Origin of the sequence: Nocardioides sp. Root190, from assembly GCF_001428565.1 — a bacterium.
Taxonomy (GTDB): Bacteria; Actinomycetota; Actinomycetes; order Propionibacteriales; family Nocardioidaceae; genus Nocardioides.
Map to the genome: position 1 here is coordinate 281,965 of NZ_LMIA01000013.1, position 56,313 is coordinate 338,277.

The window sequence follows — 56,313 nt, forward strand, 5'->3', positions numbered from 1 at the left end:
AGTCCTATAGCCGAGACCTAGATCTCGGACAGTTACTCCAAGGCATAGATGGCGGTCAGGTAGCCCTACCCAACTTTCAACGCGACTTCGACTGGAATGAAGCTGATGTTGCCAGCCTGCTGGCGACAGTTTTTAGCGGCTGGCCCGCGGGAAGCTTGCTCGTAATGGAGGGCCAGCCAGCCTTCTTTGATCTGCGCCGATTCGACGGCGCCCCTACTCTAGCTCCGGGCGTCGAATATGTGGTTCTCGATGGTCAGCAGCGCCTTACCAGCCTTTATCATGCACTGAAGGGCACTGGAAAGAAAGTCTGGTGCCTTTCAGTGGATCGCGCACTGGAGCGAGAGGTTGATGCAGAGCTAATCGAAGACGCGTTAGTTGCTTACGACCCCGCCAAGTATCTGTCGGATCCGATTCAGAACCGAGTCGCTAACGGCGAGATTCTCCCACTCCACTTCGCTGCAAGCGCAGCCGATTTCTACGACTGGCGGGATCGATTGGTCGATGAGTTGCCGGCCGGTCAAAGGTTAACAGTTTCGGAAAACTTGACCCGGCTTTATCGACAGGTGGTTTCAACAGCACACTCGTACAAGTTCCCAGTGATGATTCTCAAGAACTCCCTCGAGCCGGCCGCCGTTGCGCGCATTTTCGAAAGAATCAACAAAACGGGCATGAGGCTTTCTGTGTTTGATCTACTGGTAGCGAGGTCCTACGCCAAGAATTGGAACCTGCGCGACGTCTGGATCAAGGCACGAGACGAGGAGGTGCTACTCTCGCGATTCTGCGGGGAGGACGGCCTAGCAGTAATTCAAGCTATCGCTCTTCACCGAGTACGCGACATTCGCCGACCCGCGCTCCTGCGGCTCGATGCTGACGTAATCCGGACCGAATGGGACCGGTTCGTCGAGGCTACCCTGAGCGCTTCACGATTCTTAACGAATCTTGGCGCATCTGATTCATCTTGGCTGCCCTACGCGACTCAGCTGGTGCCCTTGGCCGCCCTGGCGGCCGATACGGACTTGGACGAGCACAAAGACGCCATAGAGAAATGGTTCTGGGGCTCCTCATTCTCCGCGTCCTATGCAGTTGCGTCGAGCACAGTTGCCGCCGAGGATTTTGAGCGTTTACGCAGGATTTCAAAAGGCGAAACCATGGACGCCTATCCGGTGGCGTACCTGAGTATTCGTCAGGCCACGAAGCAGAATAGCGGCGCGTTATGGCGCGCTACGCGGACATTCCTGCGCTATTCGGGTGCCAAGGATCTGCTCAGCGGCCAAGACCTGTCCAGTTACCCGTTCGCTGAACTCGAGATGGAAACCGTGCTTCCCCGAATTGACGGGCATGGCGGAGACATTCCGTACTTCCGTTCGGTGCTATCTCTCGCTCTCGCGGAGCGAGAGAGTATTCGGAAGATGCGCGCCCGTCCGGTCGCATTGCGGGGCGAAGAAGAGGCTAGTAGCGCGGCGATGAACTCACAGTTCTTCGAGCTCAACAACGGCCCGGCAGACCTGATCGCAGACCCCGAGGGCGCGCTCGCCGATCGTTTCGAGCGAATGATGGCGTCGCTCGAGGCTTCCGGAGCCGTGAGCGTTACCACTCATCTCAACGACACTGAGCCATGATGCGCACCGACGAGTGCGCCGCTGTCTCCTCGCCGAAAGCGCCGAAGTTGCCCTAGCCCGCAGCACGCCCTCGTGTTCGCAGATTGAGCACAGCGACGGAGACTGCGGTCCTCGCACCTCTCCTGGACAGGTGTCCAGTGGCGTGTTTGGATCAGGCATGCCCACCACCCCGACTGCGTACGACGTCCTTGTCATCGGCTCGGGCTTCGGCGGGTCCGTCACGGCGCTCCGACTGTCGGAGAAGGGCTACCGCGTCGGCGTGCTCGAGACCGGGCGGCGGTGGACGGACGAGGACTTCGCCAACGCCGGCTCTCGTGACGCGCTCTGGGCGCCGCGGCTGAGGATGTTCGGGCCGATGCGGATGAGCCTGCTCGGGCAGATCTCGCTGTTCAGCGCGGTCGGGGTGGGTGGCGGGTCGCTGATCTACGCCAACACCCTCTACTCCCCGCACGACGCGTTCTACGACGACCCGTCGTGGGCGGGGATCACGGACTGGCAGGCCGAGCTGGCGCCGTACTACGACCAGGCACGGCGGATGCTCGGCGTCGCCACCAACCCGCGGCTCTGGTCTGCCGACGACCTGTTGCGCGATGTCGCGAAGGACCTCGGCGTGGAGGACACGTTCCAGCCGACCGATGTCGGGGTGCTCTTCGACGAGGAAGACCCCGGCAGAGCTGTCCCCGACCCGTTCTTCGGCGGTGCCGGGCCCGAGCGCAACGGGTGCGTGCACTGCGCGCGCTGCACGACGGGGTGCCCGTTCAACGCGAAGAACACGCTGCCGAAGAACTACCTGCACCTCGCCGAGGCGGCCGACGCGGTCGTGCACGAGCTGACCGAGGTCACCGACGTCCGACCCCACCGGGGCGGCTACGAGGTCACCGCCCGCAACCCCGCACACACCAACGAGATCACGAGATTCCGCGCCGAGCAGGTCGTCTTCTCCGCCGCTGCCCGCGGCACCCAGCAGCTGCTCCACCAGCTCCGCGCCAACGGCTCACTCCCCCGCATCTCCGCGCGGCTCGGCGAGCTGTCCCGCTCCAACTCCGAGGCGATCGTCGCGGCCGTCGCGCCGGACGCGCGCGGCTTCGACCAGGGCGTCGCCATCACCTCGTCCTTCCACCCCGAGCCAGCGACGCACGTCGAGCTCTGCCACAGCAGCGCCTCCCAGGACGCGATGGCGATCATGAACGTGCCGCTGATCGACGGCGGCCCGCGCCGCGCGCTCCGCTTCCTCGGTCAGCAGGCCAGGCACCCGGTCCGGTTCCTGCGCAGCCGCCGTACCAAGGGAACGTCGCAACGCACCGTCTCCCTGCTGGTGATGCAGTCGCTCGACAACTCCCTCACCTCCTACCTCCACCGCGGCAAGCTCCGCACCCGCCAGGGCACCGGCGCACCCAACCCGTCGTGGCTCCCGCTCGCCCACGACGTCGTCCGTCGCTATGCCGCCAAGATCGGCGGCGAGCCGATGACGCTCGCCAGCGACCTGGCCGGCAAGCCTGCGACCGCGCACTACATCGGCGGCGCGGTGATCGGCCTCGACGCGGAGCGCGGGGTGGTCGACCCCTACCACCGCCTCTTCGGGTACGACGGCCTCCACGTCATCGACGGCTCGACCATCGGCGCCAACCTCGGTGTGAACCCTTCACTCACGATCACCGCGATGGCGGAGCGGGCGGTCGCGTTGTGGCCCAACAAGGGCGAGCTCGACCCGCGGCCTGCGGTCGGCACGCCGTACGAACCCCTCGAGCCCATCGCGCCCCACCATCCCGCCGTCCCCGACCACGCCCCCGCAGCGTTGCGGCTGCGGAGCACGCGGTGAGCGACGCGCTCCGCCAGCCGCGCATCGCGATCGTCGGCGCCGGCATGTCCGGCATCTGCCTCGGCGCGCTGCTCCTCGACGCCGGCATCGCGTCGTTCACGATCTTCGAGAAGGCCGAGGACGCCGGCGGCACCTGGTGCGAGAACACCTACCCCGGCATCGCGTGCGACGTCCCTTCCCGCTTCTACCAGTACTCCTTCGCGCGCAACCCCGACTGGACCCGCGTGATGGCGCCCGGCGCCGAGATCAACGCCTACCTCACGAAGGTCGCCGGCGACACGGGCGTCGACACCCACATCCGGTACGACGCCGAGGTGGCCTCGATCGACTGGGGCGACGGCTGCTGGTCGGTCACCCTGGCCGACGGCGAGCAGGCAGAGTTCGACTTCGTGGTCTCTGCGACGGGGATCCTGCACCGTCCGCGCTACCCCGACATCGCCGGCCTCGACACCTTTGCTAGCCCCTCGTTCCACTCGGCCCGCTGGGACCACGACGTCCCGCTCGACGGCCGCCGTATCGGCCTGATCGGTACCGGCTCCACCGGAGCCCAGATCGTCTGCGACCTCGCCGGCCGGGCTGGCGAGCTGACCGTCTTCCAGCGGACCCCGCACTGGGTGATGCAGATCGGCAACCCCGAGTTCTCCCGGTTCACGAAGCGGCTGCACCGCCGCTTCCCGCAACTGGACGCACTGACGTACCACGGCTGGCGGCTCTTCATCGAGTCCTTCTCCCCCGCCCTGCTGCGCCCCGGCATCGCCCGCCGGTTTGCCAGCTGGCAGATCCGGCGACAGCTGCGGCAGGTCGAGGACCCGGTCCTTCGCGCCCAGCTCACCCCCGACTTCGAGCCCATGTGTCGCCGACTGATCATCTCCATCGGCTACTACGACGCGGTGCAGCGCGACGACGTCCACGTGGTCGCGACCGCGATCGAGCGCGTCGAGCCGGACGGCGTACGCACCACCGACGGCGTCCTCCACCCCTGCGACGTGCTCGTCCTGGCCACCGGCTTCGACGCCCACGCCTACCTCCGACCGATCGCGATGACCGGTCCCGACGGCACCACGCTCGAGGAAGCCTGGGCGGCCGGCCCCCGCGCCTACCGCAGCATCGCCCTCCCCGGCTTCCCGAACTTCTTCATGTTCATGGGCCCCAACTCCCCCGTCGGCAACTACTCGCTCATCGCGATCGCCGAGGCGCAGGCCGGCCACATGCTCGAGTGGATCGGCCGCTGGCGACGCGGCGAGCTCGACACCGTCGCTCCCACGGCGGCTGCGACAGATGCGTTCTACGGCGAGGTCGCGGCGGCGATGCCCGACACGGTATGGGCCACCGGATGCACCAGCTGGTACGTCGGCGCGAGCGGGCAGGTCGAGCTCTATCCGTGGGCGCCGAAACACTTCCGGGCGTCGCTCGCCGAGATCAGGGACAGCGACTTTGTCATCACGGGGTCCAACTCCGGCTGAGCGGCAGCTGTCAGAGCGGCGTGGGCTCGTCGAACCGGGCCTGCATCCGCTCAGTCCACGTGCTCAGGACCACGGTGTCGGCCGACAGGCCCAGGGACGCCAGTTCCTTGGCGATCGGGTGTGAACCGAGCGTCAGTGACACCTCGGCACCGAAGTGCATCCCGCTGCCGCCGCCTCCCTGGGTGAAGGCCGTGACGTGCGGTCGGCCGTCGATGAGGGTGTAGGCGGCCAGCTCCATCGGCGGCATCTCGTCGGTGCCGCCCCTCGGCAGGAGGATGTCGACGACCAGCTCGCCGTCCATCGTGAGCACCCAGCGGGTGGTGGTCTCGGTGTTGGTGACGTCGATCTGCTCGACGGACTTGGGGAAGCCCCAGATCTGGTTGCCGGCAGCGCAGGTGAACGACTCGGTGACTGGGAGGTGGGTGATGAACGTGCCGTCCTCGCCGCCGCCCTCGGGACGGACGAACAGAATCGTGCCGACCTCCAGGTAGGCACCGAGGTCGTTGTCCTTGTAGTCGATCAGCGCCAGCGCGAACTGCGCACGGCCCGGCGCACTCTCGATCACCTCGAAGCCAGCAGGCGCCAGGGCTCGGGCCGCCTCGAGGTCCACGTCGAAGATGACGGTGGCATTGGAGCCGTCGCGTACGTCGACGGGCATGGTCACGGTCTGGCCAAGGATCTCGTGCGTGATGGTCACGGGCAGAAGTAGAACATGTTCTAAGTCGAACCGCGATCCTCTCGAGTCGAAAAAACTCGACTGATCCTGTTATGTCCCAAGACGTCGGTGACAGTTCTGCATCAGGACATCGGTGACACTCTGAACCACCTTGGTGGTGACACTTCTGCCCCGAGGCTTCGGCGGTGGCCGTCAACGAACCCATCGATCCTCGTGTCCGTCTCGCTGTCTCGCAGTGGCCTGACGACGCGCCGCGTGGTGCGGTCTCGACGTTCTGCACCGAGCACGGGATCTCCCGCAAGTCGTTCTACGAGCTACGCAAACGCGCGCGGACGGACGGGCCGGCCGCGGTACTCGAGCCCCGGACCCGACGGCCGCAGTCGAGCCCGTCAAAGCTGACCGACGAGGTCAAGGACCAGGCGGTGCAGGTTCGTGCGGCCCTCGAGGCGTCCGGGCTCGACCATGGGCCGATCAGCGTGCACGACAAGATGCACGCGATGGGCCTGGACCCGGTGCCGTCCACGGCGTCACTGGCCCGGATCTTCCGACAGGCCGGCGTCGCCCGACTGGAGCCGAAGAAGAAGCCTCGCTCGGCATGGCGGCGGTTCGTGTACCCCGCCCCGAACGCATGCTGGCAACTGGACGGCACCGAGTACGTCCTGACCGGCGGACGCAAGTGCGTGATCTTCCAACTCATCGACGACCACTCCCGGTTCGCCGTCGCGTCCCACGTCGCATGGGGCGAGACCGCCAAGGACGCGATCACAGTCTTCGACAAGGCCGTCGAAGCGCACGGCGTGCCCCAACGCCTGCTGTCCGACAACGGCGTCGCGCTCAACCCCTCGCGCCGCGGGATCATGGGCCAGCTCGTCGAGCACGTCTCGCGCATGGGCACCGAAGCGAWCACCGGCAAGCCCTACAAGCCGACCACCCAGGGCAAGAACGAACGCTTCCACCAGACCCTGTTCCGCTACCTCGACAAACAGCCGCTCGCCGCCTCATTGGCCGAACTGCAGGCCCAGGTCGACGCGTTCGACCACATCTACAACACCCAGCGTCCACACCAAGGGCTACCAGGCCGCGTCACTCCACTGACCGCGTGGGAGGCAACCCCGAAGACCGACGCACCGCGCCCCAAGCCGCACCTGACCTGGCTCGACCGACCCGTCCAAGCCCGACAAAGGCACCCGCAGACACCGCCGCCCGCAGACCTGCCAGCCGACACCCGCGTGAGGAAAGTGAGCTCAGCCGGGACGGTCAACGTGGACTACGTGTTCTACAAGCTCGACGTCGACCACGCCTTCAAGCAAGTCCTCGTTGTCACCAATGACGACAAGATCACCGTCACCGACTTCGACGGTGAGATCCTCGCTGAGCACACCCGACCCGCACCGGGAGTGCGATACGTCGGCAACGGCCGACCACCCGGGACCCGACCCAAAGACCCGCGAGTGTCACCGAAGTCCTGACACATCAACTGTCACCGATGTCCTGGTACAGAACTGTCACCGATGTCCTGAGACATCACAACCTCTTCCATCGCGCTCCAGGCGGCCGCCGCAGTGGCCCGGTGCGCTAGGGAGCTGGCACAGGTCCAGTGGGACGAGGTCACCGGCGAAGACGCTCTCGGCGCCGCTGGCACGATCGCCGGCGCCAGGGCGATGCTCGACGGCGCACTGCTCGGCGTGACGGGGCGACTGCAGGACACGCATGCCGCCGAAGACCTCGGCTGGGCTTCCACCAAAGACTTTCTCACCCACGTCACCGGCGGACACAAGGGCTCCGGCGGCGGCCTCGTGCGCGCGGTCGAACAGCTGCGCGACCTTCCCGCGGTCGGCGATGCCCTCGACCGCGGCCTGATCTCACTCCCCCAGGCGCGCGCCATTGCCGGCAAGGTCCTCACCCTGCCGCGTGATCCCCAGTTCCGCATTGCCGTGGCCGACCGTCTGCTCGACCTGGTCCACACCCACGGCTACGACGCCAGCGACCTTCAGCTCGCGTTCCCCGACATCGCCCGCGAGGTCGACGTCGACGGGCGCATCCTGGGCGCCGACCTGACCAGGGAGAAGCAGGAGCGCGGCGCCCACCACGCCCGCTTCCTCGCCGGCTCCCCCGACGGACTCGGTGGCGTCAACATCCGCGGTTACAGCAGCCTCGAGGAGTACGAGCTCGTCAAGGTCGCGCTGATGCCGCTGTCGGCGCCCGTCACCACCGAGCCCGGGGCCTGCGGCGGCGTACGCACGCCTCCCGGCGAGCTCCTGATCGACGAGAACGGCCACCAGACCAGCACCGCGTGCGCCGACCCGACCTGCGGCCACACCGGACGCGACCCCCGCGACCACGGCAAGCGGTTCTGGGACGCGCTCGTCGAGGCCTGCAGCCGACTCGTCGCCAGCGACCAGGTCCCCCACGACCACGGCACCACGGCACGGATCATCGTCACCATCGACCACGACAGCCTGCGCCAGAAGGTGATCGACGCGGGTCTCGCCCGCGACGGCGTCCTGCCGTCCGAGCAGAGGCTCTCCGCAACCGCCGTACGACGCCTCGCCTGCGACGCCGAGATCATCCCCGGCGTCCTCGGCACCGACGGCCAGATCCTCGACATCGGGCGCGCCAGACGACTCGTCACCGCGGCCATATGGCTCGCCCTCATCCTGCGCGACCAGCACTGCGCGTTCCCCGGCTGCACCCGCCTGCCCATCGCCTGCGACGCCCACCACATCGTCCACTGGGCCGACGGCGGTGCGACCAGCCTCGGCAACCTGATCCTGCTGTGCCGACATCACCACACGGTCATTCACCACACCCCGTGGACCGTCGTCATCGACGAAGACACCGGGAGACCGGTCTGGAGACCGCCACCCAAGATCGACGTGCGCGACCGCATCACCTACCTGCCCGCGCGGAGAGCCGCCTGAGCCACGTGAACCGGCCTCCCGTGCTGGCATGCTCTCCCGCATGAAGCTGCCGTCCCAGCGCGACCTCTTCCTCGCCACGCTCGACGCCCACCAGAAGGTCTACGAGACGTCCCGAGGGCTCGTCGGACACCGCTTGCTGATGGGGATGCCGACGTTGCTGCTGCGCACCACCGGCCGCAGGAGCGGCCTCCCCCGGACGAGCGCGCTGGTCTACGCGAAGGACGGCGCCAACCGTCTCGTCGTCGGCTCCAACGGCGGCGCCCGTCGCGACCCGGCCTGGATCCTCAACCTGGAGGCTGACGGGGACGTCGAGTTCCAGGTCGGTGTCCGCAAGAGCGCCGGCACGGCCCGGACAGTACGGACCGACGACCCGGACTACGAGCGGATGTTCGCGCTCTGCAACAAGGCCAACCGGGGCACGTTCGCGCAGTACCGCAAGCGGACGACGCGGCCGCTGCCGATCGTGGTGCTGGCACCTCGCTGAAGTCTGAGGTGGGCGGGGGGGTCTCGAGACGGTCGCTGCGCGACCTCCTCGACCAACGGGGGCGTCGCTGCGCGACCTCCTCGACCAACGGGCGGCGTTGCTGCGCGACCTCCTCGACCAACGGGCGGCGCCGGTTGCGAGATCCAGAGCCGGGTACAGCCTGACAATGACCAACGAAAGCGCGATCACCGTCCAACGAGAGATTCCCGCGTCGTCCAAGGCCATCTTCGACGTACTCACCCTCCCTGCGCGGCACCCGGAGCTGGATGCGTCCGGGTTCGTGCGCAGCGACGATCGCACCGACCGCATCACCGAGGTGGGCCAGACCTTCCGGATGAACATGGCGGGCGACCACATGGGTGGCGAGTACCAGACCGACAACCTGGTCACCGGGTACGACCCCGACAAGCTGGTGGCGTGGAAGACCGCGCCGGCCGGCCAGGAGCCCCCGGGCTGGGAGTGGTTGTGGGAACTCAAGGCCCAGGGACCCGACAGCACCGAGGTGACGTTGACCTATGACTGGTCGAACGTCGAGCCGGAGTTCCTGAAGAAGATCTCGTTCCCGCTGGTTCCGAAGGCTGCGCTCGAGGACTCGCTGGGCCTGTTGGCCAGCGCTGTCAGCTAGCCAGTTCTGACGCAGCAGCGGGTCGGGCACACGTCACGGGTGCCCGACCCGCTGCGCTGTTGCGCGCCTCTCGACCGCCGCGCCGGCACGAATCGCGCGCGGGATCTCAGCGACCTCGTCGACCAGAGCACTGAGGCGAGCCAGGTCCCCGGCCGTCGCCGGCGAGTCCAGGGTCACTGAGTAGGCGATGCCGGTCGAGCACCAGTCGTCGTCGAAGCCGCCATCAGCCTCGACCGCGACGCCGAGGATCTCGATCCCGAGCTTCTCCGCCTCACGGTAGGTGTCGTTGAGGACGCAGAGGGCCACCGACAGGTGGAGCAACTGCGCGCCGTTGCCAGCCGGGCTGGCCACGACACCCTCATCGGTCCAGGTGTGGTGCAGCACGACACCTTCCGGGGCGCGAAGGGTGCCGGCGGTAGCGCGCACACCGAGAGGTGAGAGGTTCATACGCAGATCTTGCCCACCGAGAGCTCGCAGATCGAGGAGCCCGGCAGAGATGGGTCAGGTCTGATCGGTCTGGTCGAGGCGCGTGCACCCCTCAGACGGTCGGGACAGTCCCCCCGTCGATCACGTACTCGGCTCCCACGATGGCCGAGGCGCGGTCGGAGACCAGGAAGCCGACCAGGTCGGCGATCTCCTGGGTGCTGGCGAACCTGCCGAGCGGGACCCCGCCGAGGGAGTCGAAGATGCTCTGCTTGGCCTCGTCGCGCGTCATCCCGGTGCCGTCCGCGATGCGGTCGACGAAGTCCTCGTAGGCCTCCGTCTGGATCCCTCCCGGGCTGATGGTGTTGACCCGTACGCCGCGGGGGGCCAGCTCGTTCGCGAGGCCCTTGCTGTAGGTCCGCAGCGCGGCCTTGGCCGACGCGTACGGCAGCGACGCCTCGTAGAGGGGCATCTCGCGCTGGATGGATCCGACGTGCAGCACGACCGCCGACCCGGATTCCACCATGGCCGGGAGGAGTGCTCGGTCGAGCCGCACCGCCCCGAGGAGGTTCAGGTTCAGCTCGACGAGCCACTGCTCGTCAGTGATGACAGCGAACCCGCCGGGCGGTGTCGAGGAGCCGCCGACCACGTGCACCAGGATGTCCAGCGCACCGTGCTCGCCGATGCGGGCAGCCACGGCCTCCGCGCCCTCGGCCGTCGAGGTGTCGGCCTCGATGAAGCGGTCGGGGCGGTCGTACCCCGCGGGCATGGTCCGAGCGGACGCCCAGACGTCGGCGCCCATCTCCCGGAGCCGGTCGACCACGGCCCTGCCGGCGCCCTTCGAGCCTCCGGTGACCAGTGCCCGGCGACCGTCGAGGTGGTCGCGATTCTCGTGTGTCATGTGTATCTCCTCGTCGTGATGTGATGCCGGTCAGGGGACGACGATGTCGATGCGCTCGATCCGCTCGCCGTCGAGCACGAACCGGTAGTCCAGGTCCGCGGTCCCACCCGGGAAGTCGCCCTCGAGGTGGTGGCCGACCACCCAGGTCTCGCCGTCGCGACGTACGCCGGTGATCTGGGTGGTGAAGGTGAACTCCGCTCCCGCCTCGATGACGAAGCGACGGAGGCCGTCCTCGCCGCTGAAGGACTCGCCGACATCGGAGATGACGGCTCCGGGGCTCAGCCGGGCCAGGGCTGCGTCAGCGTCGCGTGCTTCCTGGGCGTCCAGGTAGGTGCGGATCGTGGTGGGCAGCTGGGCGGTGTGGGTGGTGGTGTCCATGTGCTCGAGCCTGGGCACTCGGGCGGCGGGAGGGTCAAGGGCTGGTGTCTCCCCCAGGGGGAGAGTGCAGACTGCACCCATGTTGGCGATCGGTGAGTTCTCGCGCTTGACGCACCTCAGCATTCGCACGCTGCGGCGCTACCACGAGGGAGATCTGCTCGAGCCGGAGCTGGTGGATGCGTCCAGCGGCTACCGCTACTACTCGGTCGACCAGATCCCCACGGCGCAGGTGATCCAGCGGCTGCGCGAGCTCGACGTCCCCCTTGCCGACGTACGACGCATCCTGGGTGCGTCCGACCCTGACCAGCGAGCGGCGCTCGTCGCCGAGCACCTCGTACGTCTGGAGGCCGAGCTGGCGCGCACCCGCGTGGCCGTCAGCTCGTTGCGACGGCTCCTGGCGCCGGCGCCACCGCCGCTGCAGGTCGAGCTGCGCGCGGAGCCCGAGGTGACCGTCGCCGCCGTTGAGGACGAAGTGGGCGCTGACGACGTCGGCGCCTGGTTCGCCGGCGCGATGGCCGAGCTGGAGGCAGCGCTCGGCCCGTCCACCGACGCCGGTCCGCCCGGCGGCCTCTACGACAACAGCCTCTTCGAGCACGGACACGGACGCCTCCTGCTCTACCGCCACTCCCCCGAGCCTCCCCGGCGCGGACGGGTCCGTCCGGTCCGGCTGCCCGCCGTCGAGCTCGCCGTCACCATCCATCACGGTGAGCACGATGGCGCCGACGTGACCTACGGCCAGCTCGGCTCCTGGGTCGTCGCGAATGCCCTGACCGTGGCGGGACCCGTGCGGGAGCGCTACCTCGTCGGTCCGCGTGACACCGATGACAGCGCCGCGTGGCGCACCGAGATCGGCTGGCCGGTGTTCCGCATGGCCACCGACCTCACCTGACCCTTGCTCCGGGACAGCATTTCGCGAGTGATGTCGAGATCGACCGGCTCCGTTCGACGTGGTGGTGACATCCACCTGGAGGAAATATGCGCAACCTGGTCCTGTACACCCTGATCTCCCTCGACGGCGTCGCTGAGGAGCCCGGCAACTGGATGTTCGAGGCCGACGAGGACGTGTTCCGAAATCTCTCCTCCGTCGTCGGCGCGCAGGACGAGCTCCTCCTCGGTCGCGGCACCTACGACTACTGGGTCGACTACTGGCCGACCTCCGATGTCCAGCCGTTCGCGGACTTCATCAACACGGCCCCCAAGCACGTCTTCACCTCGCGCCCCCTCACCGGCGAATGGGAGCAGGCCATCGCGGTCACCACGCCGGTCCCGGCGTACGTCGAGCAGCTGAAGTCGCAGCCGGGAGGAGACATCGGCGTCCACGGCAGCATCACCCTCGCTCAGACCCTGCTCGCAGAGGACCTCGTCGATCGACTCGAGCTGGTTGTCGTGCCGACCCTGGCCGGCGCCGGCCGGCGCCTCTTCACCGATAGCGCCGAGCCGACCAGATTGACCCTGACCAAAGCGGAGTCATCGCCCACCGGCTGCCTGTTCCTGAGCTACGAGCGGGCCGCGCGTTCCTGAGACGCGCCACCAAGGTGAGCCGGACCGACGTCGTCAGGAAGACTGCGAGTGCCCGCTGTCATCGGCTCGCCAGGTCTCGAGACGGTCGCTGCGCGACCTCCTCGACCACCGGGGCGGGCGCTACCTCCGGACGACGCGGATGGACACCGCCTTCGAGACCTTCATCGTCCGCGCGTCCCCGGCGTACGCGACGACGGCGCGGAAGGTGCCGGGCTTGCGGAAGGCGGGGAGGCGGACGGTGACCTTGCCGCCGCTCAGCCGGCCGGCGTACGTCTTGCCCAGCACCGTCACCCGGACCACGCCCGACGGCGCGAAGCCGGCGGCGCGGACGGCGACGACGACGGTGGGGCGCGTCTTGCGCTTCACGATCTTCGAGGGCTGCACGACGACTGCCATCGTTGAGACGGCCTTGGCCACGACGACCTTGCCGACGGTGCTGTTGCTCGGCAGGACGGTGGGGCTGCCGAGGTAGCGGGCCTGGACGGTGCGGGTGCCGACGGTGCTGAACGGGCCGACCTTGGCGCTCGCCCTGCCGTCCACCACGGCGACAGTCGCCTTCTTCACACCAGCAACCCAGATCTCCGCCTGGCCGTCGACTTCGGTCTCGGGGGTGGTCTCACCAGCGGTGACGGCCACGGTCACGACCGAGCTTCCGCTGCCGGCGCGGATCGTGGTCGGCTTGATGAGCATCGTGGTCGTCGACGCGACCGGGTCCGGGACCTCCGGCTCGACGCCGGCCCTGATCCGGATGGTGCGGAAGTCGACGGCGTCGAGGAAGCTGCGGTTCTCCAGGCCGATGAAGCCGTTGGCCGGCACCGCGCCCGCGAAGCTGTTGACCAGCTCGCCGTTGAGCCGCACGACCACACCCGTCGGGGTCACCTCGATCCGGTAGGTGTTCCACTCCCCCACACCCCGCACCGCGGCGGACAGCGCCGCCGCGTCGGCCGGCACCTGCGCGCCGCCAGCGGGCTCGATCACGCCGGTGTCGTCAGCGCCGATCCTGATCCGGACTCCGCCGGTCGGCGTCGCGCCGCGGGTCGAGGAGCCGAGATGGATGCTCGAGTCGTCGTTGGAGTCGTTGCGCCGCCAGTCCACCTCGAGCGTGTACGGCGCCACCTGCTGCTGCGTGAACCAGGTGGCTCCCGCGCCGCGGATGCTGCGGATGGTGCAGTCGGTCTGGCGACCGAAGCCGCCCGCGCCGGCCTTGCGCCAGCCGTCGAAGGTCGCGAACGTGCCGTCGAACAGGCTCGTCCACCCCTCACCGGGCGCCGTCGCGACGCACGGGTCCGGGGTGGCACCGCCGACCTGGATCGCGTCGAAGTTGAGCCGGCAGAGGTCGATCCCGCGGTCGCACTGGATCGCGAGGGTGTTCTGCCCCTCGACCAGCGTCACCTGGGTCGACGCGAACTGCCACGCCTCCCAGTCACCGAAGCTCGTCATCGGGTAGGCCACCTGCTGCCGCGCGCCGTTGGCGAGCAGGCCCATCGAGCGGGTGACGTTCTCCTCGGCGCTGAGCGGCCCGGCGGCGTACCTGATGTGGACCGGGTACACCCCCGCCGCCGGCGCGGTGAACGTCATCGTCGAGGTCATCCCGGTCTCACGGAACGTGTAGGAGCCCGTGCCGGAGAAGTTGCCGTGGTCGCCGGAGTTGAGCGCCGGTCCCCCGCTGATCGCGCCGTCCTCGACCTCGAGCCACGCGATCACCTCGTCCCCCGGGGCCACCGCCGCGCCGGCCGGCGCGAGGGGCGAGGCGGTCGCTGCGAGCAGCGAGGCGACGGCGGCTGCGGTCGCCACCAGGGTCCGGGAGAGGGCACTCATGCTCGGAAGATATGGCGGAGGTCACATCACAGTCAAGAACCATGTCCACGTTCATGAATCATATGGCCCCAAAGTTCACGTCCTCGAACCATCGTCGGACGCTCGGAGGCACCCTCTAGGGTCGACGCAGGACCATCGAGGAGGACACGTGGCGTCGTACACGACCAAGGGCAAGGCGTTCGACCGGGACATGAACTACATCCCCGACCGGATCACCCGCGAGCCGGGCCGCAGCCAGGACCCGTACGCCGGCAGGGAGCTCGAGGCGCCGACCTGGCCGGTCGAGCCGGGCCGCTACCGCCTGGTCGCGGCGCGCGCATGCCCCTGGGCCAACCGGGCGATCATCGTGCGCCAGCTGCTCGGCCTGGAGGACGTCATCTCGATGGGCCTGACCGGCCCCACCCACGACCCCAGCAGCTGGACCTTCGACCTCGACCCCGGTGGTGTCGACCCCGTCCTGGGCTACGAGCGGATCCAACAGGCGTACTTCGCCCGCTACCCCGACTACCCGCGCGGCATCACCGTCCCTGCGATGGTCGACGTGCCGACGAAGGCCGTCGTCACCAACGACTTCCCGTGGATCACCCACGACTTCTACTTCGAGTGGCGCGACCACCACCGCCCCGACGCGCCGGACCTGTGGCCCGAGGACTGCCGCGAGGAGATGGAGGAGGTGATGAAGCGCGTCTTCACCGAGGTCAACAACGGCGTCTACCGCTGTGGGTTCGCCGGCTCGCAGGACGCGTACGACGCGGCGTACGACCGTCTCTGGACCGCGCTGGACTGGCTCGAGGAGCGCCTCACCGACCGGCGCTACCTGATGGGCGAGCGGATCACCGAGGCCGACGTCCGACTGTTCACGACGCTGGCGCGCTTCGATCCCGTCTACCACGGCCACTTCAAGTGCAACCGCAACAAGCTGGTCGAGATGCCGGCGCTGTGGGGCTACGCGCGCGACCTGTTCCAGACGCCCGGCTTCGGCGACACGATCGACTTCGAGCAGATCAAGCAGCACTACTACGTCGTCCACAAGGACATCAATCCCACCGGGATCGTGCCGAAGGGGCCGGAGCTGGAGAGCTGGACAAGCGCTCACGGGCGCGAGCGCCTCTGACCCAGCGGCGACCCAGCGGCGACTCAGAGCTCGCCGACCCGCTTCATCACCGGGGTGGCGAGCGTGCCGTGGATGAAGACCGACGCCACCACGGTGAAGGCGATCGTCGACCACATCCAGTCCGAGCCCAGGCTCGGGACCTCCCCGGCCGCGTAGGCGATGTAGTAGACCGAGCCGACCCCGCGCACGCCGAAGAATGCGACCGCCCAGCGCTGTCGGCCGGTCAGTGACGAGGTCGAGCCCACGAGGGACAGCGCCCCGGCGATCGGGCGGATCACGAGGATGAGCGCCAGCCCGATCAGCACACTGCGCCAGTCGAGGTGCTCCAGGAGGCCACGGCTCAGGGCGATGCCCAGCACCAGCAGGAGCAGCAGCGTGAGCAGGCGCTCCAGCCGCTCGGTCACCTCGTGCATCGCCGCGTGGTAGTCGTGCGAGCGCTCCGCCGAGCGGAACGTCACCGCACACACGAAGACCCCCAGGAAGCCGTAGCCGCCCAGTGCCTCCACCAGGCCGTACGCCGTCACGAGCGCCGCGAGCGAGGTCAGCGCCTCGCCCCGCTCCGCGACCCTCAGCGATCGGCTCGACGAGCGGAAGGCGACCTTCGCGAGCGCCCAGCCGACCGCCCAGCCCACGGCGACACCGATGACGACCTTGCCGATCGCGAACCACCCCACCCAGTGCGCCCAGTCCGAGAGGGCGGTGTGGCCGGCGGCGACCATGATCGCGAGGTGGACGAACGGGAAGGCGAGGGCGTCGTTGAGTCCCGCCTCGCTGGTCAGCGTGAACCGCACCTCGTCGGGCTCGTCGACCTCGTGGTTCCCCGTCTGCGGGCCGGCGACCTGGACGTCGGAGGCGAGCACGGGATCGGTCGGCGCCAGGGCAGAGCCGATGAGGAGTGCCGCGCCGGCCGTGAGCCCGACGGCGACACCGAGGAGCGCGACGGCGGCGATGCAGAGCGGCATGGCGATGCCGATCACCCGCCACGTCGTCCCCCAGGTTGCCCACGAGGCGCGCTTGAAGAGGTTCAGCGGACGGTCCAGCGCGAGACCCACGCCCATCAGCGCGACGATCACGACCAGCTCGGTCACGTGCTCGATGAGCGCGCGGTTCTCCAAGGGGTCGAGCGGCATGCCGTCCGGCAGCGGGGTCAGGCCGACCACGAACCCGACAGCGACCAGCACCATCGGCGAGGACACCGCCCACTGGCGGAGCAGGACAGGCAGCACGATCGCGAGGAGCAGGCTGACACCGACGACGAGGTAGACGAGGTCGGCGGTCACCTCCGGGTGCTACCCGATCCGGCTGGGTTCATCGGACGAGGCGCCTTGCCGTTGGTCGAGGAGGCCGCCGCCCGTTGGTCGAGGAGGCCGCCCGCGGCCGTCTCGAGACCCGGCGGGACGGTGCACCTGCCCGACCGGGCAGGTTCCGGCACCGGAGCGGGAGGTCTCGAGACGGTCGCTGCGCGACCTCCTCGACCAACGAGAGGGTTCCGGCACCGGAGCGGGAGGTCTCGAGACGGTCGCTGCGCGACCTCCTCGACCAACGGGTCAGAGGGTGGCGGGGTCGACCTCGTTGAAGAGCTGGTCACCGCTGGCCAGGAGGTCCAGTACCGGGCCGACCTTCGGGAGCTCATGGGTGAGGAAGTAGCGGCCGGCGGCCCGCTTGCCGTCGTAGAACGCGCCCTCCTTGCCGTGCGCGGCCAGCATCTGCTCGAGCCAGATCCAGGCGACGACCACATGACCGGCGGCCTCGAGCCCGTAGGTCGCATTGGCCAGCGCCACCCGCGGGTCGCCCGAGGACCACGCGGCAGCGACGGCCTGCACCAGTGACTCCAGCCCACCGGCGAGCCGGAAGGCGTGCTCGCGCATCGTCGCGTCGGCATCGCCCGCGCGCGCGATCGTGTCGTCGATCGCGTCCTTCAGCAGCTGGAGACCGCGACCGCCGTCGAGGACGAGCTTGCGCCCGAGGAGGTCCTGGGCCTGGATCCCGTGGGTGCCCTCGTGGATCGGGTTGAGCCGGTTGTCGCGATAGAGCTGCTCGACGCCGTACTCACGCGTGTAGCCGTAGCCACCGTGCACCTGGATCGCGAGGTCGTTCGCCGCGAGGCACCACTGGGAGGGCCAGCTCTTCACGATCGGAGTGAGTACGTCGAGCAGCGCGCCCGCCTGTTCGCGCACCGCCGGGTCGGGGTGAGTCTCCTGGTCGTCGAGCAGGAGCGCGGCCTTCAGCACCAGCGCGAGCCCGCCCTCGACGTAGGACTTCGAGGCGAGCAGCATCCGACGCACGTCGGCGTGCTCGACGATCGGGATCGGCGCGGCCGCCGGGTCCTTCGCGCCGAGCGGTCGGCCCTGGACGCGATCCCGCGCGTAGGCGAGGGCACGGCGGTAGCCGGTGTAGCCGAGCGCGACAGCACCCGCCCCGACACCGATCCGCGCCTCGTTCATCATGTGGAACATGACGGTGAGGCCGCGGCCCTCCTCGCCCACCAGCTCCCCCACGGCGCCGGACGAACCGCCCGGCAGGTGGGTGCCCTCACCGAAGTTGAGGACCGTGTTGACGGTGCCCCGGAAACCCATCTTGTGGTTGATGCCGGCGAGCGTGACGTCGTTGCGTTCGCCGCGGGTGCCGTCGGCAGCCACGACGTACTTCGGTGTCGCGAACAGCGAGAGCCCCTTCACCCCGGCCGGCGCACCTTCCACCCGCGCCAGCACCAGGTGGACGATGTTCTCGCCCAGCTCGTGGTCGCCGCCGGAGATCCACATCTTGTTGCCGAAGAGCCGGAACGTCCCGTCGGGCTGGCGCACTGCCCTGGTCGCGACGTCCGCGAGCGAGGAGCCGGCCTGCGGCTCGGACAGGCACATCGTCCCGAACCAACGCCCCTCCAGCATCGGCGGCACGAAGCGCGCGACCTGCTCGGGTGAGGCGTGGGAGAGGAGGAGGTTGGCGTTGGCCATGGTGAGCATCGGGTAGCCCGAGCTGGAGACGTTCGCCGCCTGGAACCACGCGAAGCAGGCCTGCTGCACGACTCGAGGGACCTGGATCCCGCCGACGTCGGCGTCCATCGCGGCCGAGATCAGGCCGGCGTCCGCGAACGCCTTCAGCGCTGCGGCGACCTCGGGAATGATCGTGACCGTCTCGCCGTCGAACTGCGGCTCGTTCTCGTCGCTGAGCGCGTTGTGCGGGGCGAAGTGCTCCGCAGCCAGCGTCGCGGAGACGTCGAGCACGGCGTCGAAGGTGTCGCGCGAGTGCTCCACGAAGCGCTCGCGCGAGGTGAGCGAGGAGACCTCGAGCCACTCGTGGAGCAGGAACTCGACGTCGCGACGGGACAGGAGCAGGTCGGGGTCCATCACTGCTGCTGGGCGCGGGCGACCAGGCGCTGACCGAGCAGTCCGGCCTGCTGCGTCGAGAGCAGGCTCGTCTGCTGCTCGATGAGCCGCATCAGCGCACCATCGGCGCGCTGCACCTCGCTCGACTGCATCAGGATCGTGCCGGAGCCGGTGAAGTCGAACTGGCGCTCCTCACCCGACTCCCGGCCGAACATGCCCTGCAGCATCGCGCCGAGCGAGGCGGTCATCCACTGCGCGTCGTAGTGGTGCGACGGCGAAGGGCAGTCGGCCCAGCCGAGCAGCGACTCCGGGTCGGCTCGGAACGGCGGCTCCACGAAGATCACCGGCCCGTTGGACGACGCGAGGAACTTGCCGGTGCCGAGCAGGGTGACGAAGCCCGGGACGATGGACTGCTTGAGCTCCAGCCCCGTCTCGAAGCCCATCAGGTTGGTCGCCCGGATCGTGAGGTTGCCGTCCTCGAGGTCGAAGGACTGCACGTCGTACCCGCGATCGGCGACGACGAGCTTGCCCTGACCCTCGGCGACCACCCAGTCCTGGATGTAGATCGGCGAGGAGAAGCGGCCGGCGATGAAGCCGTCGCGGCTGGCCCAGGCGGCGACGCCGTCGAAGTTGACGTTGCCGTAGTAGGCGATCATCGCGCCCTTCGACACGAACCACCGACCGTTGAGGTCGATGGAGAACGCGTAGGCATTGACGTTGTCGTTGGCCGGAAGGCTCTGGGCGTCCCAGGTCTGCATCGGTGCTCCCCTCTCAGAACTTCTGCTCGCTGGCCTGGACGAAGACCGTCCCCTGCCCGGTCAGCTTCAGCTGGAACGCCTCACCCGAGCCCCGGCCGACGGCGTCGCGCCAGCCGACCTTGGCGGAGAGGTCGACCGAGATGTTGCCGACGTGGCCGACGTAGGCCTGGGGGTCGACCGACACGCCCTCGCCCGCCACCTGGATCGGGTAGGTGCCGCCGTGCGAGAGCAGGGCCACGGCCCCGACCCCGGACACCTTGGTCGTGAAGAGGCCCTGGCCGGTCATTGCACCACGCACCGCGGCCCGCATGCCGCCCTGCCCGATGAACTCGACACCCGTCTGCAGGGTCGCGTCGTGGGCGAGCAGCCGGTCGGCCTCGCAGGTGAGCGGGCCGGTGCCGTCGAGCTGGACCACGGTGACGTAGAGACCCTGGAAGCCGTAGAGCACCTGGCCGGTGCCCTCGGTCGCCATCATCGGGTTGGACTCGCCCGAGAGCGCCGCGCCGACGAATCCGCCGACCCCGCCACCCTGCCCTGCGACCGGGCGGAAGGTCACGGCGCCGGTGTAGCCGAGCATCGCCCCGCGACGCGCGATCACGGCCGTCCCCTGCGCGACGTTGGCGCGCACCACCTTGGCGTTGACCTGTTCGAAAGCCATCGTCGTCACCTCTCCGCGGGCTGGATGAGGACGGTGCCGGCACCGTCGAAGCGGAGGCTGAACGGCTCGCCGGTGCCCTCGCCGACCAGCGACTTCCAGGACACCCCCGAGACGAGGTTCATCGTCATCTGGCCGAAGGACGCCACGAACGCATCAGGATCGACGACCACCGGGACACCCGGCTGGACCCCCAGCGCGATCAGCGGACCGTCGGAGGTGATCGCCACCTGGCCCTGCCCCGTCACCGTGGTCGTCGCCAGGCCCTGGCCGCTCGTCATGCCCTGCAGGCCGGCGAACTTCACGTCGAGCGTGAGGCCGCCGGTGACGGCCAGGATGTGCTCGGACTCGACGGCGAGGGTGTCGCCGGTCAGGTCGATGACGCTCACGTCCATCGCATCGACCGCGAACGTGACCCGTCCGGACCCGACGCACTCCATCAGCTTGATCGACTCGCCCGAGACCTTCTGCTTCAGCGCGGCCTTGAAGCCGCCACCGCCGCCCATGCCGGCGTGCTTGAAGTCGACGTTGCCGGTGTAGGCGACCATCGAGCCGGAGGCGGCCCTGATCGTCTCACCGGCGAGGTCGGCGTGGAGGAGCCGCTTGTCCGCGGTCAACGTCACCATGCGGGACAACCTATCGAGCCGACGTGACGTCTGCGCTACATCGCGGCCAACGGCGGTTCGGCGGCGGTCACGATGCCCAGCACCTCGGTGGTCGGACCGAGCCACATGCCGCCGCGGTCCCAGCGCAGGACCGCCCGCCCGAAGCGGAGGTCGAAGACCCCCACCACCGCCTGCTCCCCCGCCCGGACGAGTACGACGTCGCCGCGCACCGGACGGCGGCCCGACTCGGTCGCCGTCACCTCCGTGCCGGCCGGCAGGCCACGGGCCGCCAGGGCATCGGTGGTGATCCGGTGGGGCAGGGCGCCGATCACGGCGGGCCCGCGGACAGCGCGGGTCGATCGCGACGGACGCACCGACGGGCGGTCGGGGCCAGTGGCGCCGTCCCCGGGGACCTCGAACGGCAGGACGGCCTGGCCGTCATCCGCCGGTCGTTCCGAACGCATGTTCGAAGGGTAGCGCAAGGCGAACCCGTGCACACCGCCACGACTTCCGCCGGGACGCCTCGCTTTATGGCTTATCTCGATAGTGTTACTACACCAATGACGACGAAGGAGTCACCATGACCGCCACCACCAGCAGCCGCCTCAACGACGTCGACATCGAAGCCGTCGGCGGACTCGTCCAGGCCATCCAGGCCGACCCCGCGAAGGCGCAGACCACCTGGGCCGCGCACGTCACCTGGAAGGGCGCCTTCGCCTCCGAGTCCCGCGTCCGCGGCTTCGAGCCGACGCAGTCCGACGAGCCCGCAGGACTGGGCGGCGCCGACTCGGCCGCCAACCCGGTCGAGCAGCTCCTCGGGGCGCTCGGCAACTGCCTCGCCGTCGGGTACGCCGCCAACGCGACCGTCGCCGGCATCGAGCTGAAGGACCTCAAGGTCGACCTCAAGGGTGACGTCGACCTCCACGTCTTCCTCGGCCTGGGCGAAGGTCACGCCGGGTTCTCCGGCATCGAGGCGACGGTCACCATCAACTCCCCCGCGTCCCGCGAGGAGCTGGAGTCGCTGCACGCCAAGGTGCTCGCGAGCTCGCCGGTCGGCCACACCCTGCGCACCGCCGTACCCGTGGACATCACCCTCGCCTGACCCCCCGCCACCCCGCCACCCCGTTGGTCGAGGAGGTCGCGCAGCGACCGTCTCGAGACCCGGCGAGACGGTGCACCCACGGTGCCGTGGTCGAGTACCGGCACCGCGGCCAGAGGTCTCGAGACGGCCGCGGGCGGCCTCCTCGACCAACGAGCGGCCCCTCCATCGTTGGTCGAGGAGGTCGCGGAGCGACCGTCCACCCCGTTGGTCGAGGAGGTCGCGCAGCGACCGTCTCGAGACCCGGCGAGACAGTGCACCCACGGTGCCGTGGTCGAGTACCGGCACCGCAGCCAGAGGTCTCGAGACGGCCGCAGGCGGCCTCCTCGACCAACGAGCGGCCCGTCCAGCGTTGGTCGAGGAGGTCGCGCAGCGACCGTCTCGAGACCCGGCGAGACGGTGCACCCACGGGTGCCGTGGTCGAGCTCCGGCACCGCAGCCAGAGGTCTCGAGACGGCCGCGGTCGGCCTCCTCGACCAACGGGGCCGCGGGCCTCCTCGACCAACGGGGCCGCGGGCGGCCTCCTCGACCAACGAGGACGCGGCTACTTCAGGCGCTTGCGGACCAGCCATGCGAGCCCGAGGGCGGCCGCGCCGGCGGCGACCAGGCCGGGCCGGTTCTGCCAGCGGGCGTACTCCTCGCTCACCTGCGGCCAGGCCTGGCCGATCGCGAGCGCGGCGTCCTCGGGTGTGGCCTCGAGGCCGTCGACCGAGACGGGTGTCCCGAAGACGATGCGCACCTTGCGGGGCAGCGGCCACCGGCGCTTCTCGGTGCCGGTGATCGTGGCGGGCACGATCGGGGCGCCGGCCTCGATGGCGAACCGGGCGGCGCCGCGTTTCGGCGCACCCAGGCCCTCCTCGCGCACCCGCGTCCCCTCGGGGAACAGCGCCAGCGCGTCACCGCGGCGCAGGATCGCGCGGGCCGTCTCGAGCGCTTCGACGTCGGACGCACCGCGCCGCACCGGGAACGCGCCCAGGCGCAGGAAGATGCCGGCCATCGGGCCCTCGAAGTGCTCGGCCTTGCCCATGAAGTGCACCGGTCGCCGCAGCACGATGGCGACGAAGAACGGGTCCCAGAAGCTCTTGTGATTGGGCACGATCACGACCGGCCCCTTCTTCGGGACGTTCTCCTTGCCGGTGGCCGTGAAGCCGCACACCACCCGAAGGACCAGCGCCGCGGCGTACTTCACCAGCAGGTACAGCGGGCCGCTGACGCCCCGCTCGCGGGCGATCCGGTGCGCTTCCTCGTTGCTCAGACCCATCTCGCCATCGTGGCAGCCACGGGGCGGGGACGACAGCAGTCACGACGGCGGAGTTGGCACCAACTGCCATATGTCATGCTTGTCACGTGACTTGGTTGACTTATGAGCGGGAGCCCCGATGACCGACCACTCCTACGGCTTCCGCACGCGTGCGATCCACGCCGGCAACATCCCCGACGCAGCGACCGGGTCGCGCGCCCTGCCGATCTACCAGTCAGCTGCCTTCGTCTTCGACGACACCGCCGATGCCGCGGCCCGCTTCGCCCTGCAGAAGTACGGCAACATCTACTCCCGGCTGGCCAACCCCACGGTCGCGGCGTTCGAGGAGCGGGTCGCCAGCCTCGAGGGCGGACTCGGGGCGGTCGCCACGGCGTCGGGCATCAGTGCCGAGTTCATCACCTTCGCCTCGCTGGTCGGCGCCGGCGACCACATCGTCGCCTCCGCCCAGCTCTACGGCGGCTCGGTGACCCAGCTCGACCTGACCCTGCGCCGCTTCGGCGTCGAGACGACCTTCGTCACCGACACCGATCCCGCCGCCTACGCCGCCGCCATCACCGATCGCACCAAGCTGGTCTTCGCCGAGACCGTCGCCAACCCCTCCGGCGACATCGCCGACATCGAGGGACTGGCCGAGGTCGCCCACGCCGCGGGCGTGCCGCTCGTCATCGACTCGACCATCCCCACGCCGTACCTCAATCGCCCCTTCGACTGGGGCGCGGACATCGTCATCCACTCGGCGACGAAATTCCTCGGCGGCCACGGCACCACCCTCGGTGGCGTGGTCGTGGAGTCGGGTCGCTTCGACTGGTCGCAGCCGCGGTTCCCGCTGTTCACCGAGCCGGTTCCCCACTACAACGGGCTCACCTGGTGGGGGAACTTCGGCGAGTACGCCTTCCTCACCCGGCTGCGCTCCGAGCAGCTGCGCAGCATCGGCCCGGCGCTTCCCGCCCAGTCCGCATGGCTGCTCGCCCAGGGCATCGAGACCCTCCCCCTGCGCGTGCAACAGCACGTCGACAACGCGCGCACCGTCGCCCAGTGGTTGTACGACGACCCGCGGATCGAGTTCGTCAACTGGGCGGGCCTCCCCGACCACCCGCACCACGAGCGGGCACAGAAGTACCTCCCGCTCGGACCGGGCAGCGTCTTCAGCTTCGGCATCCGCAAGGGTCGCGCCGCGGGTCAGCGCTTCATCGAAGCACTCGACCTGGCGAGCCACCTCGCCAACATCGGCGACGCCAAGACGCTGGTGATCCACCCCGCCTCCACGACCCACTCCCAGCTGAGCGAGGAGAAGCTCGCCGCTGCCGGCGTCGAGCCCGGACTGGTCCGGATCAGCGTGGGCATCGAGGACGTGGACGACATCATCTTCGACCTCGACCAGGCCCTGACCGCCGCCCTGAAGGACGACTGATGACCGCGACCATCCCGCAGCTCGCCACCGAGCCCTCGGCCAAGGAGCGGCTGGCGATCCTGCAGGCCGCCAGGTCGGTCGCGATCGTCGGCTTCTCCCCCAACGTCGCGCGGGCGAGCTACTTCGTGGCGACGTACCTGCGTCAGGACACCGACTACCAGCTGTACTTCGTCAATCCCGTGGCGGCCGGCCAGGAGGTGCTGGGCCACACCGTGCACGCCTCGCTCGCCGACCTGCCGGAGGTGCCCGACGTCGTCGACGTGTTCCGCAAGGCATCCGACCTGCCCGGGATCGTCGACGAGGTGGTCGCCATCGGGGCGCCCGTGCTGTGGGTGCAGCTCGGCATCATCAACGACGCCGCGACCGCCGACGCCAGGGCTCGCGGGCTGACCACGGTGACGGATCGCTGCATCAAGATCGAGCACGCCCGCTTCCACGGAGGACTGCACCTCGCGGGCTTCGACACGGGCCGGATCACCGCGCGCAAGTCGTTGCGCTGACACACACCCGACGGTCCGCTCGGACCGGAGCGTGGACCCCGTTGCCCAATACTTGAGTGACTAACTAGTCTTACAACTGATTCATCCCACCCTCTCCCCAGGAGCACTGCCATGACTGAAACCGCAACCGCAGACAACGGCGTCAACGTCGAGGCCCTCCTCGGCGCCCGCGGCGCGATCACCGAGACGCCGGACCTCGCGCAGTTCACCTGGCGCGCGACCAACACCTGGCGCAAGGGCACCCACAGCCTCGGCGAGGTCGAGAACTTCTTCGGCCTCGGCGCCGAGCAGACCCACACCAAGAGGTTCACCTTCGAGGGCGACCACCCGCTGCAGTTCGCGGCCGAGGACAACGGCGCCACCCCCGTCGAGGTCGTGCTCGTCGCGCTCGGCGGCTGCCTCACCGCCGGCGTCGCCGCCGTCGCCCAGCAGCGCGGCATCCAGCTGAACTCGGTCAAGGCGACCATCGAGGGCGACCACGACATCCGCGGCATCCTGGGCGCCGACCCGGAGGTCCGCAACGGGTTCAACGAGATCCGGGTCAACTACGACATCGACGCCGACGCCTCCCCCGAGGACATCCAGGCCCTCGTCGCCCAGTCGCAGAAGCGCTCGGCCGTCTTCGACGCGCTCACCAACCCGACCGCCGTCACCGTCACCATCAACTGATCAGCACCCGAACAGGACCGACGACCTCATGAGCCAGCCCGCCCGTACGACCACCGTCGTGGTGATCGGTGCCGGACACAGCGGGCTGGCCATGAGCCGCCGTCTGACCGAACGCGCGATCGACCACGTCGTCCTCGAGCGCGGTCAGGTCGCGCACTCCTGGCGCACCCAGCGCTGGGACTCCCTGCGCCTGCTCACGCCCAACTGGATGACCCGGCTGCCCGGCCACCAGCACGAGGGCGACCCGGACGGCTACCTCGCCGTGGGTGAGGTCGTCGACCTGATCCAGGGGTACGCCGACGGCGCGCCCGTCCAGACCGACACCACCGTGACCGCGGTCCGCCCCAGCCTGGACGACTTCGTCGTCGAGACCAGCCAGGGCCCGTGGCACGCGCAAGCAGTCGTGATCGCGGCAGGCATCACGACCGCGCCACTTCCCGCGGTGGCCCAGGCCCTCCCCGAGGCCATCGAGTCGGTCACCTCGCTGGACTACCGCAACCCGACCCAGCTGCCCGAGGGCGGCGTCCTCGTCGTCGGGGCAGCCGCGAGCGGCATCCAGCTCGCCGAGGAGATCCACCGCTCCGGTCGACCGGTGACGTTGGCGACCGGCGAGCACGTCCGGGTGCCGCGCCGCTACCGCGACCGCGACATCCTCTGGTGGCTCGACGCCAGCGGCGTCCTCGACCACCGCTGGGACCAGGTCGACGACGTCGTACGCGCCCGCAACCTGCCGTCGTTCCAGCTCGTCGGGGGCGATCGCACCCTCGACCTCAACGTGCTCCAGGCGCAGGGCATCCAGGTCGTCGGCAAGCTCGGCGGCATCCGGGACGGCATCGCCCAGTTCTCGGGCTCCCTGACCAACGTGCTGACGATGGCCGACCTCAAGCTCAACCGACTGCTCACGACGATCGACGACTTCGCCGGCGGACGCGGAGAGCGCCCCGAGCCCACCGTCGTCCCCCGAGCGCCGCTGCTGGTCGACCTCCGGAGGGCCGGCATCCGGTCCGTGGTGTGGGCCACCGGCATCAAGCCCGACTTCTCCTGGCTCGAGCTGCCCGTCCTGGACCACAAGGGCGCACTGCGCCACGAGGGTGGCGTCGTGGACTGGCCCGGCCTCTACGTCACCGGCCTCCCCGTGCTGCGCCGCCGCCGCTCGACCTTCATCGACGGCGCGGCCGCCGACACCGCCGACCTGGCCGACCACCTCGTCGCCCACCTCGGTCGCGTCAGCGTCTGAGCGCCTGGATCACACCGCGACCTGCTCGCGGAGCCGGACCAGGCAGGCCACCACCCAGTCCGGGTCGTGCATCACCTGCCACCACGTGAACCGCAGGACCGTCCACCCCTCGAGGACCAGCACCGTGTAACGCCAGCAGTCCCGCTGAAAGGCGGTCTTCGAGGTGTGGAACTCCCACGACTCGGCCTCGAGCACCAGACGGCGATCCACATCGACGACGTCGGGATGGACGACCACGGGGCCGACGCTCCCCGGGATCTCGATGGCCACCTGCGGCTCGACGTCGAGTCCGGCCCGGATCGCCAGCGCGCGCAGCGCGCTCTCGAAGACGTTCGCGGCCAGGGGCGAGGCGATCCGGGCAACCTCGCGAGCCTGCGCAGATCCCTTGCCACGAAGTGCGTGCGCGTCACGGAGGAAGGTGTCGTGGTCGAGACCGTGTCTCAGCGCCGAGTCGGCGACACAGAGCGCGACGTCGAAGGGCAACCGGCGCGCGCAGTCCAGCACCGTCCGCCGCTCGGGCGTCACCAGGGCCGTCTCCTCCGCGACATCACCCCAGACGACCTCGACATCGAGGGCTCCCGCTCCCTTGGCATGGTGGTCGAACATGATCCACGGCCGCACCGGCGCTGCAGGCACCTCCCAGCCGTGGCTGACGGCAGCACTCAGCACGGCGACCTTGCCGCCCAGCTCGAGTGCCCGACGGGCCGCGCGGTCCAGGTCAGGGAGCCGGTAGGTCGAGCGATCCCCTCTCACGATCAGTCCGGCTCTCGCTGCCCGGTCGACCTGGCGACGCGAGGACAGCTCGACGAGTCGCCGCCGCTTCGCGACGCCGCCCGTCATCGCGAGCGCCTCGACCGGGTCCATCCCCCCAGCCTCGCCCAACCACTGCTCCCGTGCGGTCAGCCCTCCACAGGCGTGCACGAATGAAGGGAAACAGCCGCCCGAGAAGGCGATCAGGGCCGGTCGGGCCCCCGTTTCCCTTCGTTCGGGTACGCGTCAGCGGACCAGGTCACGCCAGTTCGTCGGCACGGCGCCGCGCGGACCGGGGGCCGGCTGGTCGTCCGGGTGCGCGGTCGGCGCGGCGAGCGACGGTCCGTCGTAGTAGCCCTGCGCGCCGAAGTCCCAGAACCAGTCCTCGCCCGGCTCGAAGCTCTGCACGATCCGGTGGCCGCTCTCGCGGAAGTGCGCGGTCGCGTGCTGCTCCGGGGAGGAGTCGCAGCAGCCGACGTGGCCACAGGCCGCGCAGCGGCGCAGGTGGACCCACCACCCGCCCGCTGCCGAGCACTCCTCGCAACCGGGTCCGCTGGGCAGGGCCTCCACGTCGATCTCGGTCATGGCCCCGACGCTAGTCCGCCCGGGGCGTCAGCACCACGCCCGAGGTCCCTTCGGCGTCAGCGCCCGGTCCCGGAACACGATGCCGAGCCGCTTGCCCCACGCCGCGCAGGCCCGGTTGAAGTCGACGCGGCGGTACTCGATGACGAGCACCCGGGAACCGTACGACGCGACGTAGTCGCCGCACTCGTCGTAGCGGCCGCACTCCTCGGCGATCGCGAAGGTGAAGCCGAGACCTCGCCCGTCCAGCTCGGCCCAGTTCTTCTGACCAGCGGCGAGACCGCGCACCTCGGCCCTGCGGGCGAGCACGCGGGCGAACGCCTTGGCGTGGGTCGGCTTGATCAGGCCACTGCTGCGCGAGAAGGAGTCGAGGTTGTCGAACTCGACGGCGTCGAAGCCGTCGCGGGCGCAACGGTCGATCCACGGCCCGATGATCTTCATCAGCGCCTGGCGCTTCACCGTGCTGCGGATGTCGAGCAGCCACTCACCCCAGGCGGAGTCCTCGACGGGGCTGCCGTTGCGGCGCAGCACCAGCGACGGGTGCTTGCGCCACAGCGCTGCCTCGTCGGGCTGGGTCTGGAATCCGTTGACGTAGCAGACGTTGTAGCGACCGGCCGCCGGGCGGGCCCGGCGGTCGCGCACCACCACGTCCACCTGCGGCGCGGGCGTCGCCACTCCGCCGAGCTGGTAGTCGAGGTCGGCGTTGCCCGGGGGCGGCGTGGGCGTCGGTGCCGACACCTGCGCAGGCGCGAGGGCGAGGGCGACCGAGAGGGCGAGGGCGGCGAACACCGTCCCAGTATCACTGCCGCGCGCAACCACCTACGCTCGTCGCGTGGAGCCCCTCGGCCAGTACCCCGACCCGACGCACGTCGTCGCGCACCTGAGTGACCCCCACCTCCTCGACGGCTCGCTGTTGTACGGCGCCGTGGACACCACCGCCCGTCTCGAGGCCGCCCTCGTCCGGCTCGCCCGGCTCCCCACGCCGCCGCAGGCACTGGTGTTCACCGGCGACCTCGCCGACCGGGCCGAGCCCGCGGCGTACTCCACGCTGCGCGCCATCGTGGAGCCGGCGGCGGCCGCGATCGGGGCCGAGGTGGTGTGGGTGATGGGCAACCACGACGACCGCGCCGCCTACGCCCGTGGGCTCTACGACACCGACGCCGACGACGACCAGCCCCAGGACCGGGTCCACGACGTCGCCGGGTTGCGCATCGTCGCGCTCGACACCAGCGTGCCGGGCTGGCACCACGGCGAGCTGTCCGAGGACCAGCTGGCCTGGCTGGCCGACGTGCTCAGCGAGCCCGCGCCGCACGGCACCCTGCTGGCGATGCACCACCCGCCGATCCCGGTGCCCATGCTCCGTCTCGCCGAGCTGATCGAGCTCCACGACCAGCCGCGCCTGGCCGAGGTGGTGGCTGGTTCCGACGTCCGGGGCATCCTCGGCGGCCACTTCCACTTCACGTCGTGGTCGACGTTCGCGGGCGTGCCGGTCTCCGTCGCCTCGGCCACCTGCTACTCCTCGGAGCTCGCCCCCGACCGCCGTCTGCTCTCGGGCGTGGACGCGCACCAGTCGTTCACGATGCTGCACCTGTACGACGACCAGGTGGTCCACTCGGTCGTGCCGGCGCTCGACGCCGTCGAGGTGAGCGGCTACGGCCTGGAGGTGCTGGAGCCGTTCCGTGCCATGACGCCGGCGGAGCGCTTCGACATGGTGTCGCGCAAGGACTCGCCGCTCAACCTGAGGACCTGACGCCCTTGGCAATCGGTAACCAATGTGTTACCAATTGGTCATGGACGAGTTCGCGGCGATCGCCGACCCGGTCCGCCGCGACCTGCTCCGGCGGCTCGCCGGCGGTCCGGCACGCGTGGTCGATCTCGCCGACGAGCACCCGATCAGCCGTCCCGCGATCAGCAAGCACCTCCGGCTGCTCGCCGACGCCGGACTGGTGAGCGCCGAGGACCGCGGCCGGGAGCGTCACTACCGGCTCACTCCCGGCGGCCTCGCCCCGGTCTGCGCGTGGCTCGCCGAGCTCGACGAGCTCGCCGGGCGTCCCGCACCGCCCATCCCCGAGTCCGCCCTCGACGGGCTGGACCTCGAGGTCCGCCGCACGACCCGCGAGCGCCGCGGCGCCCGCCCGGCAGCCACCCACCAGGAGGAGACCGCATGATCCCGACCAGCCCCCACGGCCCCGTGGCGACCGGCCGTCGCCACGTCGAGGACGATCGCGCCTTCGTGCAGTTCGAGCGAACCTTCCGCGCGCCCGTCGAGGACGTGTGGGCGGCCGTGACCGAGCCCGACCGCCTGGCGCGCTGGATCGGGACCTGGACCGGCGACCCCGCGGCCGGCGAGGTGCTCTTCCAGATGACCTTCGAGGGCGACGACGTGCCCGAGGAGCTGTTCACGATCGATGAGTGCGCGCCGCCGTACCGCCTGCGGATCACGACCTCCATGCCCACCGACGGCGACGCCCCGGACAGCTGGCGCCTGCACCTGGACCTCAGCGAGGCCGACGGGGTCACGATGCTGAGGTTCGCCCAGGACGTGCCCGACCCGACGATGGCCGAGAGCGTCGGTCCCGGCTGGGACTACTACCTCGACCGGATGCAGGTCGCCGAGGCCGGGGGCGACCCGGCCACCGCCGACTTCGACGACTACTACCCGGCACTGTCCGAGCACTACCGAGCCGAGTTCGGGAGCACGAGCGCCCCGTAGGATCGGCCGGGATCACCATGAATCCCGTTCCTGACCGACCTCGCCGGCTCCTGCTGGCCGTCGACGCACCGTCGCTGCTGCACCGCAACCACCATGCGCGGGCGCACACGCGACTCCAGGACCGCACCGGCCGCCCGGCCTGGGCGCTGCACGGGATGCTGCGCCAGATCATCGAGTCCATCGACGTCTTCGCGCCGGACGCGGTGATCTTCGGCCTCGACGACCGGGTCAGCTCCCACCGGCGCGACCTCTACCCCGACTACAAGGCCGGCCGAGCCGAGAAGGACGCCGACCTCGTCGACCAGCTCGACCGTGCCGGCGCCCTGCTCGACGCGCTCGGTCTCGCCACGCTCACTCCCCCGGGACTGGAGGCCGACGACGTCAACGCCTCCGCTGCGACCTGGGCCGGGGAGAACGGCTGGGACTGCGTCATGATCACCTCCGACCGCGACTCCTTCGCCCACATCAGCGAGCACGCCCGCGTCCTGCGCCTGATCGACGGCGGCATCAGCGGATCGCCCCTGCTGACCTCCGCCCACCTGATGACGATGTACGGCGTCCCCGCGGAGCGCTATCTGGAGTTCGCCGCGATCCGGGGCGACACCAGCGACAACCTCCCGGGCATCCGCGGGATCGGCGAGAAGACCGCAGCCGTCCTGCTCACCCACATGGGTTCGATGCAGGCGGTGTGGGCCGACCTGGAGCACAACCAGGGCCACGCGCTCGTCGCAGCGTTCGACGCCTGGAGCGAGGAGACCGGCTCCCGCCGGATCGGCGCCTCGGTCCTGGCGAAGCTGAGCGTCCCCGAGGCCCGCGAGCGCTACGAGTTCAACGTCCGGCTGATGGCGGGCCGGACCGACCTGGACCTCGGGCTGACCCCGGACGTGCCCGGCACCCCCGGTCTGCTGCCGCTGGACATCGCTCGCGTCGAGCGGGTCGTCGGCCACCTCAACATGGAGGCGACGACCGTGCTCGCCCTGCGGGTGCTCACCGGGGATCCGGCGTCCTTCGGTCGCGACTGAGCCGCACCCCGGCCCCACCTCGCTGCCATGATGGCCCGGTGACCGAGGACGCCCCTGCCGAAGGACTCACCGAGGTGCTCGCCCGGCGCTTCCTGACCACCGATGCCGCACGCGAGGAGAAGGTCGCCCGGTGGCACGCGAAGGGCCGCCGGACTGCCCGCGAGAACATCGCCGACCTGGTCGACCCCGGCTCCTTCATCGAGTACGGCCGCTTCGTCACCGCGGCCCAGGAGTCGCGGCGCCCACTGGCCGAGCTCGTCGTGGAGGCACCGGCCGACGGGATCATCGGCGGTACCGCCACCATCGACGGCGCCGCTGTGGCCGTCCTGTCCTACGACTACCTCGTGATGGCGGGCACCCAGGGCATGCGGGGTCACCGCAAGTCCGATCGCCTGATCGAGCTGGTCTCGCGGATGGGCCTGCCCACCGTCTTCTTCACCGAGGGCGGCGGTGGGCGGCCGGGCGACACCGACCTGCCCCTGGTCTCCGCGCTCGATGTCGGCTCGTTCGCGCTGTGGGGCGCGCTCGAAGGCGTGGTGCCGCGCATCGCCGTGGTGTCCGGTCGCTGCTTCGCCGGCAACGCGGTGATCGCGGGCTCGGCCGACCTGCGGGTGGCCACGCCGGACGCGAACCTCGGCATGGCCGGTCCAGCCATGATCGCCGGCGGGGGCCTCGGGCAGTTCGCCGCCGAGGAGATCGGACCGGTCGAGGAGCAGGCCGCCAACGGCGTGGTCGACGTCGTGGTGGACGACGAGGAGGAGGCCGTGGCCGTCGTACGACGCCTGCTGGCCCTCGCGGGGAAGCCCGCCGACCACGGCGTGCCCGCCACCGACCAGGACGAGCTGCGCACGATGCTCCCGGAGAACGACCGCGAGGCGTTCGACGTACGACCGCTGGTCGAAGCGCTGGCCGACGACGGGTCGATCGTCTGGCTGCGCGCGGCCTGGGCGCCCGAGCTTGTCACCGCACTCGCCCACCTCGACGGCGTGCCGGTCGGCATCATCGCGAACCAGTCGACCCACCTGGCCGGGGCGATCACGAGCGACGCCGCCGTCAAGGCCGCCGACTTCCTGGACCTCTGCGAGCGCTGGCGGATCCCGGTCGTGTCACTCGTCGACACCCCCGGCTTCATGGTCGGCCCCGAGGCCGAGCGCACCGGACTGGTCCGGCACGCCTCCCGCATGGTGAACGCGGGCGCCCGGTTGACCGTGCCGCTCGTGGGCGTCGTCCTGCGCCGCGGCTACGGGCTCGGCGCGCAGGCCATGCTCGGCGGCAGCACCCACCGCCCGTTGCTCACCCTCGCCTGGCCCGGCGCGCACCTCGGCCCGATGGGGCTCGAGGGCGCGGTTCGTCTCGCGCTCGCGCACGAGCTGGCCGCGATGCCGCAGGACGAGCGGGAGGCCGCGGTCGTCCAGCACACCGCCGAGATGCGCGAGCACGCCAAGGCGCTCAACGCGGCGCGGGTGTTCGAGATCGACGACGTCGTCGACCCCGCGGAGACCAGGACCCTGGTCGCGGCGACGCTGAGGCGTGCGACTCAGAGGTAGAGGCCGTCGCCCGCCGCCGGCTCGGCCGACGGGTCGGCGCCCGGCGCCGCGGCCTCCTCCTCGAAGGTCAGCGTGCCGCCGAACTTCTCCTTCAGCTGCGGGGCGAAGAAGTTGCTGGCCTCCAGGACGTCGACCAGCGACGACTCGAGGGTGCCCTTGTTGAGCGCGAGGCCGGAGACCGCGTCCTCGAACACCACCGCCTTGTCGGCCCAGTAGACCCGCGCGTGCAGCAGCCGCTGGTTGATCGTGTTGAGGAGCCCCAGCAGTTCGGGCGTGCTCTCGACCTCGTGGAGTGCGACCGACCACACGCGCACCGCGGGACGGTCGTCGTTGCCGACGACCCGCACCGTGTAGCCACTGTTCTTGTAGCGGAACGGATAGCCGCCCTGCTCGTCCTTCTGCAGCGCCTCGGTGCCGGTGAACTCCTCCAGCAGGCGCTCGACGTATGCGTCGACCATGTCGCGGCTCATGGCCCGACCCTACCCACCGGGCCCGACCCCGCCGGCGCGGATCACGCCGGCCACTCCGTCACCAGGGAGAGGGCTCGTAGTCCTTCAGGAAGGAGCCGAAGATGTCCTCGCCCGCTTCGCCGCGAACGATCGGGTCGTAGACGCGGGCGGCGCCGTCGACCAGGTCGAGCGGCGCGTGCCAGCCCTCGGCTGCGATGCGCAGCTTCTCGTGGTGCGGGCGCTCGTCGGTGATCCAGCCGGTGTCGACGGCCGTCATCAGGATCTTGTCGGTCTCGAACATCTCGCCGGATGAGGTGCGCGTCATCATGTTGAGCGCCGCCTTCGCCATGTTGGTGTGCGGGTGTCCCGCGCCCTTGTAGCGGCGGGAGAACTGGCCCTCCATCGCCGAGACGTTGACGACGTAGGCCCGGCGGGCACCGTTCTGCACCGCCGCGCGCAGCGCAGGACGCAGGCGCGAGTTGATGAGGAACGGCGCGATGGAGTTGCAGAACTGCACCTCCAGCAGCTCGAGCGGGTCGACCTCGTCGAGCACCTGGGTCCAGGAGTTGTTGTCCTGGATGTCCGGGATCAGCCCGCCGGCGTCGATCGCGGTGCCGGCCAGGTGGGCCTCGAGGGACGCACCGCCGGCCTTGAGCGCGAGAGCGGTGAGTGACGCAGCGTTGTGTGCCTCGATGGCGGCCTCGGTCGACTCGCCGTCGTGGTGGGCGACGGCGGTCGAGGACAGGGCACCGGCGATCGCGGCGGGGTGTGCCTCGGAGATCCGGTCGAAGGTGACCATCTCCGGCAGCTCCGTCAGGCCCAGCGACTCGGGCGTCGGGAGCGCGGCGTTCTCACCGTCGATCAGGTGCGAGTAGGCGCCCGGGAGACGCCGTACGGTCTGGCAGGCGTTGTTGATGATGATGTCGAGCGGACCGTCGGCCGCCACGTCGTCGGTCAGCGAGATCACCTGGGTCGGGTCGCGGAGGTCGATGCCGACCACCTTGAGCCGGTGCAGCCAGTCCGCGGAGTCCTCCATCGCGGCGAAGCGGCGTACGGCGTCCTTGGGGAACCGGGTGGTGATCGTGGTGTGCGCACCGTCGCGGAGCAGGCGCAGCGCGATGTACATCCCGATCTTGGCGCGACCGCCGGTGAGTAGCGCCCGCTTGCCGGTGAGGTCGGTTCGCTGGTCGCGCTTCGTGTGGCTCATCGCCGCGCAGCGGGGGCAGAGCCAGTGGTAGAACGCGTCGACGAGGGTGAAGTCCTCCTTGCAGATGTAGCACCCGCGCGCGGTGATCAGCTCGCCTGCGAAGGCACCCTTGGCCGTCGACACCAGCGGGATGCCCGCGGTCTCGTCGTCGATCCGCATCGCCGACCCGGTCGCGGTCAACTCGATGATGTCCTGGTCGTGGCGCTGCCGCTCCTCGCGGATCTCGGCTCGCCGCGTCTTCTTGATCAGCTTGTACATGTACGACGCGGCACGCTTCATCGTGACCACGTCGTCGTGCTCGGGGTGCAGCTCCGGGATCTGCCGCAACACCTTGATCGCGATCGCGAGCTCGTCCGGGTCGATCCTGTCCACCGGCGAATCGTACGGCGGGTGGCCCTCCTACATCGCTTCGGCGCCGGTGCGGACTGCCTCACGGATGCGGGAGTAGGTGCCGCAGCGACACACGTTGCGGATCGAGTCGAGGTCGTCCTCGGTGATCGCGCGGCCCTCCTTGCGGACCTTGTTGACCAGCGCGACCGCCGTCATGATCTGCCCCGGCTGGCAGTAGCCGCACTGGGCGACGTCGTGCTCGAGCCAAGCGTCCTGCATGGGGTGGAGCCCGTCACCGGGGGCGGTGTCGGCGAGGCCCTCGATGGTGGTGATCTCGTCCTCGGCGCCGATCGCGTCGATGGGCACGGAGCACGGGTTGAACGCCTTGCCGTTGATGTGCGAAGTGCACGCCTTGCAGACGTTGATCCCGCAGCCGTACTTGGGACCGGTGACGCCGAGGACGTCGCGCAGGACCCAGAGGATCCGTACGCCGTCCTCGACGTCGACGGTCACTGTCTCTCCGTTGAGCCGGAAGGTGTGGGTGGGCATCGGTGCACCTCAGAACGTGTGGTCGAGGCCGTCGGTCGGCGACTCGGGGACGGACGGGACGAACGACTTCGGCTGGAAGTGCAGCTGGTCGTTGAAGTTGATGGGGAACTCGGTCGGCATCTTCCCGGTGGCCCGCGCGTAGGCGCACGCGACCGCGGCCATGGATGCCGCGACGCCGGCCTCGCCGACACCACCGGGCTCCTTGCTCTCCGACTCCATCACCTCGCACCGGAACTCGAAGGGCGTGTTCCACTGCCGGGTGTAGGCCGAGTTGTCCCAGCTCGCCTCGAGGAAGTGACCGTCGATCAGGTGGTTGCTGTAGGTCAGCGCCTGCGCCATCCCGTCCGAGAAGCCACCCATCATCTGCGCCTCGATGCCGGTCGGGTTGATCACCACGCCCGCATCGATGACCACGGTGACGCGGGTGACCCGCGGTCCGGTCACGGCGTCGCGGACCTTGCGGTTCACGGTCGCGGGCCGGCAGTCGATCTCGACCAGCACGGCGGTGGCGCCCTTGTACTCCTTGTGGACAGCGATGCCCTGGGCCGTGCCCGCGGGCATCTCCTTGCCCCACTCCCCCAGCTCCGCCGCGCGCTCGAGCACCCGCTTGACCATCTTGTTCTTGAGGTGCGCGCGCCGGAAGGCGACCGGGTCCTTCTTCAGCCGGGCAGCGAGCTGGTCGACCATGAGCTCGTTGGCCGTGGCCACGTCGGGCGAGTAGATGTTGCGCACCGAGCTGGTGTTGAACCGCTCCGGGTCGAGATTGGTCTCGTTGAGCAGCTGGGTGATGACGCCGAAGTTGTACGGCAACTCCTGGGACAGCAGGAACACCGACTCCGAGAAGGCCAGGTTGCCGAGCCCGGTCGGCAACGCCGCGGCCTCGGCCGTCAGGCGCTCACCGAGACCGTGCGTGAAGTCGGTCGAGACACTGGTGTGCCGCTGCTCGAACGAGATGATGCTGCCGAGCAGCGTCGTCGCCCTGATCCGGGAGGTGGCCATCGGGTGGACCCGCCCCTGACGGGGCTCGTCGGCCCGGTGCCACATCAGCTTCACCGGCGCCCCGAACGCCTTCGAGGCGCGGGCCGCTTCGACCGCGGCGTCGCTGAAGAGCTTGCGGCCGAAGGAACCGCCTCCCTGGACGACGTTGACGGTGACCTTCGACTGGGGCAGGCCGATCGCCTTGGCGATCAGGCCCTGCGCGGTGATGGGCGACTTCAACCCACCCCATACCGTCGCGGAGTCGGCGCGTACGTCGGCGACCGCACAGTTGGGCTCGAGGGCGGAGCCGCTGCGGAAGTGGAAGACGAACTCGCCGTCGAGGGAGGTCGCCCCGAGCTTCGGCACCAGCAGGGGCAGCTGTGCCCGGCGCAGCTCCTTGAGGACGTCGCCGGAGTTCTTGCCCGGGACGGTGCCGGCCTTCCAGTCCACGTCCATGGCGCGGACCGCGTCGATGCACTGCCCGAAGGTGCGCGCCCGCACGGCCACCCCGGTCGCGATGATCGCGACGTGGGTGACGCCCGGCATCGCCGCGACGGCTGCTTCATTGCGCACCGCGCGGGCCGTGCCGTTGAGGTCCGGAGCCCGGCACACCATCGTGGGCAGCGCGTCGGGGACGTCGAGGTCCATCGCGAACTGCTTGCGTCCGGTGACCGCGTCCAGGGCGTCGATGCGCTTGTGCGGCTTGCCGACCAGCGACCGCTCGGCGGCCTCCTTGAGCTCGACGGAGACCTTGCGTGAGGTGGGTGAGGCCGCGTCGCGGGCGGCTTCGGCGTAGGTCACGGAGGCGCCGCCGGGCCCGGTGATGACGCCCAGCTTCGCGACCAGGAAGGTGACCTGGGAGCCGAGCAGGATCGCCGCGGCCTCGAGCAGCGACTTGCGGGCGACCGCCGCCGCCACCCGGATCGGCGTGTACAGCGACACCATCGAGTTCGAACCACCGGTGAGCTGGTTGAACAGCAGCTCCGGGCGCGCTGGCGCGAGCGTGACGTGCACCCGCTCGATCGGCAGGTCGAGCTCGTCGGCGATCAGCATCGCGACCGCGGTCGTGATGCCCTGTCCGACCTCCATGCGGGGCAACGCGAAGTGCGCGTCACCGGCCTCGTCGATGGTGATCCCGACGAGCATCGAGGTCGGCAGCGCGCAGTGCGTCAGGAAGTCGTTGAGGTCGTAGAGCTCCGGCACCTGCGGCAGCGACGGGATCGGCAGCGCGTTCGCCGGTGCCGCCCCGTGCGTGAGGTCGGCGGCCACCATGAGCGAGGTGCCCCCGACGACGTACCCGACGAACGAACGTCGGCTGAGCTGGGCGGCAGGCTGCTGCCGCGGATGTTTCCCCATGTCGACTCCCCCGAGTGTGATCGTCGTCTCGTCAGCATGGACCGCAAAGATTGGTCGAAGGTTGGTCCACCGGTCGGCGAGCGGCCTCAGGCTCAGGTGTCGTCCGATCCTGCCGATGGGGAGGAGACACCGCCGTCGAGCCGAAGTGGAGAGGACCGTGGCCGGAGCAGCCGTGCGGGCAGCGTGGCCCGCACTCGGCTTCGGGATCGCCTACGCCGCGGCGATCCTGGTCGGCCGCGCGACCCGGGTCGAGGGCAGCGAGGTCTCGTTGATCTGGCCGGCAGCGGCAGTGGCAGTGCTGTGGGGCATCCACGCCGTCGCACTCCCCGCGCGCCTCGCCGCCGTCCACTGGGGCCTGCTCGCGACGCTCACCTGCACCGTCAGCCTGGCGACGGGGGCCACGGCCGAGATGGCCGTGTGGTTCGTCGCCGTCAACCTCGCCCTCGCTGCCATCCCCGCCGTCCTGCTGCGGCACGGCGAGCGACCGGTCCTGCTGCGGGACCCGACCGACCTCGGGCGCCTGGCCGTCGCGGTCGGTGCCGGCACGGCGGTCTCGGCGACGCTCGCCACCGCGTTCTTCGCCACCCAGACCCACGAGGGGCTGGCCCACACCTTCGCGCTGTTCGCCGTGCGCAACGGCGTCACCGCCCTGGCCGGGGTCGCCCTGGTGCTGCGGGTCCGGGACGCGCAGTGGCGGATCCCCCGACCCTCGCGCGACCGGATCGTCGAGACGGTCGGGCTGGTGGTCGTCGCGACGGTCGTCTTCGGCCGGGTGTTCTGGTTCAACCCCGGCCTACCGACGTCCTTCGCGGTGATGCTGCCGGCGCTGTGGATCTCCCTGCGCTACTCGACCACGACGAGCACGAGCTTCCTGGCCGCGTCCGGGGTCTCGATCGTGTGGGCCACGCTGCTCGACCGGGGCGCCCTGCGCGGCATCGCACCCCAGGAGCAGGCGCTGCTCGCGCAGGGCATGGTCGGCTGCCTGGTCGTCGTGGTGCTGACCCTGGCGCTGTTCCGGGACTCCCGCAACGAGCTGATCTCCCAGCTGCGCCACCTCGCGCTGCACGACCCGCTCACCCAGCTCGCGAACCGGACCCTGCTCACGGACCGGCTCGACGACGCCCTCGCGCGCAGCCGCCCCGGCACCGTCGGGGTGGTGCTGCTCGACCTCGACGGCTTCAAGCGGGTCAACGACGCGTGGGGCCACGGCGAGGGCGACCTCCTGCTCGTCGAGATCGCCCGACGCCTCCACGAGACCGTGCGCGCCGGCGACACCGTGGCCCGGCTCGGCGGGGACGAGTTCGTCGTCGTGTGCACCCGCCTGCACGACGCCGAGGAGTTGCACACGCTGGCCGAGCGGATCCGGGAGCGCGTCGGCGAGGCCTACGGCCAGGCGTCCGACGCGCCGTACGACCGGATCACGGCGAGCGTCGGCATCGCCATCTCGGAGGCTGACTGCACCTCGCGGAGCCTGCTGAGCCGCGCCGATCACTCGATGTACGACGCCAAGCGGGCCGGTCGCAACCGGACCTCTCCCCTCACCCCGGGGACCGTGGTCACAGGCCCGGCAGCACCGTCTGCACGATGACGAGGAGGGACTCGCGCAGCAGCAGGTGCGCCTGCTCCCGGGTCAGGGTCTGCTCCCGGGACCACTCGCGGATCGCGCCGCGCGCCATCTCGCCGAAGACCCTGATCGCCGCACGCTGCGCCGGGTCGCCGGGCTCGCCGCCGACCATCTCGAGCACCCGTCCGGCCGCGAGGTCGTGGGCGCTGTCGAGGATCTCGCGCATCTCGGCGTCCTCCCCCACGCCCTCGGCCGCCCGGACGGTCAGGTAGGTCGCCCGCTCCGGCGTGATCGAGGCCAGGAACCAGTGCACGGCGGCATCGACCCGCTCGTCGAGCGTCCCGGTCGGCAGCGCGACGTCCTCGAGCGTCGGGAGCAGCGCCGCTCGACGCACGACCTCGAGGTAGAGGGCGCGCTTGTCACCGAAGTAGTGGTTGAGCAGCCCGCGGGCCACCCCTGCCTCCCGCGCCAGCTCGGTGGTGGAGACGTCGACATAGGAACGATCGGCGAAGAGACGCTCCGCGGCGAGCAGGATCTGCTCCCTGCGCTCGTCCGGCGACAGGCGCTGGCGGCGTACGGCTGCTGAGGTCATGGGACCAACCTACTATTGGCAGGCTGCCAACAACAGACTAGCCTTGCTCCCGTGAGCACCAGAGTCGACGCCAACACCCCCCGCAAGGTGCGCGACGTACCCGTCCCCGACGGGTTCGACATGCGCAACCACGTCTCCGGCATCGGCGCGCACCTCGCCGGCCCCGCGAACGTCATCATGCAGCTGAGCTGGCCCGGGGTCGGGTACGGCGTGATGAACAGCCGCGTGCACGACGGCGCCGCCACCAAGCGGCCCTTCAAGCGTGGCCGGACGACCTTCACCTACCTCGCCGTCGCGCTCCTCGGCGAGGACGCGGACCGCACCGCCTTCCGCAAGGAGGTCAACCGCCAGCACGCGCAGGTCTACTCGCGCCCGGGCGAGAAGGTCGAGTACCGCGCGATGGACCCGCGCCTGCAGACCTGGGTCGCCGCCTGCCTCTACTACGGCACCATCGACATGATCGAGAAGATGCACGGCCCGCTCCCGCAGGCCGAGGCCGAGGGCCTGTACGCCCACTGCGCGCGCTTCGGCACCACCCTGCAGATGCCCGCGGAGGCCTGGCCTGCCGACCTCGCGGCGTTCGACCGCTACTGGGAGGACTCGCTCGCCGAGGTCGACATCGACCCCGAGGTGGCGGCGTACCTCATGCGGTTGACGACCCTGCAGAACTTCCCGGCCCCGTTCCGGGTGCTCGCGCCGTTCCTGGTCTTCGTGACCACGGGCTTCCTCCCGCCGGTGTTCCGCGACGCGATGGGCCTGTCCTGGACCCGGCGCCAGCAGCGCCGCTTCGACCGGATGATGCGCGTGGCCGGTGCCGTCGAGCGGCGGCTTCCCCGGGTGCTGCGCGCCTTCCCGTTCAACCTCTGGCTCGGCGACATGCGGCTGCGCCGCCGCCTCGGCCGCCCCCTCGTCTGACCCAAGGAGAACCCCATGGACTTCGACCTTCCCGAGAGCGCCCTCGCCGTCCGCGAGGGTGTCGCCGCCGTCGCGGCGAAGTACGACCACGCCTACTGGTCGCGCTGCGAGGAGGAGCACCGCTTCCCGCGCGAGGTGTTCGACGACCTCGGCGCCGGTGGCTGGTTCGGGTTGTGCGTCCCCGAGGAGTACGGCGGCGGTGGGCAGGGCCTGCTCGAGCTCGCCGTCGCGAACATGACGCTGTGCGCGTCCGGTGGCGTGGCCGGGACGTTCTTCTACGTCACTACTCCGGGCTTCGGCGCGATGACGCTGACCCGCCACGGCACCGAGGCGCAGAAGCAGGCCATCCTCCCCGGCCTGGCTGAGGGCACCGTCCAGTTCTGTCTCGCCCTGACCGAGCCGGACGCCGGGAGCAACGCGATCGAGATCAAGACGGCTGCGCGCCGCGACGGTGACGAGTTCGTGATCAAGGGCCAGAAGGTCTGGATCTCCAACGTCGAGAACGCCGACTGGATGGTCGCGGTCACCCGCACGATCCCGGCGAGCGAGACCAAGGAGCGCGGGCTCCCCCGCACGGCCGGCTTCACGCTCTTCCTCGTCGACGTGAAGGAGGCCCTCGCTGCGGGCACGCTGTCCTACACGCCGATCCCCAAGATGGGCAGCAACATCCTGCACTCCAGCCAGGTGTTCTTCGACGACGTCCGGGTGCCCGCCAGCAACGTCATCGGCGAGGTCGACGCCGGCTTCGGCGTGCTGTGGGACGTGCTCAACCCGGAGCGCATCCTGGCCGCGTCCGGCGGCATCGGTACGGCCGACGCGGCCCTCAGGATCGCCTGCGACTACGCCCGGGAGCGGGAGGTGTTCGGCCGCCCCATCGGCGCCAACCAGGGCCTGCAGTTCCCCCTCGCCCAGCTCAAGGCGAAGACCGAGCTCGGCCGCCTGATGACCTATCACGCCGCCTGGCTCTTCGACCAGGGCCGCCCGTGCGGCAACGAGGCCAACGTCGCCAAGCTCACCGGCGCCCAGGTCGGCTGGGAGGCCGCGAACCAGGCCTTCCAGACGCTCGGCGGCATGGCCTACTCCAAGGAGTACCCCGTCGAGCGGATCTTCCGCGACGCCCGGATCGCCAAGAACATCCCGGTTGCCGAAGAGCTCGTCCTGGCCCACATCGGCACCCAGATGCTCGGCCTGCCCAAGAGCTACTGACCTACGCGCCCCGGGCGCCGAGTCCCCGGGCCACCAGCACGACCTGGCTCGGCGTCACCCCGGGGCTGTAGCGGTAGCCCTGCACCTCGTCGCAGACGCGCGTGCGCAGGTACCTCTCCTGGACCTCGGTCTCCACGCCCTCGGCGACCACGGTCATGCCGAGCGCGTGCGCCATCACGATGATCGCGTCGACGATCGCTGCGTTGGAGTCCTCGTCGGTGATCGCCTGCACGAAGGACCGGTCGATCTTGATCTTGTCGATCGGGAAACGGGTCAGGTAGGCGAGGCTGCTGTAGCCGCGACCGAAGTCGTCGACCACGATCCGCACGCCGCGTGACCGCAGCGTCTCCAGCATCGCGACGACGTCCCCGTTGTCCTCGATCAGGATCCCCTCGGTGAGCTCGACCTCGAGCTGCCAGGGCTCCAGTCCGGCGTCCTCGATCGCGGTCAGGATCTCCTCGAGCCAGGCCTCTCCGCGCAGCTGGCGGGGGGACACGTTGACCGCCAACCGGAGCGGATGGCCGATCTCGGCCTGCATCGCCGCGAGGTCGGCGCAGGCGGTCCGCAGCACCCAGCCACCGAGCCGGGCGATCATGCCACCGTCCTCGGCCACCGGGATGAACCGGTCCGGCGGCACGGCACCCAGCAGCGGGCTGGTCCAGCGGGCCAGCGCCTCGACCCCGACCATCCGACCCGTGCTCATGTCCACCTGGGGCTGGTAGACGACGCCCAGCTCCCCGAGCTCGATCGCCTGACGCAGTGCGGCGGACAGCGAGAGCTTGTCGTCGTTCTCGTCCAGCATCCGGTGCTCGAACCACTTCACGCCGTCACGTCCGGCGCCCTTGGCCTGGTACATCGCGATGTCGGCGTGCTTGAGCAGGGTCACCGGGTCGTCGCCGTCGGCCGGGTAGACGGTGGCGCCGATGCTCGCCGTGACGGCCAGCTCGTAGCCGTGCACGACGACGGGTGCCAGCACGACCTCGAGCAGCTGGTTGATCCGCTTCTCCAGGTCGGCACCCGGGTCGAGGTCGTCGAGGACGACCACGAACTCGTCCCCACCGAGACGCGCGACGACGTCACCGCGACGGACCCAGGCGAGCAGTCGTTCCGCGATCACGACCAGCAGCTCGTCACCGATGTGGTGGCCGAGCGAGTCGTTGATCCGCTTGAAGTGGTCGAGGTCGATGAGCAGGAGCGCGACGTGGCGCTTGGTGCGGTCGACGACGTCGAAGGACCGGTCCAGGTGACGCAGGAGCAGGGTCCGGTTCGCGAGGTTGGTCAGCCCGTCGTGCGTGGCCAGGTGCTCGGCCCGCTCGCGGGCCTCGATCCGGTTGGTGATGTCGTAGGCGACGACGATGAACCCCTCGTCGCCGTTCTCCGGACCGATCGGCACGACGGCCTCGTTGACCGGCACCTCGGAACCGTCGCGGTGCCGGTAGGTCCACTCGGCCTCGTCGCCACCGACCCTGCTGAGCGCGGGCGTGCCGTCGGCGTACCGCGCGCGTTCCACCGCGTCGATCTCGGTCAGCCAGCGCCCGACCAGCTCGGGCTGGGAGTAGCCGAGCAGCGCCTCGGCCGCGGGGTTGGCCGCGACGATCCGCCCCTGGCTGTCGGTCGCGATGATGCAGAAGGGAATGGTGTCGATCATCGAACGCCGGAGCTGGTCCTCGCGGGCGACGGCGTCGGCCTCCTGGCCGCGCAGCCGCTCGGTCACGTCGATGACGGAGGCCAGGACGAAGCGCCGGCCTCCGATCGTGATCGGGTTGAGCCCGATCTCGACGCGCATCTCGGACCCGTCCTTGCGCAGTCCGTAGAGCTCGCGCCCCAGTCCCATGCCGCGGCGCGAGGGGTGGGCGACGTACGCCGACCGCTCGGTGTCGTGGTGGCGGCGGAATCGGGCGGGGACGAGGTCCTCGACCGTCAGGTCCAACAGCTCGTCACGGGTGTAGCCGAACGACTGCTCCGCCTCGCTGTTGACCAGCACGATGCGCCCGTTGCCGTCGACGAGGAGCATCGCGCTGGGCGACGCCTCGATGATGAGGCGCAGCGCGTCGTCTCCTGCTGCCGCTGTGGGTTCCACGGCGGGCTCCGCTCGCGCGCTCATGGCTCCTCCGTCACACCCTGGGACCCCGCTCACGGCGGGCTGACCACCTCTTCGGCCAGTGGCCGACCGATCAGAGCGGTGTGGGACCTTCGTCCTTCGTCCACGCGTCTTTTCGGGTCCTTTCCTTCTTTTTCCTCTTCCTTCCCGACGTTCAGCAATGCGGCCGCGCTGCCGATGGTCCAGATGTCGGGGGGACACCCAGCTCCTCTCGGGAGGAGCGAGCATGCGTGGACTTCAGCGAGCCGTCGGCGCTCTCATCTTCGGCACGGCGCTCGCCGGGGCCGGACTGCTCGGGTGGTCGGTCTCGGACACCGCCAGCCGCAGCGACGAACCGGCCGACGGCATCGTCTTCGGCATCTGGCACCTCCTCTACGACACCGAGGCGCCGACCCTGCCGACCCTCGCCGCAGCCGCGGGACTGGCCCTGCTGTTCGCTGCCGGCGTCGCCCTGCTGGAGCGCCGCATCGCCAACCGGGCCCGGCGCAGCGACGACGGTCACCTCCTCCCCCTCTCCCCCCGCCACGTGATGGCCGAGACGCGGGGGATCTTCCACGGCCCCGTCACGCTGACCGTCCTCGTGCCGGCCCACAACGAGGAGGAGGCGATCAGCGGCACCCTCGCCTCGCTGCTCGAGCAGTCCCACCGCCCCGAGCGGGTGATCGTCGTGGCCGACAACTGCACGGACCGGACCGCGGAGATCGCCAGGTCCCTGGGCGTCGAGGTCGTCGAGACGATCGGCAACACCCACAAGAAGGCAGGCGCTCTCAACCAGGCGCTCACGCGCATCCTGCCGGGACAGGGCGAGAACGACCTGGTCATGGTGATGGACGCCGACACGTCGCTGGACGAGGGATTCCTCGCCTCCGTGGTGCGCCGCATGACCGAGGACCGCGGGCTGATGGCGATCGGCGGACTGTTCTACGGCGAGGAGGGCAAGGGCCTGATCGGCCAGTTCCAGCGCAACGAGTACACCCGCTACGGCCGCGACCTCCTGCGCCGCCGCGGCCGCGTCTTCGTCCTGACCGGGACCGCCACCGCCTTCCGGCCGCGGGCGCTGCGCACCGTCGCCGCCGAGCGCGGCGCGATCCTCCCGGGGGTGCCGGGCGACGTCTACGACACGCTCGTGCTCACCGAGGACAACGAGATCACCCTGGCGCTCAAGACCCTCGGCGGGCTGGTCATGTCGCCGTCCGACTGCACCGTCGTCACCGAGGTGATGCCGGACTGGCGCGCCCTGTGGGCGCAACGCCTGCGCTGGCAGCGCGGTGCCCTCGAGAACCTCGGCGAGTACGGCATGCGGCCCGCCACGTTCCGCTACTGGGCCCAGCAGCTCGGCATCGGGTACGGCGTGATCGCGCTCGGCTCGTACCTGCTGCTGATGGTGCTCATGCTCACGTCGTTCGACGAGTGGATCTGGTTCCCGTTCTGGCTCGGCACCGGGCTGATCTTCACCGTCGAACGGATCGTCACCGTCTGGCGCGGCGGGTGGCGGGCGCGGCTGCTCGCGGCGAGCCTGTTCCCGGAGCTCTTCTACGCGCTGTTCCTCGACATCGTCTACCTCAAGGGGATCATCGACATGTCCACCGGACGCACGGCTGCCTGGAAGCACGTGGTGCAGACCCCGACCGCAGCGCGGGTGAAGGCATGAGCGCGCTGGTCGTGCCCCTGGGCATCCTGTTCCCGGAGTCCCTCGTCCGCTCCCACGGGTTCGCCATCCTGGCGGCCTTCGTCGCGATCAACACGGTCGTCTACGTCGCCCTGTCGATCGCCAAGGCACTGCCGAAGGTCTACGTCGGCGACCACCTCCCCCGGCGCTACCACCGGGCCGAGACGCGGAGCATCCACCCGGACGGGCCGACCTGACCCACTGCCCGGGCCCGTGAATTGCCACGGGCCCGGAGCCGCACCCCCGAGAGGGGGCGACTCCGGGCCCGGGCAGGACGCTCCGATCAGTCCGCGACGGCCTCGGAGAGCAGCTTGACCAGCTCGGGCATGCCGCCCGACCACTGGAAGCTGAGCGCCGTCGGCGGGGAGACCGCCGAGATCCGCTCGCGGCCCACGACCTGCGCGACGTTGCCGTCCTTGACCGCCGGGATGGCGAGGGCCTTCTGGTCCTCGAGGAAGGCCGTCGCCTGCGCGTCGTCGTCGAAGTAGGTCACGGCGACGTCGGCGTCGATCTTGTCGGCCTCCTCCCAGCTGAGTTCGTAGTAGAAGCCGCCGTCGGAGGTGTCGAGCTCGGCGATGCTGGGGGCGACGTCGAAGCCGAGCTTGGTCAGGATCGCCAGGCGCGGGTCGAGCTCGGTGTAGGGCGAGATGGTGTTCGGGCCCGGGTAGAGCGCGGCGATGGTCTTGCCCTGGAACTCGGGGTGCTTCTCGGCCTCGTCGGCCAGGAAGGTGTCGATGTCGCCCAGGATCGTCTCACCGTGCTTGCTGCGGCCCAGGGCCTCGGCAGTGATGGTGATCGTGTCCTGCCACGTCGTGGTCCAGGGGGCCTCGGGGTAGGCGACCGTCGGCGCGATGTCGTTGAGCTTCTTGAACTGCTCCTCGGTGATGCCGGAGTACGGCGCGAGGATCAGGTCGGGCTTGGCCGCGATGAACTCGTCGTAGGGCACCGTCGAGCCGGAGCCGTCGTCGGGGAGCAGCGTCGGGTGGTCGACGCCCTTGGCGTCGTACGCCTCCTCGACCCAGGGCAGCAGGTTGCCCTTGCCGACGGTCCAGAGCTGCTCGGCGATCGCGACGGGGTAGACGCCCGAGGCGATGGCGGCCTCGGTGGAGCCCCAGCCCCAGGTCGCGACGCGCTTCGGCTCCTCGGTGATCTCGGTCGAGCCGAAGGCGTGCTCGATGGTGATCGGGAACTCGTCGGTGACCTCGAGGGTCGTGGTGCCGGCGTCCTTGTCGTTGCTGCTGTCGTCACTGCCACAGGCAGCCAGGGACAGCACGGCCGCCAGGCCTGCGACGAGCGCAGTGCCTCGGCGGAAAGCACGTGTCGTACGCACGTGGATCTCCTTGAATCTCGGGGATAGGCAAGGACAACCTAACTTAGCGTTGCCTCATGTCCACGTCGACCCCTCCCTTTCGGGACGACGAGGGGCCCACCGGTGACCGGATCCGGGATCACCTCTGCCTCCAGCGCGAACGCGCTGCGGATCGACTCGACGGTCAGCACGTCCCCCGGAGCACCCTGCGCGGCGATCTTCCCGCCGGACATCACGACCATGTGGTCGGCGTACCTCGCGGCGTAGTTGAGCTCGTGCAGGACCATCACCACCGTGGTGCCGCGCTCCGCGTTGAGGTCGCTGAGCAGGTCGAGGAGCTCGAGCTGGTGGGTGACGTCGAGGTACGTCGTCGGCTCGTCCAGCAGCACGGCGTCGGTCTCCTGCGCGAGCACCATGGCGATCCAGACCCGCTGGCGCTGGCCGCCGGAGAGCTCCTCCAGCCGTCGCTCGGCCAGGTCCGCGACGCCGGTCGCCTCCAGCGACCTCATCACGACCTCGTCGTCGTGGCTGTTGTGACGCCCGAACCAGCCCTGGTGCGGGAACCGACCGCGGGCGACGAGCTCGGCGACCCGCACGCCGTCCGGGGCGATCGAGGACTGCGGCAGCATCCCGAGCACGCGCGCGAGCTGCCGACGTGACAGCGATCCGATGTCCTGACCGTCGACGCTCACCCGTCCCGCGCTGAGCGGGTGGAGCCGCGCCAGCCCGCGCAGCAGCGTCGACTTGCCGCACGCGTTGGGGCCGACGATCGCGGTCACCTTGCCGGGCGGCACGACGAGGTCGAGGTTCTCGATGACCGGGTGGCCGCGGTAGCCCAGGGACACGCCCTCGGCAGTGATGGCAGTGCTCATGACGTGGCCTTTCGTTCGCTTCGGGCCAGGAGCCACAACAGGTAGGGGGCGCCGACGAGGCCGGTGACGATCCCGACCGGTGCGGTGATGCCGCCGGGCAGTGCGTACTGGCCCACGACGTCGGAGGTGATGGTGAGGGCGGCACCGATGACAGCCGACCCGATGAGCGCGGGGCCGCCGTCGTCGACCAGGCGGCGCGCGATCGCGGGCGAGACCAGCGCGACGAAGGCCACGGGGCCTGCGACGGACGTGGCGAGGGCGACCAACCCGACCCCGATCAGCAGGGCCGCGACCCGGGAGCGGGTCGGGCCGAGGCCGAGGCCCTGGGCGTGCTCGTCACCGAGGGCGAGCGCACGTTGCTCCCGGGCGATCGGGACGGTGAGCAGCACGAGGACCACGACGCCCGCGGTGAAGATGCCGAGCGTGCCGTCCCGGATGTCGGCGACGCTGCCGACGGTCCACAGCAGCACCGTGCCCGCCTCGCGGAGCTCGGCCTCCGACAGCCGCCAGGCGACGAGCGAGCTGGAGAGGTAGGCGATGCCGACCCCGACCAGCACGAAGCGGATACCGTGCAGGCCGTTGCGCCAGGCCAGCACCCAGATCAGGACGGCCGAGCCGAGGGCACCGGCGCACGCGGCGAGGTTCACCGTCGTACCGGACGCGCTGTAGCCGACGACCGCGGTCACCGCGCCGAGCGAGGCACCCCCGGAGATGCCGAGGATGTCCGGACTGGCCAGGTTGTTGCGCAGCGTCGACTGGAACAGCGCGCCGGCCAGGCCGAACGCGATGCCGGCCACGATGGCGGCCAGACCACGCGGGAGCCGCAGGTCCCGGACCACGAGGAGGTCGAAGCGGTCACCGACCCCGAACAGCGCGGGGAAGGACCGCTCCGGGGGGACACCGGCGGCGCCCATCCCGAAGGTCATCAGCAACAGGGTCACGCACACCACGACACCGACGAGGGCCACGACGAGCGTGCGCAGCCGGTGGCGGCGGCGGATCCGCGCGACCGGGAGCACGGCGCTCACAGCCCAGCCACCCGTCGGCCGCGGGCCACCGCGATGAGGACCGGCGCCCCGAGGATCGCGGCGACGACGCCTGCCTCGAGCTCGTCGGCCTTGATCAGCCGGCCGACGATGTCGGCGGTGAGCAGCATGACCGGCCCGAGCAGGGCACAGAGCGGGACGATCCAGCGGTAGTCGGAGCCCACGAGCCGGCGTGCGGCATGGGGCACGGCCAGTCCGACGAGGGCGATCGGGCCCGCCAGCGCGGTGGCCGCGCCCGCGAGGCAGATGATCGCGACGCCGGCGATCGCCCGGGTCCGTCCGACGCTCTGGCCCAGTGCGGCGGCGACGTCGTCGCCCAGCGCGAGCCCGTTGAGCCGGTGTGCTGCGAACAGCGCGACGGCCGCGCCCACCGCGATGAACGGCCAGAGCACCACGATCGCGTCGGCGTCACGCCCGTTGAGCGCACCGACGGCCCAGTAGCGCAGTTGGTTGAGGGCGTCGACGTCGCGGAAGAGGATGAGGTTGGAGATCGGGGTCAGCAGCGCGGTCAGCGTCGCTCCCGCGAGCGCCAGCTGGATGGGTCGCCCGTGCCCGATCGCGAACACGGAGACCGCGGCGATCGCGGCACCGGCGAAGGCGAACCACACCGCGCCGATCGGCGTGACCACGCCGAAGGCCGTTGCCGCGACCACGATGCCGAGCGCCGCGCCGGCGTTGAGCCCGAGCAGGCCCGGGTCCGCGAGCGGGTTGCGGGTGATCCCCTGGCTGAGCACGCCGGCCAGCCCGAGCGCAGCACCGGCCAGCAGCGCGATGACGGTGCGCGGCACCCGCTGTCCCCGGATCACCGCGTGGTCGACGTTGCCCACGACCGGGTCGGTCAGCGCTCGCCAGGACTCACCCAGGGCCACCTCCCGCACGCCGAGGGCCAGGCTCAGGACCACCCCGGCCAGCACCAGCACCAGGGCAGCCAGCAGGACCAGGCCCCGCCGCTGCGCCGGCGCAGCGGCTTCTCCCAAGGTTTGCATTACCTAAGTGTCCCACGCCCCACCGAGTCCCGAGGACGAGCCCTCGCCGGTGTGGTCCCGTCGGTGGCGAGGTGCGCCCGGCGTCAGGCCAGCAGGATGCGGGTGCCGATCAGGATGAGGATCACACCGCCGACGAGCGTCGCCCAGCGTCCCAGCCGCTCCCCCACCCGGCTGCCGATGAACACCGCCGCGAGCGACAGCACGAAGGTGACCACCCCGATCAGCAGCACGGCCGGCGCGACGTCCACCTCGAGCACCCCGAAGGTGACTCCCACGGCCGCCGCATCGATCGAGGTCGCGATCGCCAGCGGCGTCACCGAGCGGACCGTGACCGTCGAGACGCCGTCGTCCTCACCGTCGCCGAAGGACTCCCACAGCATCTTGGCCCCGATCAGGGCGAGCAGTCCGAACGCGATCCACGGCGTCGCCGCACTCACGGCGTCCGCGAACCAGAACGCCAGCACCCAGCCCAGCACCGGCATCAACGCCTGGAAGAGCCCGAACATCCCGGCGATCAGCAACGCATCGCGCCACCGCGGCCGGCGCAGCTGCAGGCCTTCAGCGAGGGACACCGCCACGGCATCCATGGCGAGGGCGAAGGCCAGCACAACGAGATCGAGAGTGGTCATGGGACTTTCCGGCGAGCCGACATCGGACCCCGCCAGCATGTCAGCCAGGCCACGAACCCTCACCGTCAGGTGAGACTGGTTGCCCTCGAAAAGCGCCGCAGATCACGCCACGACTCGCCCAGATGTGAGGCGCCGGGCCACGACCTCTGGGGGGGTCGGTCGCGGCCCGGCAGTTCCATCATGACATACCGAGGGTTCTCACGGGCGAGAGCCCGAGGTGTTCGTCAACCGTTCGCCTGGGTGCGCGGGTCATCCCAGAACACGGTGTCGACCACCGCCCGGGCGTGCCTGGTGATGCGCAGGTAGTCGTCGAACAGGCGGTCGGTCTCGTCGGTCTGGTAGCCGAGAATCCCTGCGACGGAGCGGCGTTCGAGGCCCGCACGGGGGAACTGGTCGCCGGCCCGACCGCGGGCCAGGAGCAGCGCGTTGCGCACCCGGGAGGCCATCCGCCACGAGGTGGTGAGGGTGGCCGCGTCGTCGTGACTGAGCAGGTCGGCGTCGGCGGCGGCGGTGAGCGCGGCGAGGGTCTGGGCGGTGCGGAGGCCCTCGACCTGGTCACCGAAGCGGAGCTGGAGGAGCTGCACGGTCCACTCGATGTCGGCGAGCGCCCCGCGTCCGAGCTTGAGGTGAAGGGCGGGGTCGGCGCCCCGGGGCAGGCGTTCCTTGTCCACCCGACCCTTGATGCGGCGGACCTCCAGGATGTCGTCGTCGTCGAGGCCGCCGACCGGGTAGCGCAACGGGTCGATCAGGGCCGTGAACCGGTCCCTCAGGTCGCGGTCGCCGACGACGGCGTCGGCCCGCAGCAGGGCCTGGGCCTCCCACACGTGTGACCACTTGGCGTAGTAGGCGGCATACGCATCGAGGGTCCGCACGAGCGCGCCCTGGCGCCCTTCGGGCCGGAGGTCGGCGTCGACGACCAGCGCGGGATCGGGCCCCGGCGCACCGAGCACACGTCGTACCTCCTCGGCGACGACCCGGGCGAAGGTCGAGGCCTCCTGCGGGTCCGCGCCGGGCACCGGGTCGTGGACGAAGAGCACGTCGGCGTCGCTGCTGTAGGAGAGCTCGAAGCCGCCGTACCGGCCCATCGCGATGATCGCGAAGCGGGTCGGCGGCTCGGCGAGGTCGCGCTGGCGGCAGGCGGTCCGCATCGCGATGTCGAGGGCCGCTTCGAGGGTGGCGTCGGTGAGCCGGGTGAGGGCGAAGCCGACGTCGGCGACGTCGACGACACCCAGCACGTCACCGGCGGAGATGCGGAGCAGCTCGCGACGGCGTACGGCGCGCACGGCCCGGATCGCCTTCTCGGGATCGTCCTGGCGGCGCCCGGTCGCGAGCATCTCCTCGGTCAGCGCCGCCGACCCCAGCGGCACGAGCTCGCCGGCGAGGAGGCGCACGCCGGCGGGCTCCCGTTCGAGCAGGTCCGTGCAGTAGCGCGAGGTCGCGAGCAGGTGGGCGAGCCGTTCGGCGACCTCGCCCTCGTCACGCAGCGTGGAGAGGTACCAGGGCGACTGGCCGAGCTCCTCGCTGATCCGCCGGAAGCCGAAGAGCCCGCCGTCGGGGTCCGGGCACTCGGCGAACCACTGGAGCATCGCGGGCAGCAGGGCCCGCTGGATCGAGGCGGTGCGGGTGACCCCGGAGGTGAGGGCCTCGAGGTTGCGCAGCGCGGCCTTCGGGTCGGCGTACCCCAGCGCAGCGAGACGGGCCCCGGCTGCCTCCGAGGAGAGCCGGACCTCGTCGGACCCGATCCGGGCGACCGCACTGAGCAACGGGCGGTAGAAGATCTTCTGGTGGAGGCGGCTGACCTCGCGACGGTGAGCCTGCCAGGTGTCGTCGAGCCGCTTCTCGGACTCCTTGAGGAAGCCGAGGCTGCGACCGAGGCGGCGCAACGCCGCCTCGTCGGAGGGTACGACGTGGGTGCGCTGGAGCCGGTGCAGCTGGATCCGGTGCTCGAGGGTCCGCAGGAACGCGTAGGCGCGGTGCAGGGCTTCGCCGTCGTCGCGCCCGATGTAACCGTTCTCGGTGAGCCGGGCCAGCGCGCTCAGCGTCGTGGGCGGACGGATGACCTCGTCGCTGCGGCCGTGGACCAGCTGCAGCAGCTGCACCGCGAACTCGACGTCGCGCAGTCCCCCGGCGCCGAGCTTGAGCTGGCGCTCCGCCTCCTTGGCCGGGATGTGGTCGAGCACGCGGCGTCTCATCGCACGGGCGGCGTCGACGAACCCTTCGCGGTCGGCCGCGGACCAGACCATCGGCTCGACCATCGCCACGAACTCCGCACCGAGGGCGAGGTCGCCGGCGACGGCGCGGGCCTTGAGCAGCGCCTGGAACTCCCACGGCTCGGCCCAGCGTTCGTAGTAGCTCTGGTGGCTCGCCAGGGTGCGGCTGAGCGGACCGGCCTTGCCCTCGGGACGCAGGTTGGCGTCGACCGGCCAGATCGTCCCCTCGGCGGTGTGGTCGGAGCAGACCTGCATCAGCTGCGCCGCCAGGCGGGCCGCGATCCGGCCGGCCGTGGCCGCGGCGGTGTCGTCGGCATCGGGGTCGGCGGGGGCGTGGAGGAAGATCACGTCGACGTCGGAGACGTAGTTGAGCTCGTGGCCACCGCACTTGCCCATCGCGATGACGCCGAGCCGGACGCAGGAGGAGTCCGCCCCCACCCGCGCCCGGGCGATGGCAAGGGCGGCGTCCAGGGTGCCGGCCGCGAGGTCGGAGAGCTCGGCAGCGACGTCGTCGACGCCGAGGTCGTGGGTCAGGTCGCGGGCGGCCAGGCGGAGCAGGAGCCGGCGGTACTCCACGCGGAGGGCGTCGACGGCCTCACCATCAGGGCTCGTGGCGACGGGTGCTGCCGCCGTGGCGTCCGCCCCGACGGCGGCCAGGAGGGCCGCCCGGATCGCCCACGCAGCGGGACGGGTGGAGCCGAGGTCGGGGTCGGTGAGCTCGTGCCAGTGCGCCGGGTGGGCTCGCAGGTGGTCGGCGAGAGCGGCGCTCGCCCCGAGCACGCAGAGCAGGCGCATCGCCGTACCCTCGTCCTCGCGCAGCGCCTCGAGGAGGTCTGCCCGGTCCGGGGCAGCCTCGGCCAACCGGCACAGCGCGTCGAGCGCGGCGTCCGGGTCGGCGGTCCGCCCCAGGTAGGCCAGCAGGTCCGTGCTGCCCTCACCGAGCCGCGCCAGGTCCTGCTCGACCCGGTCCCGGTCGACGAACCCGAGACGGATCAGGTCAGAACCCTGGCTGGACCTGTTCACAGCACCGGCAGCATCCGGTCCCGTTCGAAGACCGAGACCTGGCCGCGGTACTCGTCCCACTCCGCGCGCTTGTTGCGCAGGAAGTAGTCGAAGACCTGCTCGCCCAGCGTCTCCGCGAGCAGCTCGGAGCGCTCGGCGATGGCGATCGCCTCGTTGAGGCTCTTCGGCAGCGGCTCGATGCCGAGATTGCGACGCTCGCGCTCGGAGAGCGCCCACACGTCGTCCTCGGCCTCGCGCGGCAGCTCGTAGCCGTTCTCGATGCCCTTGAGGCCGGCGGCCAGCACCGCGGCGTAGGCGAGGTAGGGGTTGCAGGCGGAGTCGATGGTGCGCAGCTCGATCCGGGTGGACTGGCCCTTCGAGGGCTTGTACATCGGAACGCGGATCATCGCCGAGCGGTTGTTGTGGCCCCAGCAGATGTACGACGGCGCCTCACCGCCGAACATCATCCGCTTGTAGGAGTTGACCCACTGGTTGGTGACGACGCTGATCTCGCTGGCGTGCTGGAGGACGCCGGCGATGAACTGGCGGCCGGTGCGGGAGAGCTGGTACTCCGCGCCTGCCTCGTAGAAGGCGTTCTGGTCGCCCTCGAAGAGCGAGACGTGGGTGTGCATGCCGGAGCCGGGGTGGGTGGTGAAGGGCTTGGGCATGAAGGTCGCCCACAGGCCCTGGTTGAGCGCCACCTCACGGATCACCGTGCGGAAGGTCATGATGTTGTCGGCCGTCGTCAACGCGTCGGCGTAGCGAAGGTCGATCTCCTGCTGGCCGGGGCCGGCCTCGTGGTGGCTGAACTCCACCGAGATGCCCATCGCCTCGAGCATGGTGATCGCCTCGCGGCGGAAGTCCGAGCCGTGCGAGTGGGCCGCGTGGTCGAAGTAGCCACTGCGGTCCATCGGGACCGGCTCCTCGCCGGCGCGCGGCTCGTCCTTGAAGAGGTAGAACTCGATCTCGGGATGCGTGTAGAACGTGAACCCCTGCTCGGCGGCCTTGCCCAGGGTGCGCTTGAGCACGTTGCGCGGATCGGCGTACGACGCGGACCCGTCAGGCATCACGATGTCGCAGAACATCCGGGCGGTCGCCGGACCCTCGCTGCTGCGCCAGGGCAGGATCTGGAAGGTCGTCGGATCGGGCAGGGCCAGCATGTCGGCCTCGTAGACGCGGGCGAAGCCCTCGATCGCCGAGCCGTCGAAACCGATCCCCTCGGAGAAGGCCCCTTCCAGCTCGGCGGGCGCCACGGCCACCGACTTGAGGAACCCGAGCACGTCGGTGAACCACAGTCGCACGAACCGGACGTCACGCTCCTCGAGAGCGCGGAGTACGAAGTCCTCTTGCTTGCCCATGGCGTCAGCCTAGGGGTAGCCCCGATCCGGATGCCTACTCGGGAACGTTGGACGTCAGCTCGGCCAACCACGCGGCCGGGCTGGCGTC

General features: G+C 70.3%; 53 protein-coding genes and 1 pseudogene (2 of these 54 cut by a window edge). 25 read left to right on the forward strand and 29 right to left on the reverse strand.

Annotation, left to right across the window (positions count from 1 at the left end; translation table 11 throughout):
* The 3 genes from ASE01_RS24170 to ASE01_RS21905 form a co-directional block, all read left to right on the forward strand.
* A protein-coding gene (locus tag ASE01_RS24170) for a DUF262 domain-containing protein (RefSeq protein ID WP_082606304.1) crosses the window boundary here: on the forward strand, nt 1–1,619 show its 3' portion. The gene continues 16 nt to the left of window position 1, outside the view; 1,619 of the gene's 1,635 nt are visible here — the last part of the coding sequence; its start codon lies off the left edge, out of view; it ends in the stop codon at nt 1,617–1,619.
* 157 nt (nt 1,620–1,776) lie between these two features.
* Nucleotides 1,777–3,438, forward strand: coding sequence for an FAD-dependent oxidoreductase (locus ASE01_RS21900; protein WP_056757754.1), 1,662 nt, complete (start codon nt 1,777–1,779; stop codon nt 3,436–3,438).
* Complete coding sequence (locus tag ASE01_RS21905) at nt 3,435–4,901, forward strand: flavin-containing monooxygenase (protein ID WP_200958957.1); 1,467 nt, start codon at nt 3,435–3,437, stop codon at nt 4,899–4,901. Before ASE01_RS21900 ends, ASE01_RS21905 begins: the two co-directional genes overlap by 4 nt.
* A 10-nt stretch (nt 4,902–4,911) precedes the next feature.
* On the opposite strand, the gene ASE01_RS21910 is transcribed toward ASE01_RS21905, so the two are convergent.
* Nucleotides 4,912–5,598, reverse strand: coding sequence for an acetoacetate decarboxylase family protein (locus tag ASE01_RS21910; RefSeq protein WP_056757757.1), 687 nt, complete (start codon nt 5,596–5,598; stop codon nt 4,912–4,914).
* A 182-nt stretch (nt 5,599–5,780) separates the two neighbouring features.
* Here ASE01_RS21910 and ASE01_RS21915 point away from each other — a divergent pair.
* From ASE01_RS21915 to ASE01_RS21930, 4 genes and pseudogenes are all read left to right on the forward strand, one after another.
* Nucleotides 5,781–7,069: pseudogene (locus tag ASE01_RS21915) on the forward strand (integrase core domain-containing protein); the annotation flags it as partial.
* Between the two features lie 70 nt (nt 7,070–7,139).
* Entirely contained in the window at nt 7,140–8,498 is a 1,359-nt protein-coding gene (locus ASE01_RS21920; protein WP_157537715.1) for an HNH endonuclease signature motif containing protein, read from the forward strand.
* Between the two features lie 40 nt (nt 8,499–8,538).
* On the forward strand, nt 8,539–8,982 hold the full coding sequence (locus ASE01_RS21925) for a nitroreductase/quinone reductase family protein (RefSeq protein WP_056758217.1): 444 nt from the start codon (nt 8,539–8,541) through the stop codon (nt 8,980–8,982).
* 166 nt (nt 8,983–9,148) lie between these two features.
* On the forward strand, nt 9,149–9,607 hold the full coding sequence (locus ASE01_RS21930) for an SRPBCC family protein (RefSeq protein ID WP_056757767.1): 459 nt from the start codon (nt 9,149–9,151) through the stop codon (nt 9,605–9,607).
* 33 nt (nt 9,608–9,640) lie between these two features.
* Here the strand turns inward: ASE01_RS21930 and ASE01_RS21935 are convergent, their stop codons facing one another.
* From ASE01_RS21935 to ASE01_RS21945, 3 genes are all read right to left on the reverse strand, one after another.
* A complete protein-coding gene (locus ASE01_RS21935; RefSeq protein WP_056757769.1) occupies nt 9,641–10,054 on the reverse strand; it encodes an osmotically inducible protein OsmC in 414 nt (137 codons plus the stop codon).
* Nucleotides 10,055–10,145: 91 nt separating this feature from the next.
* Nucleotides 10,146–10,931 carry an SDR family oxidoreductase gene (locus ASE01_RS21940; protein ID WP_082606305.1) on the reverse strand — a complete coding sequence of 262 codons (786 nt, stop codon included), beginning with the start codon at nt 10,929–10,931 and terminating at the stop codon, nt 10,146–10,148.
* A 30-nt stretch (nt 10,932–10,961) separates the two neighbouring features.
* A complete protein-coding gene (locus ASE01_RS21945) occupies nt 10,962–11,309 on the reverse strand; it encodes a nuclear transport factor 2 family protein (RefSeq protein WP_056757772.1) in 348 nt (115 codons plus the stop codon).
* A 79-nt stretch (nt 11,310–11,388) separates the two neighbouring features.
* Between ASE01_RS21945 and ASE01_RS21950 the strand changes: the two genes are divergently transcribed.
* Together ASE01_RS21950 and ASE01_RS21955 are read left to right on the forward strand one after the other, a co-directional pair.
* On the forward strand, nt 11,389–12,198 hold the full coding sequence (locus tag ASE01_RS21950) for a MerR family transcriptional regulator (RefSeq protein ID WP_056757775.1): 810 nt from the start codon (nt 11,389–11,391) through the stop codon (nt 12,196–12,198).
* A gap of 86 nt (nt 12,199–12,284) precedes the next feature.
* Nucleotides 12,285–12,830 (forward strand): dihydrofolate reductase family protein, encoded by a 546-nt coding sequence (locus ASE01_RS21955; RefSeq protein ID WP_056757777.1) that lies wholly within the window; start codon nt 12,285–12,287, stop codon nt 12,828–12,830.
* Nucleotides 12,831–12,950: 120 nt separating this feature from the next.
* On the opposite strand, the gene ASE01_RS21960 is transcribed toward ASE01_RS21955, so the two are convergent.
* Nucleotides 12,951–14,648 (reverse strand): family 16 glycoside hydrolase, encoded by a 1,698-nt coding sequence (locus ASE01_RS21960; protein WP_056757780.1) that lies wholly within the window; start codon nt 14,646–14,648, stop codon nt 12,951–12,953.
* Between the two features lie 190 nt (nt 14,649–14,838).
* On the opposite strand from ASE01_RS21960, the gene ASE01_RS21965 reads away from it, so the two are divergent.
* On the forward strand, nt 14,839–15,762 hold the full coding sequence (locus ASE01_RS21965) for a glutathione S-transferase family protein (protein ID WP_157537742.1): 924 nt from the start codon (nt 14,839–14,841) through the stop codon (nt 15,760–15,762).
* A gap of 23 nt (nt 15,763–15,785) precedes the next feature.
* Here the strand turns inward: ASE01_RS21965 and ASE01_RS21970 are convergent, their stop codons facing one another.
* From ASE01_RS21970 to ASE01_RS21995, 6 genes are all read right to left on the reverse strand, one after another.
* Complete coding sequence (locus tag ASE01_RS21970; protein ID WP_056757785.1) at nt 15,786–17,042, reverse strand: cation:proton antiporter; 1,257 nt, start codon at nt 17,040–17,042, stop codon at nt 15,786–15,788.
* A gap of 267 nt (nt 17,043–17,309) precedes the next feature.
* Nucleotides 17,310–19,109 carry an acyl-CoA dehydrogenase gene (locus ASE01_RS21975; RefSeq protein WP_056757788.1) on the reverse strand — a complete coding sequence of 600 codons (1,800 nt, stop codon included), beginning with the start codon at nt 19,107–19,109 and terminating at the stop codon, nt 17,310–17,312.
* On the reverse strand, nt 19,109–19,846 hold the full coding sequence (locus tag ASE01_RS21980; RefSeq protein WP_056757791.1) for an AIM24 family protein: 738 nt from the start codon (nt 19,844–19,846) through the stop codon (nt 19,109–19,111). Before ASE01_RS21980 ends, ASE01_RS21975 begins: the two co-directional genes overlap by 1 nt.
* 13 nt (nt 19,847–19,859) lie before the next feature.
* Nucleotides 19,860–20,504, reverse strand: coding sequence for an AIM24 family protein (locus ASE01_RS21985; RefSeq protein ID WP_056757794.1), 645 nt, complete (start codon nt 20,502–20,504; stop codon nt 19,860–19,862).
* Nucleotides 20,505–20,509: 5 nt separating this feature from the next.
* Nucleotides 20,510–21,127 carry an AIM24 family protein gene (locus tag ASE01_RS21990; protein ID WP_056757796.1) on the reverse strand — a complete coding sequence of 206 codons (618 nt, stop codon included), beginning with the start codon at nt 21,125–21,127 and terminating at the stop codon, nt 20,510–20,512.
* Nucleotides 21,128–21,162: 35 nt separating this feature from the next.
* Nucleotides 21,163–21,570: a hypothetical protein gene (locus ASE01_RS21995; protein WP_157537717.1), complete on the reverse strand. Its 408-nt coding sequence runs from the start codon at nt 21,568–21,570 to the stop codon at nt 21,163–21,165.
* A 116-nt stretch (nt 21,571–21,686) separates the two neighbouring features.
* Between ASE01_RS21995 and ASE01_RS22000 the strand changes: the two genes are divergently transcribed.
* Nucleotides 21,687–22,208 (forward strand): OsmC family protein, encoded by a 522-nt coding sequence (locus ASE01_RS22000; RefSeq protein WP_056757802.1) that lies wholly within the window; start codon nt 21,687–21,689, stop codon nt 22,206–22,208.
* Between the two features lie 541 nt (nt 22,209–22,749).
* On the opposite strand, the gene ASE01_RS22005 is transcribed toward ASE01_RS22000, so the two are convergent.
* Nucleotides 22,750–23,466, reverse strand: coding sequence for a lysophospholipid acyltransferase family protein (locus ASE01_RS22005; protein ID WP_056757806.1), 717 nt, complete (start codon nt 23,464–23,466; stop codon nt 22,750–22,752).
* 118 nt (nt 23,467–23,584) lie between these two features.
* Here ASE01_RS22005 and ASE01_RS22010 point away from each other — a divergent pair, with 118 nt between their 5' ends.
* The 4 genes from ASE01_RS22010 (at nt 23,585) to ASE01_RS25455 (ending at nt 27,283) form a co-directional block, all read left to right on the forward strand.
* Nucleotides 23,585–24,877, forward strand: a complete 1,293-nt coding sequence (locus tag ASE01_RS22010; RefSeq protein ID WP_056757809.1) for an O-acetylhomoserine aminocarboxypropyltransferase/cysteine synthase family protein — start codon at nt 23,585–23,587, stop codon at nt 24,875–24,877.
* Entirely contained in the window at nt 24,877–25,377 is a 501-nt protein-coding gene (locus tag ASE01_RS22015; protein WP_056757813.1) for a CoA-binding protein, read from the forward strand. The genes ASE01_RS22010 and ASE01_RS22015 overlap by 1 nt, the downstream gene beginning before the upstream one ends.
* A 111-nt stretch (nt 25,378–25,488) precedes the next feature.
* Nucleotides 25,489–26,046, forward strand: coding sequence for an OsmC family protein (locus ASE01_RS22020; RefSeq protein ID WP_056757815.1), 558 nt, complete (start codon nt 25,489–25,491; stop codon nt 26,044–26,046).
* A gap of 28 nt (nt 26,047–26,074) precedes the next feature.
* The gene (locus ASE01_RS25455) at nt 26,075–27,283 is read left to right on the forward strand and encodes an NAD(P)-binding domain-containing protein (protein WP_082606307.1); all 1,209 of its coding nucleotides are present in this window, start codon (nt 26,075–26,077) and stop codon (nt 27,281–27,283) included.
* Between the two features lie 9 nt (nt 27,284–27,292).
* On the opposite strand, the gene ASE01_RS22030 is transcribed toward ASE01_RS25455, so the two are convergent.
* The 3 genes from ASE01_RS22030 to ASE01_RS22040 form a co-directional block, all read right to left on the reverse strand.
* A complete protein-coding gene (locus ASE01_RS22030) occupies nt 27,293–28,147 on the reverse strand; it encodes a hypothetical protein (RefSeq protein WP_056757817.1) in 855 nt (284 codons plus the stop codon).
* A gap of 132 nt (nt 28,148–28,279) precedes the next feature.
* Complete coding sequence (locus tag ASE01_RS22035; RefSeq protein ID WP_056757819.1) at nt 28,280–28,618, reverse strand: UBP-type zinc finger domain-containing protein; 339 nt, start codon at nt 28,616–28,618, stop codon at nt 28,280–28,282.
* A gap of 27 nt (nt 28,619–28,645) precedes the next feature.
* A complete protein-coding gene (locus ASE01_RS22040; protein WP_056757822.1) occupies nt 28,646–29,404 on the reverse strand; it encodes an endo alpha-1,4 polygalactosaminidase in 759 nt (252 codons plus the stop codon).
* Between the two features lie 43 nt (nt 29,405–29,447).
* Between ASE01_RS22040 and ASE01_RS22045 the strand changes: the two genes are divergently transcribed.
* From ASE01_RS22045 to ASE01_RS22065, 5 genes are read left to right on the forward strand one after another with little or no spacing between them, the layout of a single operon-like run.
* Nucleotides 29,448–30,365, forward strand: coding sequence for a phosphodiesterase (locus tag ASE01_RS22045; protein WP_056757824.1), 918 nt, complete (start codon nt 29,448–29,450; stop codon nt 30,363–30,365).
* A gap of 40 nt (nt 30,366–30,405) precedes the next feature.
* Nucleotides 30,406–30,783, forward strand: a complete 378-nt coding sequence (locus ASE01_RS22050; RefSeq protein WP_056757827.1) for an ArsR/SmtB family transcription factor — start codon at nt 30,406–30,408, stop codon at nt 30,781–30,783.
* On the forward strand, nt 30,780–31,328 hold the full coding sequence (locus ASE01_RS22055) for an SRPBCC family protein (RefSeq protein ID WP_056757830.1): 549 nt from the start codon (nt 30,780–30,782) through the stop codon (nt 31,326–31,328). Before ASE01_RS22050 ends, ASE01_RS22055 begins: the two co-directional genes overlap by 4 nt.
* Nucleotides 31,329–31,345: 17 nt before the next feature.
* The gene (locus tag ASE01_RS22060) at nt 31,346–32,350 is read left to right on the forward strand and encodes a 5'-3' exonuclease (protein WP_082606309.1); all 1,005 of its coding nucleotides are present in this window, start codon (nt 31,346–31,348) and stop codon (nt 32,348–32,350) included.
* 38 nt (nt 32,351–32,388) lie between these two features.
* The gene (locus ASE01_RS22065; protein WP_157537719.1) at nt 32,389–33,897 is read left to right on the forward strand and encodes an acyl-CoA carboxylase subunit beta; all 1,509 of its coding nucleotides are present in this window, start codon (nt 32,389–32,391) and stop codon (nt 33,895–33,897) included.
* Here ASE01_RS22065 and ASE01_RS22070 read toward each other — a convergent pair.
* From ASE01_RS22070 to ASE01_RS22085, 4 genes are read right to left on the reverse strand one after another with little or no spacing between them, the layout of a single operon-like run.
* The gene (locus tag ASE01_RS22070) at nt 33,888–34,367 is read right to left on the reverse strand and encodes a T3SS (YopN, CesT) and YbjN peptide-binding chaperone 1 (protein ID WP_082606310.1); all 480 of its coding nucleotides are present in this window, start codon (nt 34,365–34,367) and stop codon (nt 33,888–33,890) included. The two genes, ASE01_RS22065 and ASE01_RS22070, sit on opposite strands and share 10 nt — an antisense overlap.
* 58 nt (nt 34,368–34,425) lie before the next feature.
* Entirely contained in the window at nt 34,426–35,925 is a 1,500-nt protein-coding gene (locus ASE01_RS22075) for an SDR family NAD(P)-dependent oxidoreductase (protein WP_056757835.1), read from the reverse strand.
* Nucleotides 35,926–35,952: 27 nt separating this feature from the next.
* The gene (locus tag ASE01_RS22080; protein ID WP_056757840.1) at nt 35,953–36,432 is read right to left on the reverse strand and encodes a (2Fe-2S)-binding protein; all 480 of its coding nucleotides are present in this window, start codon (nt 36,430–36,432) and stop codon (nt 35,953–35,955) included.
* Nucleotides 36,433–36,441: 9 nt separating this feature from the next.
* Nucleotides 36,442–38,766 carry a molybdopterin cofactor-binding domain-containing protein gene (locus ASE01_RS22085; RefSeq protein WP_056757843.1) on the reverse strand — a complete coding sequence of 775 codons (2,325 nt, stop codon included), beginning with the start codon at nt 38,764–38,766 and terminating at the stop codon, nt 36,442–36,444.
* Between the two features lie 157 nt (nt 38,767–38,923).
* Between ASE01_RS22085 and ASE01_RS22090 the strand changes: the two genes are divergently transcribed.
* Nucleotides 38,924–40,354, forward strand: a complete 1,431-nt coding sequence (locus ASE01_RS22090) for a GGDEF domain-containing protein (RefSeq protein ID WP_200958959.1) — start codon at nt 38,924–38,926, stop codon at nt 40,352–40,354.
* On the opposite strand, the gene ASE01_RS22095 is transcribed toward ASE01_RS22090, so the two are convergent.
* Nucleotides 40,323–40,922: a TetR/AcrR family transcriptional regulator gene (locus ASE01_RS22095; protein WP_056757848.1), complete on the reverse strand. Its 600-nt coding sequence runs from the start codon at nt 40,920–40,922 to the stop codon at nt 40,323–40,325. The genes ASE01_RS22090 and ASE01_RS22095 overlap by 32 nt on opposite strands.
* Before the next feature lie 51 nt (nt 40,923–40,973).
* Here ASE01_RS22095 and ASE01_RS22100 point away from each other — a divergent pair, with 51 nt between their 5' ends.
* Both ASE01_RS22100 and ASE01_RS22105 read left to right on the forward strand, forming a co-directional pair.
* A complete protein-coding gene (locus ASE01_RS22100) occupies nt 40,974–41,837 on the forward strand; it encodes an oxygenase MpaB family protein (protein WP_200958961.1) in 864 nt (287 codons plus the stop codon).
* 15 nt (nt 41,838–41,852) lie between these two features.
* Nucleotides 41,853–43,043, forward strand: coding sequence for an acyl-CoA dehydrogenase family protein (locus tag ASE01_RS22105; RefSeq protein WP_056757849.1), 1,191 nt, complete (start codon nt 41,853–41,855; stop codon nt 43,041–43,043).
* A gap of 1 nt (nt 43,044) precedes the next feature.
* Here the strand turns inward: ASE01_RS22105 and ASE01_RS22110 are convergent, their stop codons facing one another.
* Nucleotides 43,045–45,147, reverse strand: coding sequence for a putative bifunctional diguanylate cyclase/phosphodiesterase (locus tag ASE01_RS22110; RefSeq protein WP_056757852.1), 2,103 nt, complete (start codon nt 45,145–45,147; stop codon nt 43,045–43,047).
* 223 nt (nt 45,148–45,370) lie between these two features.
* Between ASE01_RS22110 and ASE01_RS22115 the strand changes: the two genes are divergently transcribed.
* Together ASE01_RS22115 and ASE01_RS22120 are read left to right on the forward strand one after the other, a co-directional pair.
* A complete protein-coding gene (locus ASE01_RS22115) occupies nt 45,371–46,795 on the forward strand; it encodes a glycosyltransferase family 2 protein (RefSeq protein ID WP_056757855.1) in 1,425 nt (474 codons plus the stop codon).
* Nucleotides 46,792–47,010 carry a hypothetical protein gene (locus ASE01_RS22120; protein WP_200958963.1) on the forward strand — a complete coding sequence of 73 codons (219 nt, stop codon included), beginning with the start codon at nt 46,792–46,794 and terminating at the stop codon, nt 47,008–47,010. The genes ASE01_RS22115 and ASE01_RS22120 overlap by 4 nt, the downstream gene beginning before the upstream one ends.
* A gap of 86 nt (nt 47,011–47,096) precedes the next feature.
* On the opposite strand, the gene ASE01_RS22125 is transcribed toward ASE01_RS22120, so the two are convergent.
* From ASE01_RS22125 to ASE01_RS22160, 8 genes are all read right to left on the reverse strand, one after another.
* Nucleotides 47,097–48,143 (reverse strand): iron-siderophore ABC transporter substrate-binding protein, encoded by a 1,047-nt coding sequence (locus ASE01_RS22125; protein WP_056757858.1) that lies wholly within the window; start codon nt 48,141–48,143, stop codon nt 47,097–47,099.
* Between the two features lie 38 nt (nt 48,144–48,181).
* Nucleotides 48,182–48,994 carry an ABC transporter ATP-binding protein gene (locus ASE01_RS22130; protein ID WP_056757861.1) on the reverse strand — a complete coding sequence of 271 codons (813 nt, stop codon included), beginning with the start codon at nt 48,992–48,994 and terminating at the stop codon, nt 48,182–48,184.
* Nucleotides 48,991–50,022, reverse strand: coding sequence for a FecCD family ABC transporter permease (locus tag ASE01_RS22135; RefSeq protein ID WP_056757864.1), 1,032 nt, complete (start codon nt 50,020–50,022; stop codon nt 48,991–48,993). Before ASE01_RS22135 ends, ASE01_RS22130 begins: the two co-directional genes overlap by 4 nt.
* A complete protein-coding gene (locus ASE01_RS22140) occupies nt 50,019–51,026 on the reverse strand; it encodes a FecCD family ABC transporter permease (RefSeq protein WP_056757866.1) in 1,008 nt (335 codons plus the stop codon). Before ASE01_RS22140 ends, ASE01_RS22135 begins: the two co-directional genes overlap by 4 nt.
* A gap of 83 nt (nt 51,027–51,109) precedes the next feature.
* Nucleotides 51,110–51,655 (reverse strand): manganese efflux pump MntP family protein, encoded by a 546-nt coding sequence (locus ASE01_RS22145; protein WP_056757869.1) that lies wholly within the window; start codon nt 51,653–51,655, stop codon nt 51,110–51,112.
* Nucleotides 51,656–51,879: 224 nt separating this feature from the next.
* Nucleotides 51,880–54,888 carry a bifunctional [glutamine synthetase] adenylyltransferase/[glutamine synthetase]-adenylyl-L-tyrosine phosphorylase gene (locus ASE01_RS22150; RefSeq protein ID WP_056757873.1) on the reverse strand — a complete coding sequence of 1,003 codons (3,009 nt, stop codon included), beginning with the start codon at nt 54,886–54,888 and terminating at the stop codon, nt 51,880–51,882.
* A complete protein-coding gene (gene glnA, locus ASE01_RS22155; RefSeq protein WP_056757875.1) occupies nt 54,885–56,225 on the reverse strand; it encodes a type I glutamate--ammonia ligase in 1,341 nt (446 codons plus the stop codon). Before glnA ends, ASE01_RS22150 begins: the two co-directional genes overlap by 4 nt.
* A 34-nt stretch (nt 56,226–56,259) precedes the next feature.
* A protein-coding gene (locus tag ASE01_RS22160) for an NAD(+) synthase (RefSeq protein WP_056757879.1) crosses the window boundary here: on the reverse strand, nt 56,260–56,313 show its end. Its footprint extends 1,995 nt past the window's final position; the window shows 54 of its 2,049 coding nt (coding positions 1,996–2,049); its start codon lies off the right edge, out of view; the stop codon is at nt 56,260–56,262.

Bases quoted from the DNA above. Each gene is read 5' to 3' on its own strand.
- ASE01_RS21900 (WP_056757754.1), top strand. From the start codon at position 1,777: ATGCCCACCACCCCGACTGCGTACGACGTCCTTGTCATCGGCTCGGGC.
- ASE01_RS21925 (WP_056758217.1), top strand. From the start codon at position 8,539: ATGAAGCTGCCGTCCCAGCGCGACCTCTTCCTCGCCACGCTCGACGCC.
- ASE01_RS21930 (WP_056757767.1), top strand. From the start codon at position 9,149: ATGACCAACGAAAGCGCGATCACCGTCCAACGAGAGATTCCCGCGTCG.
- ASE01_RS21935 (WP_056757769.1), bottom strand. From the start codon at position 10,054: ATGAACCTCTCACCTCTCGGTGTGCGCGCTACCGCCGGCACCCTTCGC.
- ASE01_RS21940 (WP_082606305.1), bottom strand. From the start codon at position 10,931: ATGACACACGAGAATCGCGACCACCTCGACGGTCGCCGGGCACTGGTC.
- ASE01_RS21945 (WP_056757772.1), bottom strand. From the start codon at position 11,309: ATGGACACCACCACCCACACCGCCCAGCTGCCCACCACGATCCGCACC.
- ASE01_RS21950 (WP_056757775.1), top strand. From the start codon at position 11,389: ATGTTGGCGATCGGTGAGTTCTCGCGCTTGACGCACCTCAGCATTCGC.
- ASE01_RS21955 (WP_056757777.1), top strand. From the start codon at position 12,285: ATGCGCAACCTGGTCCTGTACACCCTGATCTCCCTCGACGGCGTCGCT.
- ASE01_RS21960 (WP_056757780.1), bottom strand. From the start codon at position 14,648: ATGAGTGCCCTCTCCCGGACCCTGGTGGCGACCGCAGCCGCCGTCGCC.
- ASE01_RS21965 (WP_157537742.1), top strand. From the start codon at position 14,839: ATGAACTACATCCCCGACCGGATCACCCGCGAGCCGGGCCGCAGCCAG.
- ASE01_RS21975 (WP_056757788.1), bottom strand. From the start codon at position 19,109: ATGGACCCCGACCTGCTCCTGTCCCGTCGCGACGTCGAGTTCCTGCTC.
- ASE01_RS21980 (WP_056757791.1), bottom strand. From the start codon at position 19,846: ATGCAGACCTGGGACGCCCAGAGCCTTCCGGCCAACGACAACGTCAAT.
- ASE01_RS21985 (WP_056757794.1), bottom strand. From the start codon at position 20,504: ATGGCTTTCGAACAGGTCAACGCCAAGGTGGTGCGCGCCAACGTCGCG.
- ASE01_RS21990 (WP_056757796.1), bottom strand. From the start codon at position 21,127: ATGGTGACGTTGACCGCGGACAAGCGGCTCCTCCACGCCGACCTCGCC.
- ASE01_RS21995 (WP_157537717.1), bottom strand. From the start codon at position 21,570: ATGCGTTCGGAACGACCGGCGGATGACGGCCAGGCCGTCCTGCCGTTC.
- ASE01_RS22000 (WP_056757802.1), top strand. From the start codon at position 21,687: ATGACCGCCACCACCAGCAGCCGCCTCAACGACGTCGACATCGAAGCC.
- ASE01_RS22005 (WP_056757806.1), bottom strand. From the start codon at position 23,466: ATGGGTCTGAGCAACGAGGAAGCGCACCGGATCGCCCGCGAGCGGGGC.
- ASE01_RS22010 (WP_056757809.1), top strand. From the start codon at position 23,585: ATGACCGACCACTCCTACGGCTTCCGCACGCGTGCGATCCACGCCGGC.
- ASE01_RS22015 (WP_056757813.1), top strand. From the start codon at position 24,877: ATGACCGCGACCATCCCGCAGCTCGCCACCGAGCCCTCGGCCAAGGAG.
- ASE01_RS22020 (WP_056757815.1), top strand. From the start codon at position 25,489: ATGACTGAAACCGCAACCGCAGACAACGGCGTCAACGTCGAGGCCCTC.
- ASE01_RS25455 (WP_082606307.1), top strand. From the start codon at position 26,075: ATGAGCCAGCCCGCCCGTACGACCACCGTCGTGGTGATCGGTGCCGGA.
- ASE01_RS22030 (WP_056757817.1), bottom strand. From the start codon at position 28,147: ATGGACCCGGTCGAGGCGCTCGCGATGACGGGCGGCGTCGCGAAGCGG.
- ASE01_RS22035 (WP_056757819.1), bottom strand. From the start codon at position 28,618: ATGACCGAGATCGACGTGGAGGCCCTGCCCAGCGGACCCGGTTGCGAG.
- ASE01_RS22050 (WP_056757827.1), top strand. From the start codon at position 30,406: ATGGACGAGTTCGCGGCGATCGCCGACCCGGTCCGCCGCGACCTGCTC.
- ASE01_RS22055 (WP_056757830.1), top strand. From the start codon at position 30,780: ATGATCCCGACCAGCCCCCACGGCCCCGTGGCGACCGGCCGTCGCCAC.
- ASE01_RS22060 (WP_082606309.1), top strand. From the start codon at position 31,346: ATGAATCCCGTTCCTGACCGACCTCGCCGGCTCCTGCTGGCCGTCGAC.
- ASE01_RS22070 (WP_082606310.1), bottom strand. From the start codon at position 34,367: ATGAGCCGCGACATGGTCGACGCATACGTCGAGCGCCTGCTGGAGGAG.
- ASE01_RS22080 (WP_056757840.1), bottom strand. From the start codon at position 36,432: ATGCCCACCCACACCTTCCGGCTCAACGGAGAGACAGTGACCGTCGAC.
- ASE01_RS22085 (WP_056757843.1), bottom strand. From the start codon at position 38,766: ATGGGGAAACATCCGCGGCAGCAGCCTGCCGCCCAGCTCAGCCGACGT.
- ASE01_RS22095 (WP_056757848.1), bottom strand. From the start codon at position 40,922: ATGACCTCAGCAGCCGTACGCCGCCAGCGCCTGTCGCCGGACGAGCGC.
- ASE01_RS22105 (WP_056757849.1), top strand. From the start codon at position 41,853: ATGGACTTCGACCTTCCCGAGAGCGCCCTCGCCGTCCGCGAGGGTGTC.
- ASE01_RS22110 (WP_056757852.1), bottom strand. From the start codon at position 45,147: ATGAGCGCGCGAGCGGAGCCCGCCGTGGAACCCACAGCGGCAGCAGGA.
- ASE01_RS22115 (WP_056757855.1), top strand. From the start codon at position 45,371: ATGCGTGGACTTCAGCGAGCCGTCGGCGCTCTCATCTTCGGCACGGCG.
- ASE01_RS22120 (WP_200958963.1), top strand. From the start codon at position 46,792: ATGAGCGCGCTGGTCGTGCCCCTGGGCATCCTGTTCCCGGAGTCCCTC.
- ASE01_RS22130 (WP_056757861.1), bottom strand. From the start codon at position 48,994: ATGAGCACTGCCATCACTGCCGAGGGCGTGTCCCTGGGCTACCGCGGC.
- ASE01_RS22140 (WP_056757866.1), bottom strand. From the start codon at position 51,026: ATGCAAACCTTGGGAGAAGCCGCTGCGCCGGCGCAGCGGCGGGGCCTG.
- ASE01_RS22145 (WP_056757869.1), bottom strand. From the start codon at position 51,655: ATGACCACTCTCGATCTCGTTGTGCTGGCCTTCGCCCTCGCCATGGAT.
- glnA (WP_056757875.1), bottom strand. From the start codon at position 56,225: ATGGGCAAGCAAGAGGACTTCGTACTCCGCGCTCTCGAGGAGCGTGAC.